At 44.3% G+C, this 42,384-nt stretch carries 23 protein-coding genes, 1 tRNA gene and 2 rRNA genes; 3 read left to right on the top strand and 23 right to left on the bottom strand.

All coding sequences use genetic code 11. The annotated features are described in order from the left end of the window. Window positions 1–310: 310 nt before the first annotated feature. Together H524_RS0106280 and dnaG are read right to left on the bottom strand one after the other, a co-directional pair. A tRNA-Ile gene (locus H524_RS0106280) sits at window positions 311–387 on the bottom strand. A 143-nt stretch (window positions 388–530) separates the two neighbouring features. Then, the gene (dnaG, locus tag H524_RS16480; RefSeq protein ID WP_052338950.1) at window positions 531–3,404 is read right to left on the bottom strand and encodes a DNA primase; all 2,874 of its coding nucleotides are present in this window, start codon (window positions 3,402–3,404) and stop codon (window positions 531–533) included. Window positions 3,405–4,091: 687 nt separating this feature from the next. Here dnaG and H524_RS0106270 point away from each other — a divergent pair. Beyond that, on the top strand, window positions 4,092–4,934 hold the full coding sequence (locus tag H524_RS0106270) for a symmetrical bis(5'-nucleosyl)-tetraphosphatase (RefSeq protein WP_027939606.1): 843 nt from the start codon (window positions 4,092–4,094) through the stop codon (window positions 4,932–4,934). Window positions 4,935–5,124: 190 nt separating this feature from the next. Here H524_RS0106270 and H524_RS16475 read toward each other — a convergent pair whose 3' ends face one another. From H524_RS16475 to rplU, 4 genes are all read right to left on the bottom strand, one after another. Next, window positions 5,125–5,898 carry a dihydrofolate reductase gene (locus tag H524_RS16475; RefSeq protein ID WP_052338949.1) on the bottom strand — a complete coding sequence of 258 codons (774 nt, stop codon included), beginning with the start codon at window positions 5,896–5,898 and terminating at the stop codon, window positions 5,125–5,127. 257 nt (window positions 5,899–6,155) lie between these two features. After that, window positions 6,156–7,355 (bottom strand): Obg family GTPase CgtA, encoded by a 1,200-nt coding sequence (cgtA, locus tag H524_RS0106260; RefSeq protein WP_027939605.1) that lies wholly within the window; start codon window positions 7,353–7,355, stop codon window positions 6,156–6,158. Window positions 7,356–8,081: 726 nt separating this feature from the next. After that, complete coding sequence (gene rpmA / locus H524_RS0106255; protein WP_027939604.1) at window positions 8,082–8,348, bottom strand: 50S ribosomal protein L27; 267 nt, start codon at window positions 8,346–8,348, stop codon at window positions 8,082–8,084. A gap of 12 nt (window positions 8,349–8,360) precedes the next feature. Further along, window positions 8,361–8,672: a 50S ribosomal protein L21 gene (gene rplU, locus H524_RS0106250; RefSeq protein WP_027939603.1), complete on the bottom strand. Its 312-nt coding sequence runs from the start codon at window positions 8,670–8,672 to the stop codon at window positions 8,361–8,363. Window positions 8,673–10,221: 1,549 nt separating this feature from the next. Between rplU and H524_RS0106245 the strand changes: the two genes are divergently transcribed. Further along, entirely contained in the window at window positions 10,222–11,208 is a 987-nt protein-coding gene (locus H524_RS0106245; protein ID WP_052338948.1) for a polyprenyl synthetase family protein, read from the top strand. A gap of 188 nt (window positions 11,209–11,396) precedes the next feature. Here H524_RS0106245 and H524_RS0106240 read toward each other — a convergent pair whose 3' ends face one another. The 9 genes from H524_RS0106240 to H524_RS14560 all read right to left on the bottom strand — a co-directional run bounded on the left by H524_RS0106240 (window position 11,397) and on the right by H524_RS14560 (window position 27,052). Next, window positions 11,397–12,695, bottom strand: a complete 1,299-nt coding sequence (locus H524_RS0106240) for an adenylosuccinate synthase (RefSeq protein WP_027939601.1) — start codon at window positions 12,693–12,695, stop codon at window positions 11,397–11,399. 507 nt (window positions 12,696–13,202) lie between these two features. Beyond that, window positions 13,203–14,300, bottom strand: a complete 1,098-nt coding sequence (hflC, locus tag H524_RS0106235) for a protease modulator HflC (protein ID WP_027939600.1) — start codon at window positions 14,298–14,300, stop codon at window positions 13,203–13,205. 2 nt (window positions 14,301–14,302) lie between these two features. Then, on the bottom strand, window positions 14,303–15,580 hold the full coding sequence (gene hflK / locus H524_RS14585; protein WP_044121625.1) for an FtsH protease activity modulator HflK: 1,278 nt from the start codon (window positions 15,578–15,580) through the stop codon (window positions 14,303–14,305). A gap of 655 nt (window positions 15,581–16,235) precedes the next feature. Next, entirely contained in the window at window positions 16,236–17,582 is a 1,347-nt protein-coding gene (gene hflX / locus H524_RS14580; protein WP_044121623.1) for a ribosome rescue GTPase HflX, read from the bottom strand. Window positions 17,583–17,677: 95 nt separating this feature from the next. Beyond that, window positions 17,678–18,655, bottom strand: coding sequence for a tRNA (adenosine(37)-N6)-dimethylallyltransferase MiaA (miaA, locus tag H524_RS14575; RefSeq protein ID WP_084281682.1), 978 nt, complete (start codon window positions 18,653–18,655; stop codon window positions 17,678–17,680). 229 nt (window positions 18,656–18,884) lie between these two features. Next, on the bottom strand, window positions 18,885–21,911 hold the full coding sequence (gene mutL / locus H524_RS16470; RefSeq protein ID WP_052338947.1) for a DNA mismatch repair endonuclease MutL: 3,027 nt from the start codon (window positions 21,909–21,911) through the stop codon (window positions 18,885–18,887). A gap of 249 nt (window positions 21,912–22,160) precedes the next feature. After that, on the bottom strand, window positions 22,161–23,843 hold the full coding sequence (locus tag H524_RS16465; protein ID WP_052338946.1) for an N-acetylmuramoyl-L-alanine amidase family protein: 1,683 nt from the start codon (window positions 23,841–23,843) through the stop codon (window positions 22,161–22,163). A gap of 677 nt (window positions 23,844–24,520) precedes the next feature. Further along, window positions 24,521–25,009, bottom strand: coding sequence for a tRNA (adenosine(37)-N6)-threonylcarbamoyltransferase complex ATPase subunit type 1 TsaE (gene tsaE / locus H524_RS0106200; RefSeq protein ID WP_027939599.1), 489 nt, complete (start codon window positions 25,007–25,009; stop codon window positions 24,521–24,523). Between the two features lie 423 nt (window positions 25,010–25,432). Beyond that, entirely contained in the window at window positions 25,433–27,052 is a 1,620-nt protein-coding gene (locus tag H524_RS14560; protein WP_052338945.1) for an NAD(P)H-hydrate dehydratase, read from the bottom strand. 733 nt (window positions 27,053–27,785) lie between these two features. Here H524_RS14560 and ppgK point away from each other — a divergent pair. After that, entirely contained in the window at window positions 27,786–28,544 is a 759-nt protein-coding gene (gene ppgK / locus H524_RS0106190) for a polyphosphate--glucose phosphotransferase (RefSeq protein ID WP_027939598.1), read from the top strand. A gap of 278 nt (window positions 28,545–28,822) precedes the next feature. On the opposite strand, the gene H524_RS16460 is transcribed toward ppgK, so the two are convergent. The 8 genes from H524_RS16460 to H524_RS0106150 all read right to left on the bottom strand — a co-directional run. Continuing rightward, window positions 28,823–31,018: a single-stranded-DNA-specific exonuclease RecJ gene (locus tag H524_RS16460; protein WP_027939597.1), complete on the bottom strand. Its 2,196-nt coding sequence runs from the start codon at window positions 31,016–31,018 to the stop codon at window positions 28,823–28,825. A gap of 287 nt (window positions 31,019–31,305) precedes the next feature. Further along, window positions 31,306–33,513: a DEAD/DEAH box helicase gene (locus H524_RS0106180; RefSeq protein WP_027939596.1), complete on the bottom strand. Its 2,208-nt coding sequence runs from the start codon at window positions 33,511–33,513 to the stop codon at window positions 31,306–31,308. A 525-nt stretch (window positions 33,514–34,038) separates the two neighbouring features. After that, the gene (locus tag H524_RS14550) at window positions 34,039–35,409 is read right to left on the bottom strand and encodes an ATP-binding protein (RefSeq protein WP_044121622.1); all 1,371 of its coding nucleotides are present in this window, start codon (window positions 35,407–35,409) and stop codon (window positions 34,039–34,041) included. 431 nt (window positions 35,410–35,840) lie between these two features. Next, window positions 35,841–38,852 (bottom strand): class I SAM-dependent methyltransferase, encoded by a 3,012-nt coding sequence (locus tag H524_RS0106170; RefSeq protein WP_027939595.1) that lies wholly within the window; start codon window positions 38,850–38,852, stop codon window positions 35,841–35,843. Between the two features lie 171 nt (window positions 38,853–39,023). After that, window positions 39,024–39,911: a 50S ribosomal protein L11 methyltransferase gene (gene prmA / locus H524_RS0106165; protein WP_027939594.1), complete on the bottom strand. Its 888-nt coding sequence runs from the start codon at window positions 39,909–39,911 to the stop codon at window positions 39,024–39,026. 96 nt (window positions 39,912–40,007) lie between these two features. Beyond that, window positions 40,008–41,444, bottom strand: coding sequence for a hypothetical protein (locus H524_RS17290; protein ID WP_156907558.1), 1,437 nt, complete (start codon window positions 41,442–41,444; stop codon window positions 40,008–40,010). A gap of 637 nt (window positions 41,445–42,081) precedes the next feature. Beyond that, a 5S ribosomal RNA gene (gene rrf / locus H524_RS0106155) occupies window positions 42,082–42,197 on the bottom strand. 105 nt (window positions 42,198–42,302) lie between these two features. After that, window positions 42,303–42,384: ribosomal RNA gene (locus H524_RS0106150) — 23S ribosomal RNA — on the bottom strand; the annotation flags it as partial.

Raw genomic sequence — 42,384 nt, 5'->3', positions numbered from 1 at the left:
GTAAAAAATTAAAAATGGCCCTCAGCCCTTACTGCATCTAGCTTTGCTTGAAATGCGAGTGCTAAATGATGCTAAAGAGCCCGATCACATATGTAAGGCATGACAAGTGTGTGGATTGGCTTTGCTATGTCTTCATTCAAGACTTTTATTTGCGTGTATTTGTACTCTAATAGCGTGTCACACGATGCTCACTATACATTAAAGGAGTATTGCTAAATGATAGAGACAATGATGGTGCTATAAGCTTTTTGAAGCTTTGCTATATGTTATTGAGGGATGATTGGAGATTTTGAGGAGGGAGATTAGATGGTGGTGGCCCATTCCCGGATCGAACGGGAGACCCAGCGATTATGAGTCGCTTGCTCTAACCAACTGAGCTAATGGGCCACGGCGTGCATTATACATGGAAAGAGCATGAACGTAAACTAATTAACCAAAAGTAACAACATGCTTGCAAAGGGCCTGTGTATACGCATTTGCAAGCATGTGGTAAAAACGAAAATGCACCGTGGCGCTAAAGCTTATTGTGATTAGCCTTGAGCTGAGTTGTATTGCGAGGTAAAGTCCATATCAGCAATCTGGCTTAAAGCATCCATCTCCACCATGTCATCGCGTTTGAAAGAGCGGCCTTGAATCATGGATACCTGCTCTTTACGCTCAACATAAGGCTCTCTTAAAGAGTTAAACAAGAAGCGAGCAAAGTACTCACTCTTATGTTCTGGACTCATCTCTACACCATCTGACTTATTCTTGAAAATCTCCATGTCAAACAGGTAGTTAAACAGTGACCAGAACTCAGTGTCTCTAAACTCTTCAATGAGTAAGGCACAGGTAATGGTGCGCTCATTCTTGATGAGCTCAAAGAGTCGCTCAATACAAGGATACTCTGGCAATCTTAATTGCTTGGCTAAATCAAGAAACTCATCTAGATTCAAAAAGTCATACAAGGTGGCCACAATAGTTGGCTGCTGCAGGGTAAATGCTAGCAGCTCGTAGATTGGCCCAGTTGCATCGCGAACAGTAAAGTCATGACGCACTAAGGTCCTATAGTTTGCAATCTCATAGGAGTACAGGCCCTTGTTCTTAGCAATAGGCTCCATAAAGTCAATTGGGACAATACCTGCTCTTTTAGCCTCATTAAGTGTGTCATGAGGAGCTGCGGTAGCCGCCATCGATTGTCCTAAATGTTCAGATGGCCCCCACTTATTGTTCCACGCTTCTTGACGCTGTTGGATATTACCTTGCGGCCCGCGCCCGCCCTCGTAATACTCACCAGCGTAATCATCATCTAAATGATCATCAGAAGGGGCTCCATTAGGACCAAGCTGCATAAACTCGCCTGCAGGAGACTGCATTACACGCTGAGCATTTTGCATGTAGAGCTGATCTTTAAATTGCTCTACAGAGAGGTTTTGTCCTCCTTGAGCATAAGGGTCTATCTGATAGTTACCTTGATTTGATGAACCTTCTGCTTGCTTGAAGTTACTGTAATCAAATTGATTTTGCGGCTTCTCAAAGCGAATCACCCTATCGTTACCGTGGGTGTTGTTGTGCCATGATCTGCTATCCACCATGCCATTATTATTCACCTGCACAGGAGCGCCATTGCCGTTGTATGCTCCATTGCCGTTGTGTCCAGCATGGCCGTTGTATGCCCCATTGCCATGGTGTCCAGCATGGCCATTGTATGCTCCATTGCCGTTGTAAGCACCATTAGCTACGCCATGATTATTCTGACCATGGAAGTTAGGCTGGCCGGGGGCAAAATTAGGATTGCCTGGCGCATAGTTTTGGCCTTGGTTTGCAAAGCTTTGATTGTTATTTACGTAGCTTTGGTTGTTGCCGTAGTTTTGGTTTTGGTTAGCGTAATGTGGATTTTGGGATCCAAAGTTAGGGCCATTACCTGCAAAACCTTGGTTTGGATTGCCATAGTTTTGTGCTTGTCCCTGGTTAGGACGGTTTGCCCCATAGTCTTGGCCTCTGTTAGAGGCTTGGTAAGGGCGATTTTGATTCCATTGCTTTGGAGCAGAGCCTTCATCGCGTCGAGATGAATAGGTTGGCTGAGGCAAGAACTCACGAGCAACCTCAATGCTTGGATCATCGACCATAGTGTTAACTTCACTAGCTTCCATATTGAGGATTTCGCAGAGGAGCTGCTTAGCCACAAACTGATAGTTTAAAGGCATGGCTTTAATGATGGAGGCTACATTGCGGATGAACTCAATACGGCCACCCACATGGGACAAATTGAACTCCTTAGTCTTGTATAAGAATAAGGTTTCAGTAAGTGATAAAGCCTTTTTGACCTCCTCACCAAAAGCAGCATTGCCATTTGCTCGCACAAAGGTATCAGGGTCATGACCAGCTGGCAGGAACAAGAAGCGCACGGTCTTGTCTGTTTCTTTGAGCAGCGGGGTAATAACCTGCATAGCATGCCAGCCTGCTTTCTTACCTGCCTCATCACTATCAAAACAGAACACTACCTCATTGGTGTAACGAAACAGCGCCTGCATGTGCTCAGAGGTCAAAGCGGTGCCTAAGGTAGCCACCACATTGTTATAGCCTGCCTGACGTAGCGAGATGGCATCCATATAGCCCTCTACCACTACTACAGCATCAGGTCGATTGCGATTAGCCTGTAAACACTCGTACAAACCAAAGATCTCACGTGATTTTTTGAAGATCGGGGTCTCAGGAGAGTTTAAGTACTTAGCAGTCTTCTCGTCACCTAATACTCGTCCACCAAAGGCAATAATGCGACCTTTAGTATCGAAGATTGGGAACATAACACGGTTGCGGAAGAAAGCATATTTACGATGTCTACCTTCATCGAAGGTGTCTTTTTGTAAGCCACACTCTACTGCTTTGGCATACTCATCAGCATTCTTCACGAGCTCCTTTTCTACATAATCATAAGAGTCAGGAGCAAAGCCTAAACGAGCCTTGACGATGATTTCATCTGACAAACCACGCTTTTCTTTGAAATAAGCAATGGCCTCAGGATTTTGCTGCAGACAACGAGTGAAGTAAAAGGCAGCATCATCCATGATCTTGTAATAGCCTTTCTTACGGTCTTCTTTTTGAGGATCGTACTCGGCGTTCTTATCGTATTCGATATCAAGGCCAGCAAATCTTGCTAGCTCTTCAACGGCTTCAACAAATGAAGTGTTGTTGTACTTCATCACGAAGTCGATGGCATTACCATGCTCACCACAGCCAAAACAACGATAGGTTTGACGAGCTGGACTTACCATGAATGATGGAGTCTTCTCGTTATGGAAAGGGCAGCAGCACTTATAGTTGCCACCTGAAAGCTTAAGGCTACGGTACTGTTGAATTACTTTGACAATATCTAAGCGCGGAATCAGCTTGTTTCTAATAAAGTCCTTTGAAATTAAAGGCATGCCATGCTCCTTACAGACCAAAAGCTCTAAAGCCCCTACCACAAGAGTATAAAGCTACGCTTTGTATCCTATCGTTAAGCTGTTTGCAACTAGTAAGTAATATCTTTGCGAGCGGTTTGCAACTAGTAAGCAATATCTTTGCAAGCGGTTTGCAACTAGTAAGCAATATCTTTGTTAGCGGTGTGCAACTAGTAAGTAATATCTTTGCAAGCGGTTTACAACTAGTAAGCAATAGCTTAGCGAGCCGTTAGCCACATACTATACAGTAGCAAAGCACTAACACTACAAAAAGTGGGATCAAAAAACTAAACGCTGATAAATAAGCGATTCTCCATGCAACTGCGCTTTCCTACACTATAAGAACTTGCAGAAAATAGCCGACTCAACACTCTATAACAGAGCTCTTGCGTTACTACAAGCACTCTTATTTGTGTGAAATATGGCGCTATAGATGAAAATCTCTTTGTCGCTAATTTGAGTTATGTTCTTAATTGCATCAGATATCCCGTATTCATAGCTAGATGACGTGATATGATTAGCTTTTTCTCTTTTTACCTACAATTTCAGTCTTACTGGCAATAAGCTCAGATATGATTGACATTGTAGATATCATTGGTTGGCACTTTCGATAGCCAAGGCGTGCTCTTGAGCATGCAAGCTTGCTTTATTACTTAACAGGGATCAGACATGGCCACTTACTGCATAGGCGACATCCATGGTTGTTGCGATGAGTTTTTAAAGATGCTCGATCTCATCAAGTTTGATGATAAGAGCGATGAATTGCTTTTAACCGGCGATCTCATTGGTCGTGGCCCTTATCCTGTTGAGACCATGAGAGAGATTATGTCTTTAGGCAAGTGCGTTAAAACCGTACTTGGCAATCATGACATAAACTTCCTCGCCCTGCACTACGGCATTGTTAAAGCTCGCCCAAAAGATAATCTTGAGGTGATGCTTAACTCCCCACTGCGCGAGACTATCGTTAACTACTTTTTAAAGACTCCGCTTTTGTACATACACAAGCAAAAGCCTTTAGTCATGGCTCATGCTGGCATTTACCCTCTGTGGTCAATTAAAACAGCCAAAAAAGAAGCTAAAGCCGTTGAGAAGGTATTTGCTAACCCACTGCAGCGCATTGTTCTCTTGCGCAATATGTACAATGAGGCTCCTTTAACCTACAGTGCAGCTAATGACGGCATCTTACGCTGGCGCTTTGCCATTAATACCTTTACTAGAATGCGTCTGTGCTATTTCGACGGCTCAATGGACTATAAAAATAATGCTGTAAGCCCTGAAGAAGTTGCTAAAGACGGTCTTGCCCCATGGTTCTCTTTAAGCGCTCCGCTGCTCTTTAAGAAAAAGCAGTACAAGCTTGTATTTGGACACTGGGCAGCGCTAAATGGCAACTGTCATGAGCCACACATTAGAGCATTAGACACTGGCTGTGTCTGGGGTGATCGTCTGTGCGCCTGGCGCTATGAAGATGACACCTTCTTCTACGTCAAATCCACTGGCTACGCTGACATCTAAAAGAGCAGTCTAATTCAAGCTTATTTGCTTGGGCAGCTGTGCGCTTATGGGCCACAGATAAGCTAATGAGCTCTGCAAGCCATAGCTAAATGGCTGTAAGCGTGGGCTTGGTATATGGTTTGGGCAAAAAATTAAGGCCGCAGATGCGGCCCTGATTTTTATGTGATGTAAGCTAATGCAAGAGGGACAATTAGCCCATACGATTGATGTTCTCGTAAGTTAAGAAGCGATAAGACAGACCTAAATGCTCTTCACCCTCTGGGATTAAAGCGCCATTCTCATCGACTACTACAGCATCAGAATCAAGCTCAGGAATCTCCTGAGCAAAGCCTGAAGGCTGTTCGGCCTTACACAAAAAGTAGGCGCGGCTGCCAGCAATCTTTGGCTCGGATGAGGCTAAACGGAAGATGCCTAGCATCTTAAAGTCTGGGAAGAATGTGTCAGCATGTGGGAAAGATGCACGAATCTCAGTGAGCACTAAAATATCGATTTGCTCTAAAGCCTCATCAAAGACTTCAGCTCCGCCAATAAACACGATCTTGTCGTAAACGATAACGTTAGCATCGCTCACCCCATCGCGCTTTAAGGCCTCTTTTGCGGCTGCCACATCTGATGCTAAAGCAATAGCTTCTTTGATGCTGCCTACAGTCTCAATATCCTTACGTTCAGCTAAAGCTTTTGATGAGGTAATCACGATATTGCGACGGTTTGGCAGTGGCTTACCAATGGATTCAAAGGTACGGCGGCCCATGATGACACAGCTATCATAGGTCTGTGCTTTAAAGTGCTTGAGGTCTGCAGGTAAGTACCATGGCATAGTACCTCTCTCACCAATAGCGCGATCAAGGCCAGTAGCAACCACCATTGATAGCACGCATTTTTCAGCCGGGATATAACGATTAGCAGGAACTGGAGTAGTAGCTACCTCAGGTGCAATCTCAGCATTACCGGTTGATTCGGACATAACAACTCCGTGTTTTAATATCTTTGCTCTATAAGGCCTACATAAGCTTTTCGCTTACGTGTCTACAGAGTCTTTAGCGCAGTACCACTACACTCCATAATTGGCATGAGTAAGCCCATAAGTTACAGGCTTTTTGTTGTGATTATTGCAAAGGGACTGCTTATAAAAAAATTAAGCCTTAGTGTAAAACTAAGGCTTTTGCAAAAGGGGCTATGAGGCTTAATTAATCAACAGTCTCATGCCCAACTTATAGTTAATTATTTTTGGTAGACAACCTCGACGCCATCATCGTCATCATCGAAGAAATCGTCAAAGTCATCATCATCGCCATCAAGGGATGCACCGTTAACTGGATCCTTAAGATGCTTAGCACCCTCAGTCCAAACGAAGTCATCAGCCTTGTTCTTGTCCTTGTTCTCTTCTGCTTCGATCTCAGCTCGCTTAACAGTGTCAACGAGCTCTTGAAGAGCATAAGTAAGATCGTTAGTGTGCTGCTTTTGCAGGGCAGAGATAACAAAAGTACGCTCTGGCTTAGTTTCTAAAGCATCAGAAATCTTCTTGAGCATTTCTTGGGCTTCTTCTTCGCCGCCCTCGAGCAGATCTACCTTATTAAGTACTAACCAGCGTGGCTTTTCGTATAAGTCGTGAGCGTATTCTTTTAGCTCTTTTTCAATTACGCAAGCGTTCTCAACTGGATCGGACTCATCAGCTGGCTTTGCATCAACTAAGTGTAACAGTACACGGCAACGCTCAAGGTGACGTAAGAAACGGTGACCTAAGCCTGCGCCTTGAGCAGCGCCTTCGATAAGACCAGGAACGTCAGCAATTACAAAGCTCTCGCCATCACCAGTCTTAACTACACCTAAGTTTGGTACTAAGGTAGTAAATGGATAGTCGGCTACCTTTGGACGTGCTGCAGATACAGAACGGATAAAGGTAGACTTACCTGCATTTGGTAAACCTAACAGACCTACGTCAGCAACTAAGAGCAATTCAAGCTCTAAAATACGTCTCTCACCAGGAGTACCATTAGTCTTCTGACGTGGGGCACGGTTAGTTGAGCTCTTAAAGTGAGTGTTACCAAAACCACGACGGCCACCCTTAGCCACACGCAGCATCTCACCTTCAGTACGTAAATCACCGATAACTTCACCAGTTTCCTTATCGGTAATACGAGTACCTACTGGCACCTTAAGCACGATATCAGCACCACGAGCACCAGTACAGTCAGAGGACATACCATTCTGACCACGCTCTGCCTTATAGAACTTGGTGAACTTGTAATCAACTAAAGTGTTCAGGTTAGTGTCGGCGAGCATGTAGACGTTGCCACCATCACCGCCATCACCACCATCAGGGCCACCTTTAGGAATATATTTTTCACGGCGGAAACTAACGACACCGTTACCGCCATCGCCTGCTTCAACGCGAATTGTAGCTTCATCAACGAACTTCATAAGTATTCCTCTGTGATTGCATTATGCAGATCGGCTAGCAAGGGATTAAGTGACAAACTTTTAGTTTAGCACTGTAAGTGATACTACAGACTGACTATAAAGTTCAGTAATAGAAATATAATCCGAAACTAGCTGAGAAACAGCGGCAACCTGACCTAAAACACTTTAACCCAAGCTTATCTATGTCCACTAAGAAAAATAACTGACGCTCAATGCGATAAAAAAGTTATCTTTTAACTAGCTATCGAGCACGTATCTTCGTCTCGATTGCATCCATTGCTATAAAACCAAGGAGGGATATTATTCACGCTATAGCGTGATAAGAACCATATGGACAGTAAGATGGGTAAACTAAACGATCCTATAAAATACGTACGTCATAGCATCTTCTAGACGTACTTGATGCTTGTTTAGCACGGGATCTAGACTAATCTATTGCTTATGCTGCGCTAGTTAATACTTGCACTAGCCATAACAGCATTCTCAAACAGGAGAGGTACATAAAACATCGCTTATGTACATACAGTGAGGTTGTGTGTTGAGGCTTTGACCTTAATGTCTTGTAGTTGCCTTTGACAGCCCTTGTAACTAAGGGCTTTGTAGAGGGTTTAAAAAACTTAACCCTATACGAAAAAGGCCTGCATCACCACGCTTAGGTGAGGCAGGCCTTTTTCAGTTTCACTCTAGCAAACTGCCATTGCACTTGCTAGCAGTCAAAGCTAAAAACTAAGCAGCGTCTTCAGCGATGATCTGAACGAACTTACGGCCCTTAGGACCACGAGTTACGAATGAAACCTTACCAGTCTTCTTAGCAAATAAGGTGTCGTCCTTGCCGATACCTACGTTTGCACCTGGGTGGAAGTGAGTGCCGCGCTGACGAACAATGATTGAACCTGCGCTTACTAACTCACCAGCATAACGCTTAACGCCTAAGCGTTGGGCCTGGGAATCGCGACCGTTGCGAACGGAACCGCCGGCTTTCTTGTGTGCCATTGATCCTATCTCCTAACCGGCAATACCGGTAATCTGAATTTCGGTGAACCACTGACGGTGGCCGGTGACCTTCTGGTGATGCTTACGACGACGGAACTTAACAATCTTAACCTTCTCGCCAGCAACCTCGCCTAATACAGTGGCGGTAACCTTAGCACCGTCAATGTAAGGAGTACCAACCTTTACGTTGGTGCCGTCAGAGATTAAAAGAACCTTGTCTAACTCTACAGTAGAGCCCTGCTCTTTATTGAGGAGCTCAACGCGGAGCTTTTCACCCTCAACAACTTTGTGCTGCTTGCCACCGCAAAAAATAACTGCGTACATGCTCAAACTCCGTTTGAACGCAGGAGTTTGTGCTCCCGCTCAAAACTATTCATCAATGTCCGTGCAAGATCATCCGTACGTAAAGCCAACGGATGGCAACCCAAGCGAAACACTCTCAGGATAAACCTGTAAAAGAGGCTTGACGCTGGCTTTCGATGAAACTTAGTGCAGATAAATCATGCTGTAACGTCATAAACAGTACGTTACTCTAAGCCATCTAGCCTTTCAGACCGAAAGCTTGACTCGCAGGGAGTTAACACTTGCCGGATCAATCGAACATACCAAAATTTTCATTGAGGTATTGCCACGTTTGCTGCAGCTTAAAACTGCTTCTTCGTGGACTAAGGTATACGTAAAACTTACGTTTACCTAGGGCTGTTCTAACCCTACATTGCACTTTAAGCGCTAAGAGTAAGCTTAGCATCAGTGTGCTCTGATATTTGTGAGCGCATATTTTACACACTCAAGGCTTTGAAAGTCAATCAAGTGAACTTTCAAAACCGCAAAATTATAGCATAGCTTTGCGCTTGTTGTACCAATGATCTTTCACAATCTATAAAATTTCTGCCAAGCTCAATGTCTTAAAACTCTCAGACCGTAAGCGCGATCTTACTTACACATTGCGCCTATGATCCTATGTCGCATAGGCTTACTAGGTGATCTCTACATAGGATAAGCACCTTATATTTGCCAGAGCTCATACTAAAAATCACATAATGCCCATCAGGACTTTGTCTCTAACAAAAAGATCATAGCTTTAAGCCATCTGATGTCTTTAAAACCAAATGATGTTACTTATGAATCACTTCTAAGCATGAGTATCGTCACAAACTTTGGCTAAAGAATGCTAAAAAGTTGCACCTAAAAGGCTCAAGAAATACCACTCTCTTAAACGATCTTAAGAGCGCTTACTTTCAACAAATCACGCCCTAGGCCATATCTGAGCGCCGATTGAGGAGTCTCCTTTTAAGAGTTAATGCACCTAGTATTAAAAAAATAGCATGACGAAGCCCTCGCATTAGAAATGTGAACATCTATTAGATCTATACTTTGATGCTAAAATATCGGAGCCTCAATAATTGTCAGGCTCATAAGTATCTACAATCTAATGTTTTGTCTTTTTTTTAAACTAGGCAAATCATGTGGTATGGTTGCACAGCTCAATTTTGATCTGAGGTTACTTACCTTACCTTGAGTAAGGTTAGGTATGGTGGCTATACATGGCCATGATCTCGCAGCTAATGACTGCGATTAAGTGTGCAAGCTTTCTCTTGACACTTATGAATACGCGCTTACATTTTCACACGAGCACATGCGCTCTTAAGCATGTACACATGAGCTAGCTTGATAAAAGCACTCAATAAACTCTTATGTACATAAGCTATTGCAGGTGTTCTATCGGATATGGCACAGAGCATTTTCAACTTATATTGAAGATGCCTAACGCAAGATCGCCACTAAGGCAGCAACTTTAAGATCTTATCTACTGTGTTTGAGTAGCTAAGATCTCATCTTGCATTAGATGCCATTGCTAAACCAAGGACTTTTTATGGTGGCGGATACTATTGCCAGCGAAACTTTGATCAACAAGAGTCTTGAAAGGGTTGAGGAGCTTTTGAGCGCAACTTACACCCAGCACCAGCTTGAAACAGCCGTGAATGCCATGTGTATGCACGTGATCAATGCTGGCGGCAAGCGCATACGTCCGCGCCTGGCTGTTATGAGTGCATTAGCTCTCCCTCATTACAATGAGGAGCTGCACTATGAGAAGATCTGCCACATCGCAGCTGCTTTTGAGATGCTGCATACAGCAACCTTAGTGCATGATGATGTTATTGATAAGGCATCCATGCGCCGTGGTCAGCCAACCTTAAATGACACCTCAGGTAACCATGCTGCAGTTTTAGCCGGTGACTACCTCTTTACTCGCTGCTTTGATCTGATTGCCTACCCTGAAGAGTTTGGTGTGATTAAAGCCTTAAACCGCACCTTAAGCGAGCTTGTAGTGGGTGAGCTCTATCAGCTTGAAAATGAGGGTAACTCAAACATCTCTTATGAGACCTACTATCGCACCATCTACGCTAAGACTGGTGTGCTCTTCGAGCTCTCTGCATCTGCCCCTGCCATCATCATTAAAGAAGATAGTGCACTTGAAGCTCCTTTACGTGAGTATGGTCGTCAGCTTGGCATCGCCTTCCAGATCAAGGACGACATGCTCGACTATAGCGCTGATGCTGAGGCCTTAGGTAAGGATCCAGGCACTGATTTAGCTGATGGTCGTATTACTCTGCCAGTACTGATTGCGCTCAACCGTAGCAATGAGCAAGAGCGTGAGCAGTTGCTTGAAGATATTAAAGAAGCTAACTTAGAAGCAGTTAAGGCTGCCATTGCACGTACTAATGCCATGCAAGAGTGTGAGCGTCAGTCTCAAGAGGCCTGTGATAAGGCTATCGCTTGCCTCGACGTGCTTGAAGATAGCCCATACAAGCAAGGTCTGATTGCTGTATGTAAGAAAGCTGTAGCCCGCAATAGCTAAAAGCTTGCAACTAATTCATACCCAAGGCATAGGCAAAGTACCTATGCCTTATAAAAAAACCAGCGTCATGCTGGTTTTTTTTTGCTTTTAACGCCTTGCTACTAGCTAAAGCTCAAAAAAAAGCGCTAGAAACTTAAGTCTCTAGCGCTTTTTTTATGACATAGGCATCTTAGCGTGCCTAATATCTTTTAGGCCATTGGGTCGATGAGCATAATGGTCTGCTCACGCTCTGGGCCAGTTGAAATGATGGCTACTGGAACACCAGCTAACTCCTCGAGACGACGAATGTACTTCTTAGCGTTCTCAGGGAGCTCTTCAAACTTGGTTACACCAACGGTAGACTCGCTCCAACCTGGCATAGTCTCGTAAACTGGAGTTACCTTAGCGTACTCATAAGCTGCTAATGGTGGCAGATCGCTTAAAGTGCCATCAGAGAGCTTGTACTTAGTGCAGATGCACAGCTCTTCCATACCGTCGAGAACGTCAATCTTCATTAAAGCAAGACCGCTTAATGAGTTGATGTCTACAGCACGACGCATTGCAACAGCATCATACCAACCTACACGACGTGGACGACCGGTAACAGCACCAAACTCAAAACCACGGGCACGGATATCCTCACCGATCTGATTATCAAGCTCAGTTGGGAATGGACCGCCACCTACACGAGTAGTGTAAGCCTTGCAGATACCTAAAACGTAATCGATGTGGCGAGGACCTGCACCTGAACCAGTGCAGCAACCGCCAGCAACAGTATTTGAAGAAGTTACGAATGGATAAGTACCGTAGTCGATATCCAGGAAAGTACCCTGAGCACCCTCAAAGAGTACCTTCTTGCCTGAAGCACGTGCATCAGCAAGGATTGCAGATACGTCAGCAACCATAGCAAGGATACGATCACGTACCTTCATGATGCCGTCCATAATGCTGTCAAAAGAAACTTCCTCAGCACCGAAGTAGTTCTTTAAAGCAAAGTTACGGTAGTCAAGCAGGTTTGCAAGCTTCTCTTTAAAAATCTCCATGTCATACAGATCGCCAATACGCAGACCACGACGAGCAATCTTATCCTCATAGCAAGGACCGATACCACGACCAGTAGTACCAATAGCGTTCTTACCACGCTTAAGCTCAGAGGCCTTGTCGATAGCAACGTGTACAGGGAGCAGTAAGGAAGAGGCAGCTGATAACTTAATACGCTGCTCAGCATCGGTAATACCAGATGCCTTTAACTCTTCGATCTCACCGAATAAAGCTTCAGGAGAAACAACCACGCCTGAACCAATTAAGCATAAGCTTGATGAGTGCAGAATGCCTGATGGAACAAGACGTACCACTACTTTCTTGTCACCTACTACTAAGGTATGGCCAGCGTTGTTACCGCCTTGGCTTCTAACCACGATATCAGCTGTAGTGGTTAACAGATCGGCGATCTTGCCCTTACCTTCGTCACCCCATTGGGTACCAAGCACTACTACATTGTTAGGCATGTTAATTCTCTCTTTGATTGCAGGGCAGTTAGCACCGACCCTCATCAGATGTTATAGCCCTTTTGAGGCTCAAAACACGTGCTAGATAAAGCCTTGCTGTAGTATCGTACAGTAATCTCAAGCACGCAAACGCTCTAATTTTAGCGTATTTTACGGACTTTGTCAGGATATTTCCCGATAAGATCCTAAAGTGACCTTATGCCCAAGGTGTGTGCAAACTCATACTAAGCGCATTCACATCTTAGTTCCACCCCACGTTAAGCCCCCCACAAAGCTAATCTATAGCTAGGCAATCGGCACTTTTACTGCTTATCTATAGCTAGGCTATGGGCACTGTTATATCTTAGCTACAGCCAAACTTTGGGCGAGCAAAAGCTAATTTTTGGGATGGACTGAGGACATCGAGTCTCGTTAGTGCCATAAAACAAAAACGGCATACTCGAGACTATCGGGTATGCCGTTTTTTAAAGCAAGGGTACTTGCCCTAGATGATGAATAATTTAGCGATTACTTGCCAAAGAATGGACTGTTCTTGCCCTTTGGATCCTGGAAGTAACGGAAGAACTCGCTATCAGGCTTGAGCACCATGACATCATTGCCTTGAGACATGGCTGCCTTATAGGCGTTCATACTACGCAGGAAGTCGAACAGCTCAGCATTCTGACTGTATGCATCAGCATAAATGCGAGTAGCCTCAGCATCGCCCGCACCCATGAGACGACGTGCCTCACGCTCTGCAGTTGCGATCTTCACAGTAACCTCACGATCAGCCTGAGCCTTAATTGCCTCAGCCTCACGACGGCCTTGTGAACGGTGGAGTTTGGCTACAGCATCACGCTCTGCACGCATACGCTGATAAATGGAGTTAGACACCTCAGGTGGCAGGTTAATCTGCTTGATACGTACGTCGACGATCTGAATACCTAACTCTACAGAGCTCTTGCCTAAGTCACGCAGAGCATTCTGCATAACTTGATCACGCTTAGAGCTAGAGATGAGGTTATCGATCTGAGCTTGTGCCTCTTCAACCTTATCAGAGCTTACCTTTAAGGTGTCATCACCGTCGGTCTGACCAACAGTAGTGCTTTGAGTGTTAGCCTGAACGTCTTTAGCATTGACGCTATCAAAAGAGTTCTCAAAATCACCGTATGAGCCAGCCTTTTCCTGACCTGACACGATCTCGTGAATGGTGAGACGACCAATCTGAGAACGCAGTGAGTTGTTAATACGGCGACGGAGCAGCTCTTCAGCTTGCATAATGTTACCGCCTGCAGTAGTCAGGTAGAAAGTTGAAGGATCAGAGATACGCCACTTTACGTATGAGTCAATAATAAGGTCCTTCTTCTCAGCAGTAACGAAACGATCTGCACGAGCTGATAAGGTTTGAATACGTGCATCAAGTACACGCACCTTATCAATGAAAGGAATCTTAAAGTGTAAGCCTGGCTGAGACACTGCAAGCTCAGCATCAGAGTTACGTAACACCTTACCAAATCGAGTAACGATACCTACATTACCCTCACTGATCACGAACACAGAGTTGAAAACAGTGAAGACTACGACCAGCAAGATTGCTAAAAGCAGATTTAATGATGAACTACGCATTATTATCTGCCTCCCTGAGAATAGCTGTAGCCAACTGGACGGTCACCGCTTCTACGAGTGGTAGTGCTGGTGCTCTTAGTGCTCGAGTTGTAGTAAGGAGTTGAGCTGGTGCTAGATGATAAAGGCAGAGCCTCTTGAACATTAGCAGGAGCAGGAGTAGAACCCTTCTTACCCTCAGGCATTGGCAGATAGAGAACTGGGCTTGAACCCTCAGGAGTATCTAAGATGATCTTGGATGACTTGCCTAAGACTTCTTGCATAGTCTCAAGGTAAATACGGGTACGAGTAATCTCTGGAGCAGCATTGTACTCAGGCAGCACAGCCTCGAAACGAGCAACCTCACCTTGTGCATCTAAAACAACACGTGAACGGTATGCTTCAGCCTGCTGACGAATACGTTGTACCTGACCTTCAGCACGTGGCAGAACTTCGTTAGCATAAGCCTCAGCTTCACGCTTGAAACGCTGTTCGTCTTCTTGTGCAGCAATAGCATCGTCAAAGGCTTCTTTAACCTCATCCGGAGCACGAGCTGGCAGGAAGTTTACGTCCACGATGGAAAGACCCATATTGTAAGGCTCAATTACTGAGATCAAAAGATCACGAGTATCCTGACGAACACGCTCACGACCAGAGGTAAGAATGTCATCCATCAGGGTGTGACCTACTACATAACGTAATGCTGAGTCAGTAGCTTCGGTAAGAGAATTATCTGGAGCTGTTACTGAGTATAAGTACTGGAATGGGTCAGAAATACGATACTGAACATCCATCTCTACAATAACAACGTTCTCATCCTCGGTAAGCATTGCACCTGAGGACTGAATGGAACGCACCTGTTCGATATCGACAGTAGTTACTTGGTCGATGCCAGGAATACGCCATTGCAGACCTGGTTCTACTACCTCGTAAAACTTACCAAAGCGCAGTACTACACCTCGCTCAGCTTCACGTACGGTGTAGAAGCCTGAGAAGATGAAGAAGCCTACCATGGCAATCAGCACGGCATAGATCATTGCTTTGGACGAACCTTTTGCATTAAAGCCACCGCCCTTTGAAGAGCCGCGCTTCTTTCCGCCAAACAATTTCTCAAATGACTTTAATGCGTCTGATAAGTTGTCAGAGCTTCCATTGTTACGACGACGATTCCAAGGATCGTCGTTGTTATTGTTAGACCCGTTATTAGGCTCACGATCACTGCTTTGAGGAGCGCGATCTTCTTTATTGCCCTCAGGACCTTGACCAGGAGGATTCCAACCCATGGTTGAATTGTTTTCTCTCATGCAACACCTATGGCTATATGCCTAAAAACCTTTGTACAAGATAAGGTTATCCCTTTAGAGCATGTAAAGGTTTTAGACAATAAGTCATTTCCTCTAATTGAAGACAAGGCACAGGCCTTATCAAACGATACACGACAGCTAAAGCTTTAAAAGCTTGTCTGCCTGTAACTAGGATTGAGACTTATTTAGCAACTAAATAAGCATTTACTCACTCAGATGCATAATAAGTCCATGTTCTACAGCCTCAACGTAAAGACACTTACACAATGTAGCTATCTTATAAGAGCAATAGAACCAAGAATTCTGTATACCCCTTGTACAAGGCGTACAAAGGAGCAATGGTAGATTGTAGCTTAAAATGCTTTGTAAAGACTTAGGTATTAAGCCTCAACAAAACTTAAACACCAATGCACTATGATAGATATAAAAGTCTAAAATAGCCATTTGTACGGTAAAAATCTATCATTTCTGTGAGATCGCTGCGCCTGTTATGTCAATTACAGGGCAAACCAACTTTTCTTATCCTCACGCTCAAGAGCGGCAAGCATATCAAGCACTAAGGACTTAAGACTTGTTATAGGACCATTAGGCAAGCATATCAAGCGCTAAGGACTTAAGCCTTGTTATAGGCCCTTTAGGCAATCTCACAACTAAGCTAATCAATATCGTCAAAATCAAAGACTTCTTCTTGCAGCCAAGGGATACCATCGCAGTTGAAAAGACACTCTTTAAGGCGACCTTTTGAGAGCTTATCGATACGCGAGGCATCAGATGGCTTTAAGGTGATCTTAACGTGCTCAGATCCTGTCTCATCGTAACCTAAGCTTTCAACAGCCTTAAGCTCACAAAGCATGGCCCTAAGCTTGCCATCTTGATAACCAAGCTTAAGCTCAAACTTGCATTGATCTAAGCTCAAGAGCTCCGATACTGCAGCAAGTAATTCATCTAAACCTGCACCAGTACGAGCTGATACGTTAACACGCACCGGCTTACCACTCTCATCGCGCACGATACCAGCGGCGACCTCTTCTTTAAGATCAGACTTATTGAAGACGAGCAGTGCAGGTACTTTATCTGCCTTAATCTGAGTGAGTACTGCATTCACCGCCTCGATATTATCTTCAATACGCTGATCGGCAATATCGATGATGTGCAGCAAAAGATCAGACTGAATGGTCTCTTCTAAAGTTGCTCGGAATGCTGCAACTAACTCGTGAGGCAAGTGACGGATAAAACCTACAGTATCTGCAAATACAACCTTACCTACAGTTGGCAAAACCATGTTTCTTAAGGTCGGATCCAAGGTAGCAAAGAGCTGATCTGCAGCGTAAACCTCTGATCTAGTCAAACGGTTGAATAAGGTAGACTTGCCGGCGTTGGTATAGCCCACAAATGAAACCACAGGAACTGCATTTTTCTTGCGCTCCTGACGGTTTTGCTCACGACGACGCGCTACTACCTCAAGATCTTCTTTAATGGCAGAAATTCGCTCACGCAAGGCACGACGGTCAAGCTCAATCTGAGTTTCACCAGGGCCACCACGTAAACCAAAACCACCTTTCTGTCTTTCAAGGTGGGTCCAGCCTCTAACTAAGCGGGCCTGCTCATAACGTAGCTGCGCTAACTCAACTTGCAGCTTACCTTCATAGGTACGTGCTCGCATAGCGAAAATCACTAAGATCAACGCAATACGATCCATCACACGTACACCAATCTCTTTTTCTAGATTACGCTCTTGTGCTGGAGTTAATGGACTATTAAAGACGACTACTTTGGCATCGTGAGCACGCACTGCATCGGCGATCTCTTCTACCTTACCTGATCCTACATAGGTTCTTGGATCAATAGCATTACGTCTACAGACAACGGCGTCTTTAATATCACCACCAGCGGACTCAGCGAGGCGATGTAATTCTTCTAAATCCTCTTGATTCTTTGCCTGTGGCAACTCCACATGCACTAAAACCGAGGCTCCTAACGGCTCAAACTCAACTTCTGCCATTCTCTAAGCATTTCCTTCTTGCACACTAGCAAGTTATGTAATTCTGTGTATGCACTATTAAAAGCGAGCTTGCTTTTACATAAGTCCTAATACGCCTACACCAAGCGGTAGCGTTCAAAGGATGGCTCGTTATCAATCAGACTTATAAAGTGCGCTGCCTTATTAGCATCTTCAATATCGATACGGAAACGGACAACCTTATCAGATGCGACGTTATCTTTGAGGCCACCACGTAACCAAGTCATTTGATGCTTAGCTAAACGAGCTGTAGCAATGACACTAAGCTCAATCATCTCATCTAAGCTCACCTCGCCACGTAAATACATCATGGCCTGGCGATAACCCACCGACCTCATAGATGGCATATCATCACTTAGATCAGTGCGCTCATAGAGCTTTTTAACCTCATCAATAAAGCCTTGCTCAATCATGATCTCAAAGCGCTTACGGATAAGAGCTCTAAGCTTGGTACGATCATCACCTTGTGGCAGCAAGACTGCTTCAAATCTAGTAAATGGACACTGATCTTTAGGCTCACTAAAAAATGAGCTCATCGCCTTACCAGTCATTAAGTAGACCTCTAAGGCACGGGCTACACGCTGCTTATCATTAGGAGCGAGCTTCTCATAAAGAGGAGGATCAACATCTTTTAACTGTTCGTGCACATATGGCCATCCATGTTCATCAGCCATGGCTTGTACTTTTACACGAATCTTTGGGTCGGTTTCTGGTAGTGGAGATAAGCCCTCAACTAGAGCTTTGTAGTACATCATAGTACCGCCGCAAATAACAGGCAGCCTATCGCGAGATCTAATCTCTTCAACCAGTCTGATGCAATCTTTTCTAAAATCGGCTGCACTATAGCTTTGTGCAGGATCGCAAATATCAATTAGATGATGAGGGCAAATGGACATCTCTTCTTTAGTAGGCTTAGCAGTACCAATATCCATTCCCTTGTAGATCAATGCCGAATCAAGTGAAATGATCTCAGTGCGGTACTTACGTGCTAGCTCTAAAGATAAAGCACTCTTTCCCGAAGCAGTTGGACCTAAAATCACTACCGCATCAAACATTGCTACACTCCCGCATCCTAAAAGTAACTGCCTCTATCTCCACCTTATCGGAGTCAAGATTAAAAGTTAACTTCACCTGCAAACACGTTTGAGCATTGCGCCCATTAGCTTCGTTGCTTTTCTCAAGCTAAAGCCATGGTCACTGCGCTCACGAAAACATGAATTATACAAGTATCTTGGCCCTATTCATACTAAAAGACACAGCCTATTCTTTTAGATAAAACATACGTTATGAGAGCATTTGACTAGCGATAGAGAAGAGATCCACCTCTTGAACCGATAAGTCCTTAGCACGCAAGATAAGTTGCTCGGCACTGCTAAGTTTTTCAGTTAGCTCTTTGGCGTCATATTCGGTATTGATGCTAATAGCTTTGCAACGCGACAGATTGTAGGCTAGCTGCTCTGGACATTGACCTTCTGACAAGATGGCATCAGTACCTGCGCTAATAAGCTGCAGCGCATTTAGTGCTACTAAAGCTAGATTAGAGCCAGAGATAAACTCAGGTATACCTAAGATATCGATGCAACCACGTGCCTGCGAGCTTTTAACTGAAAAACCACAGCGCAATGCTGCACAAAGTACATCCTGACGTTTAAAGGCCTTAACGATAATACTGTCGGTACGTATCGAAAACGGCATGGTTAACTCTTTGGTACGCACCTGATCTTTAGCAACATCTAATAAGTACTTATCCATGAGCAAATTAAAATAAAGCTCGGACAGTCTTACCATAAAGTAGCGCTGATCAGCCATAATCAAGGCAACGTCGGCAGCCACCAGATGCAAAAACTTAATATTAGACCTGCGATTTGCTAAGGATAGAGCACCTGAGTAATCAACATTGATCTTGTGAGTGTCTTCTGTTCCATCATTAAGCGCATCTAGCATGCTCGACACATTATCAATGGTCATACGCTCAAAGCGATTAGCCGCCTCAGCCTTTTCGTAAATGCTACGTCCTTTAAAGCCATTGCCAGACGCACCATACAAAGCACGTACCGCCGCAGACTGATCTGAATGGCCCTTAGCCTCACCACCACTTGGCAAATCTCTGTAAGACTCATCCGTGCTCTCAAGTTCATCTGCAGCAGAACTGTTTTGTGCACTATGCCCCTGCGCCTCAGCAGTACAAAGCTCCTGAGACTCACCTGACCCAAGAGCGCAGCTTTCATTGGCATCAGCATTATCTGCAGCTATATTAGCGGCTGTAACGTTAGCAACTGTGCCTATGTCCTCAGGCAACTTAGCGCTGATGGTCCCTTGAGAGCTCTGCTCTAATGAGTGAGCATCATGCTTTGATGCAAAAGAGCTTTGGCTTGTGGCGTGAAAGCTTGAGCTTGAGCTTGGGTTTGAGACGTGATCGCCTTGGTTTGATGCGCGAGAGCTTGGGTTTGAGACGTGATCGCCTTGGCTTGAAGCGCTTGCTCTGTGCTCTTGCTCGTTTATAAATTCTTCTTGTAGAGCAATAAGTGAGCTTATTGAGTCATCCTCTGCACCATCCTCAGTGATGAACATGCTCAGGTCATTATCAGACTTGCTCTTAGCCTCTTCATCTTGATAGCTGCGAGCCTTGCCAATGTTGGGCTCAACCTTAAGCATATTTGTTTTAAGTCCATAGCTTTTGGCTAAGGTATTTGAGGAAGCTGCCTCTTTAAATTCATCTTCACTCTCATCACTTGTCTGTGTATTTGGACTGAGGGTACCTTGCTGTTTCTTGAGCTTGGACTCTTTGAAAGCCTCAATAAAAGGAGCGGATACCTTTTGCGCCCCACGTATTGCCTCAAGCTCTCCAAGGCCAGTTCTAATGGCACCAAAATCAGCTAAACGACCGCACAAAGAGGCCTCTTCATCATAAGCATTACCCTGCGAATGCATAGGACGCTGCGTTCTTTCAAGATACGAGACAACCTCTTTAGCAAAGGCGCTGTTATCTTGAAGAGCAGTTGCTTGTTGTGCGCTTGATGAAAGATGAGTAAAGCCTTTAGTAGTAGTTTCGTCAGATGTTGCAGCTACTGATGCCTTAGTGTCGATGGAGGCATTGTGTACAGTAAGCTCTTCTTCATTGCCAAAATCATCCTCAAGCTCAAAAGAAGTCTGTGAGGCATTCTTGTCATTAAGACCTGAAGTTGCGAGCACTGCATAAATGTTATTGCGTATGCAGTCATGGATGAGATTGCTGTTATGAAAACGCACTTCATCCTTACGAGGATGCACGTTAACATCAACAATGTGAGGATCGCACTGCAAGAAGATCACACCACGCACACATGGCTTAACTTCTGAATTTCCCTGCAACACATTTAAGAAAGCCTCACGGATCGCGTGATTAACCGTACGATCAGCAATGCAACGTCCATTTAAGAACGTAAGGAGACGATCTGGCAAAGAGCGGTTGGCTGGTGGACGTAATAAAACACCGTGAATTTGTAACAGCTTACTATTGAGGCTGTCGCGCTCTAAGTCATCGCTGTTCTCATAATCGCTGCTATTGTGAAAAGGAACATAGCCGCCACTCTTTGAGGCCATGTAAGACTGATAATGGTTGTACTTACGGACAAAAGCCTCATCAGTATTATCAAAGCTCAACAAATTATGCTTAAACTCAGAGCCTAACAGTGCTGCAATGCGCTGCGCCATTTTAGCTCTACCATGGGCAGGAACACTAAAGACAGTTTTGCCATCGCTAATGAACTTAAACTCAGTATCGCAATTGACCAAAGCAATCTTGGTTATGAGCTCTTTGATGTGGTTAAACTCAGTCTTATCTGACTTTAAAAAACGACGGCGGGCAGGGGTGTTAAAGAAGAGCTCACGGACGATTACTGAGGTGCCTTGATTATGAATGGCAGGCTCAACCACCGGGTGTTGCTCAGCACCCTCAACATGAACTTGGAAGGCATGTTCTGCATCAGCAGTACGAGAGATTAAAGTAAGTCTTGAGACTGAGGCAATTGAGGCTAAAGCCTCACCTCTAAAGCCTAACGTTCTAATCGCACTGAGATCTTCTAAGGTTTCAATCTTAGAAGTAGCATGTGGTGCTAAGGCTAAAGGGAGTTCATCGGCAACAATACCCTTGCCATTATCAGTGACCTTGATGAGGGTTTTACCTGAAGAACGGATCTCTAGAGTGATCAAGCTAGCGCCAGCATCAACTGCATTTTCGAGCAGCTCTTTAACTACTGAGGCCGGACGCTCCACGACCTCGCCTGCTGCAATCTGATTGGCTAGCTGTACCGAAAGTCGCTTAATACCCATAGTTACCCCGCAAGAAAAGCCTTAAGTAAGTTCAAAATCGTACAGTTCTATGAGAGCTACGCTAACCTCATCTGTGCCACTTTCTAAGCTCGATGCTTGCCACTGCATGCCATCGATAAATACCTAGACTAATCCTAGCTAAAGAGCCATGCCTATGCCTATGTTAAGGCATCAAAGTAGGCTTTAGTTTACTGCAGCTTATGCATAGCACTTAGTAGCTTGCCACGCATATTAAAGGATTTAAGGTGACTATTTGTGAATGACGAGCTTCTGTCCGATACGAATGTTATTGTTGGTCAGGCGGTTGTGGGCCTTAAGGGCGGACATGGAGACATTGTACTTACGTGCAATCACTGATAAAGACTCGCCCTTTTGTACAGTATGTACCACTACCTTAGCTGAACCTGTACGAATAGCACTTTCGTAACGGCTCTTAATATTTTGAATCGTATACTTCTCATAGTAGGCAACAATACCTTGATAGATAGAGTATGCGATCTGCTTTTGGTAGTTAGGCTGATTGAGCTGAATTTCTTCATATGGATTAGATAAGAAGCCAGTTTCAATCAACAGTGATGGAATATCAGGAGACTTAAGCACAGCTAAAGAGGCGTGAATTGGAGTATTCTTATGCAGCTTAGTGAACTTACCGAGCTTATTTAAGATCTCTTGACCCATGTTATAACCCTCAGAACGGGTGTTGTCTGAGGACATGGATAAGATGGTGGCTGCAAGATAAGGGTTTTGCTTATCAGTAGAGGAAAGTACCTCACCTACACCGCTTAAGAGCTGACCCTTGTTGCCGCTTAAAACCTTGTTGTTTTCACGCTGAGCACGATTGTTAGAAAGCACCCAAACTGACGCACCACGAGCTGAGGAGCCAGAGGCTACAGAGTCGGCGTGAATGGAAATAAGAATATCGGCCTTATACGCACGAGCCACCTCAGAGCGCTTATCTAAGTCCACAAATACGTCTTTATTACGAATCAGACGACCTCTAAAACGTGGATTAGAGTTTACGTACTTCTCAAGCTGCATAGCGATAGCTAAGGTTACGTCTTTTTCACGTACACCACGCTTACCTAAAGCACCAGGGTCTTTACCACCATGGCCAGCATCAATTGCAATGATGTATGGATTGGCTGAAGGTAGAGCGATCTGAGTTGGAGGTGGTGGAGCTTGAGTATCAAGCACCACTTCTTCCACCTTGCTAGGCTTCTTTTGGGCTGTTTGATTGTGCTTGTTCTTCTCAGCTGCTGCCTGTTGCGCGGCTTGTTGGGCATTAATCTGCTCCACACGGTCATGGTATTCCTTGACCTGAGCTGGAGTCATAGTTCTAATGCCGTCAGATCCAACCGAAGATAAAGAGTTTAATAAAGCGTTTTCTGCCTCATCTGCCTCTTTAACGGTAATAACCTTTACAGGAGGAGTACCTGCACCTTGGCCAGTACCAGCAAGCTTCTCTGCTGCTGTTTGGCTTAAAACCTTAACATCTTCTTTTGAAGATGGTTGACGCTCATTTGCAGTATGAGGGAAATCGATTACTAAACGATAGTTGCGACCATCCATAGGATCAAGCACAAAGATATTGGGAGTGCCTGCACCCTTGAGGCTGAAGATATAGCGAACATCATCGCCACTTAAGTTCTTTTGAAAGCCTTTGATAACTGAGCGATTATCTACTGCAAGCTTGTCAGTTGCAGTTTTGTAGTTTGAAACATCATTAAGACGAATGATGAATTGATTGCCATTTTCTGCAATGGCAGTGGAATAAACAGGCTTGTAATCAAGGTCGAGCACTACACGTGTTTTGTCAGAGTTTGAAAATGCTCTGACGCGCATAATGTTGTCGGCCTGTGCTATAGAAATACTTCCTACAGACAGCCACATCAATGCAAACAATAACAAAGCACGCTTGAATGCCGAAACCATGAGCAAAACCCTTAGTTAGGAGTGCAATGCTGCCTGAGCAGCATAACTATTTGTACATTCAATACTGAACTAAAAGGCTAGTCTTGAGCTTTAAGTGCAAAACTACTCAAATAACCTAGCATCCATGCACAGCTTATAACAGAGCTTGAAGATACATCTTATCAGCGTGTCTTATATCAAGCTTTTGACATGCATAAGCGCCCGCTCATAAACAGTTACAAGACACGAGTGGGCCTAAAACATTGAATGTAAAGATAGCTCGAACGCGCCTTAAACTGACACTACTTGAGCGCCTGGGCGTTCGCATCACAAGAAAACAAGATTAGAGTGTCTAATTTTAAGAGATTTGGTGGCGATTTGGGGGAACTTTTGCTCATTATTATGTAAAAATTTCCATATAAAGACGCTGATTAGCCCTTTTTTGGCCTAGATGCCACCCTAATTGCTCTTAATCAATGCACTGCTTGGCGCTCTTAGCGGCCACACATGCTACTTAACCATATGGCAGACAAGTACCATTAAGGTCCAGACATGGTGCTTAACCATGTAGCCGCAAAGTACCATTAAGGTCCACACATGGTGCTTAAGCATGTAGCCTAGAAGTACTATAGCTGGCCCATCAATAGAGCCTATCGCCACTGTAAAAATTAGCGACCTAATACGCTAATTAGACAATGCTAGATGAGGGTCTTAAGCTCATCTTCAGTAAAGAACTCAGAGGTAATCTTTAAGGTACGACCGTCTTCTTGATGGGTAAGAGATACGATTAAATCAGGCTTTGGCAAAATACCCTCGCCTCGATCTGGCCACTCAATCAAAATCACGGCATGTTTGGCAAAGTAGTCACGAATACCCATGAGCTCAAGCTCCTCTGGGTCAGCTAAACGATAGAGGTCAAAATGGAAGACCTCAGCGTCTACTCCATCCACCTTGTAGCTTTCAACGATGGTGTAGGTTGGTGACTTGACTGTACCCTCATAGCCCCAAGCGCGTAAAAAACCACGAGTTAAAGTAGTCTTACCTGCGCCCAAATCCCCCTCTAGATTGATACATAAAGCCCTGTTTTCAACCCTACCTAAAGTTTGGCTAAGCAAGGTAGCTAACTTGCTACCAAAGGCTACAGTTTCATCTTCGTTGGCTAATTGAGAGGTAACTTGATTGAGCATGTTGTCCTTGAGACCCTTTTGTAAACAAGATATAAACAGCCTTAGCTGTGCTCTTATCTTATCATTGCCACGACTTAGTGCGCATCTACACTGTAAATATGCTCATCTTTAGCAGTAAAACTTGCAACTTTTACATCTAAAGCACAGAAGATATGAGCGGATGGGAGGACTTATATTGCCTATCAAGGAGGTGATGCTGACGGCACGAATGCGCGTCAGCACATGGCCATGAAAGCCATCAATGGTCTAAAAGGACTGCAAGCTGCAGCTAATGAAAGGTGCAGCATGCGGTGTAACTTGCTCGTAGCTCTTAAATAGCAAGCGAGATTGTTGGCTAGGCGTTCGCTAGCTTTGTAACTTGCTTGCTGGCTAGGCGTGCACTAGCTTTGTAAATCGTTTGCTAGCTAGTCGGTAAATGCGAGGCTACTGCAGAAGGCGGTTGGCCAAGAGTAAAGAGGCGGTACGCTCGGCAATGTCAGTCATGCAATCGCCACCCTTTTGATTGGCAAGGCCTGGGCGCTTGTTAACTAAATAGCGAATGTATGGAAGCAAGTCGCTAGCTAGAGTACCGATGATGCCACTGTTTTCGCCTGATACAGTTCCAGCACGGCCGTGCACACATGCACCTGCTACAGTTGACTGCATTAAAGTTAAGCCTTGAGCACGTAAGGAGGCAATGATACCAGTAAGTAAATCACCCATGCCGCCAGAAGCCATTGCAGGTGAGCCCTCATGAACCACGATGATACTCTTGCCATCGCAAATTAAGGTGCCAGCGCCCTTGAGCAGAACTACACCACCACAGCGCTGCTGCAAAATATATACAGCATGGTAGCGGTCTTCATTAATCTTATCGTTGGTAGTAGCCAGTAAACGAGCTGCCTCACCTGGATGAGGAGTGAGCACCATGCGCTTAGAATAAGTCATGCCCTGTCTTGCCATAATAGTCAGAGCATCAGCATCAGCAATACATGGCTTGTTGGAGGCTGTTACTAAATCTAAGAGCTTTTCTGCGTTACTACCAGTACCTAAGCCTGGTCCAATAGCAATGGCGTCTGCCCAATCAATGGCCTCTTTAACTGCAGCATAATCTCTAAAGTTAACTGTCATTAACTCAGGGCGAGTTGCATGCAGCGAAATGATATTTTCCTCATCAGTTGCCACCTTGATAAGGCCAGCTCCGGTACGAGCTGCAGCTAAGCCACAGATATGGATAGCACCACCATAACCTTTATCGCCACCAATGATGAGTAAGCGTCCAGAATCACCCTTGTGTGAGGAGAGAGAACGCATTGGCAGATCGGCAATGATATCTTCATAAGTGGTTACGAATATTGGCAGATATGAGGCACCATCAGTATCGATAGCTGAATACTTACCATGGAAAGAATTAACATCGATACCTAAGTTAAACACCAAGATCTCGCCAACGTAATCAACGGCATCTCCAGTTACTAAACCTGGCTTGAGACCAAGCATACAAATGGTCTTATTGGCGTTGACACACTCGGTATAAACCTGGCCAGTATCAGCATTGATACCTGATGGGATATCTACAGAAATGATGTAAGCACGAGTGTTATTAATAAAGTCGATCCACTTGCCCATTTGGTCACGTGGAGGGCTTTCAAGACCAGTACCTAAAAGCGCATCAATTACGATATCTGGGCTGTAACCGCGCTCTGCCTCTTCATCAGGATCAGGCAGCTCAAACTCGGCCTTACCGCCAATCTTGCAGAAATAAGAATAAGCAATATAGGCCTCAGCATCTTGCTTAGGTACGCCTATAGCAAAGAGACGATATGGGATACGGCTTTTGTGTAGATATGCTGCCACAATGTATCCGTCACCGCCGTTGTTACCCTTACCAACTAAGACGTAGACCATCTTTGGATGCGTATTGACCGACAGCATCTGCTCAAAGACAGTTCTACCTGCTTTTTCCATAAGGTCATAGCAGTGTCCGTTGTTGTTTTGAGCATGGTCCTGCTCAATTAAACGGATCTCTTGTGTTGTAAACACTTGATGTGGTAAAGATGGCATGTAAGTAGTGCTCCTGACGATCTGCACAAGTTATTTTAACTTGGCAGCGAGTCAAACGGCATAAGCTCTAGCGGGGCTGATTTGAGTGTCTAATTACCCCATCCGTTTGGTTATTCTGCATACACAGTATGTCACAGATCTTGCCACAAATTACTAAGACGCACTTACAAAAATATAATCGCGGCATGACTTCCATGGCATGACCAATGAAATTTTAGCTTAAGTATCATCAGGCCATCATGACAACAAGTCATACGCTGTATGATTCTGTGATAGATCCATCAATAAATTTGATAATACGATCAGAAAGAGTGCTGTTATATCTAGGGATTTTAAGGCTTTCTTTAACAACATTGCACCAAATGTATGTGCACTTTCTTGCATCATGAACACAATTGCATTTGTGACTTTGTGCACGATTGATCTTAAGATGTAATGTATTTGGTCAGCCTAATACTATAATGACAATGCTCTAGCGAGAAGTGCAGTGTCCATCATATGACTAGCGACTAAGCACGCGCTTAAAGGCCGCGTTTTAAGCCAAAGCTATATGATCCTAACTGTTAACACTTTCCTCGCTCATAGCTCAGGCACTGTCTTGTTTAGAGTAGTTTGCAGGCAGTAATAGATTAACTGGTTGCTCATCGTAACTGTTCTTGCACCTTACTATGAGAATACCGCACTAAGGAGAAGGCTTATTCATGCTTATAGCATGCTTAAGCTTGCCAAACATATGGAAATATTAGGCATTGATATCGGCGGCAGCGGCATCAAGGGTGCTGTTGTAGAAACCACAACAGGTGAACTTGTTACCGAGCGCGTTCGCATTAAGACACCGCAACCATCAACTCCTGAGGCAGTGGCCGACACTATCAAAGAGCTTGTGGAAACTATCGGTTACCAAGGCCCAATGGCCTGCGGCTTCCCTGCACGTGTTATCAACGGAACTGTACTTACTGCAGCTAACATCGATAAGAGCTGGGTAAACGTGCATGTAGAGTCTTTGCTCAAAGAAAAACTCGGCAATGAAATCTTTGTAGCTAACGATGCTGACGTAGCAGGTATTGCTGAGATGACTTTCGGCGCTGGTTGTGGCGAAAAGGGTAAGGTGCTCATCGTTACCATCGGTACTGGTATCGGTACTGCCATGTTCTTCAATGGCGAACTGCTGCCTAACTTTGAAATGGGCCACATCATCCTCAATGGCGATGATGCTGAGCGTTACTGCTCAGATGCAGCTCGTGAAAAATTAGACCTCAAATGGAAAGAATGGGGTAAGCGCTTTAACGAGTACTTAAACCGTATCGACTTCTTAGTACAGCCTGACCTCTTTATCTTAGGCGGTGGCGCATCCAAGAAATTTGAGAAGTTTAAAGAACAACTTCACCTTGATAATGCTCGCGTTATCCCTGCAAAGACTCTCAACCTTGCTGGCATCATCGGTGCTGCAGTTTACTGTGAGCGTCGCTTAAACAACGAGGCTACTCACTAAGTTTAGTTTTTACCATTCCTATCAGCACAAAGCCCCAAGATCTTTTAGAGATCTTGGGGCTTGTTTTTTAGGTCAAGACATCACCTCAGCCTTAGGAGCAGCGCTGCGCCCGCAACCTTAGCCCTTGCCTTAGGCCTTAGCCTAATTCTGATCTCTTGCTTCGATCTTAGCCCATGCTTCAGTCTGAGCTCTTGCTTTCGATCTTAGCTCTTGCTTCGGTCTTGGCCCTAGTCCGTGCTCTGAGCTATTGGCGTGATGAGCTGGGGTGGCTTGCGCTATTAGACAGGTTCGATGGCCTCAATATTCATCTGCAAACGCTCATTGGCATAATAGCGATCTACGCCTAAGGTATAGATGACGCGCACCTTCATGTTGGCAGTTAAAGACTTCTCCTTGATATTGGCTCTGAACTTGATGCCATCAACAAAGCGATTAGATAAGGAGCGCAGTCGTAACTTTAAGTGACGGTTTGCCAAGATATTACTGTTCTCAATTAAGAAGATGCCATCAAAACGCGGCTCTTCAAAACTCTTACCCCAAGGACCAAAGAGTTCTAAGTCACGAGCAAACTCAACACACAAGTATGAGTCAGGTAAATCGCAGTCTGTAAACTCGCACACCTCAGAGTCAGCCTCTTCACGCACAGCAGCACAGGCTTCATCAAAGAGATATCTAAAGCGCTCAGCATCGCACTCACGAATAGTGGCACCGGCTGCTACAGCATGGCCGCCACAGGCAATGAAAATGTTTGGCTCACGCTCTTTGATGTAGGCAAAGACCTTCATCATATCGATACCAGGCACGGATCTAGCCGAGCCGACGATCTTACGCTGACCTACGGCTTCTTTTTGCTTAGACGCAGCCTCTACATTCTCAGCCTTATCGATGCTTGAGAGAATACCTGATGCGGCCGAACGAATGCGTGCTACCTCGGCAATACGCATACCATCGGCAAGTGCATTTGGATCTTTGTTTTCACTAAGTGTGCTGTCAGCATTATTAAAGCTTAGTGGCGCAGGAGTGATATTCAGCTCTCCAGATGGGACAGTCTGTGAACTTGCATTGAGCTCATCATTGTAATTGTCCACCGCACTCATCAGATTGATACCATCATCAACCTTAGCGCCCTCATCACAACCAAAGACCATGCTTGGCTTCTTGTAACGCTCTTTAATGCGATTGGCCACTAGACCTAAAATGCCAGTTAAGAAGGTTGGATCGTACAGCACGATACCGGCATTGTAGTCTTGCTTTTGCGCCGCCTCATCAAATGAGTCGTAAGCATCTTCAATATCCATGAGATCAGCAGAGTTTAACGCAGGATCTTCTGTTGCTTTTGCAGCCTGCTCTGAGGCTAAAGCATATTGCGCAAGGAGTGCATCACTAGAGGCATCTTTACCTTGTCCACTCTTAGAAGCTGCTATCTCTGCCTGATTACGTTGTTCTTTATACAGCTCCATAGCACGGCTAAGCATGACCTTCTCATGATCCATACGACGCTTATTGCACATATCGAGCTGTTTAGCGTAGATAAGTGCTGAATTATAGTCATCACTAAGCAAGGTCATGATGGCAGGATTTTGCGCAATCCTGATACGAGTTGCGGCATTAAAACGCGGGCACAGATCAAAAGAGATGGTCTTGATCTTTACTTTGGAGCAATCAATCTTCAAGTAATCAAGTAAGGCTAATAAACCTGGGCTACATTGACCCTTGTGAATACGCTTTAAACCAGCCTTAATCAAGCGACGATTGTTAGCATCAAAGGACATCACATCGCCAATCGTGCCTAAGGTAACTAAGTCCAAAAACTGGCTCATATTTGGCGCGGCTTTGGTGTCTTGATAGTAGCCCTCTTCAATTAACTTAGCACGAGTACCGATCATGACGTAGAAGAGCACGCCTACGCCGCACAAGTGCTTAGAGGCAAAAGTATCGCCCTTACGCTTATGATCTACTACCGCATCGGCCACTGGAATGTTTTCTTGTACCTCGTGGTGATCGGTTACTACTACCTTAATGCCTTGTTCTTTTGCATGAGCGACTGCATCAAATGCAGCAATACCGTTATCCACGGTAATAATGAGCTGTACCCCTGCTTTATGGGCGCGATCTACAACCGTCTTGTTAAGACCATAACCATCGTCATAGCGAGATGGCACATAGTAAGAAATCAATTGCTCTGGCAGACCAAAAGCCTTTAAGCAGCGTACGCCTAAAGCAGTACCAGTCATGCCATCAATATCATAGTCACCAGCAATCATGATGTGCTCACGATTGATGATGGACTGAGCGATGATATTGGCAGCCTTGTCTAAATCTAGCATGCTGTAAGGAGAAAGCATCTGCTTGAGGCTGTTATCAAGATCAGACGGCTCTTTAATACCTCGAGCGGCTAAGAGCTGACGCAAAATAGGATCTGCAATGAAGCTTAAGTGTGAATCATCAACTAATTTTCGTCTTACGATTTTCAATTAAGCCTCCTTAGCAAAGCTAAATGATTTAGAACACAAAACAGTGGCTCAAAGTACTTTGCCACCATCCTTAAATACCGCCACTAGGCTTATAAGCCAACTTAACGGATAACTAAGTCTCAACAAGACTTAGCCTATGAGCGTATCCACGCTCTAAAAAGCTACCGCTGCCTGAGGCTTTGCAAGCCTAAGGCTCAATGTAAGCAAGCGCCTTACGTTTGCTTAGCGCTTTCAAACTCTATGCGCTGCCCATGAATTGCTTTAGCCCGATGGCTTTAGCTTGATGGCTAAAGCTCCTTAGCTAGCTTTTTGAAGAAATCTAAAGCGCCCTTGATATCAAGGTGGGTATGCGCGTAGGTAATATATTTAAGATCGATTGGCAGATAGCAATTGTACTTTTCCCAATCGAGGTTCTTAACTTTCTTAAGCAGTTCCTTTGGGTCGATCTCGCCATTAAACAAGATGGACATAACTGCAGTTTTAAGATTATCGAGGCTAGCATAATCAAGCTCGATATGAGAGCCCACGCGGCTTGCGCCAATGGATGCCTTGTTGAGCATCAGCACGATGGTGTCTAACACGCGATCGCCCTTCCAAGGGAACAGCATGAGACCAGTTGGGCCAGTCACCATCACCTTTTTATCAAGACCGTAGTTAAAGAAATACTGCCTACCGCGCTCAAAGTTTTCTTTAGCTACTCTATCTAAGCAAGGTGGAGCCTCACCTGTAAGGTAAATACGATGCATCTCTTCGCGAATGGCATCATGTACCTGACCGCCGGCACCTTGAATAGGCAATCCAGAGGTCTTTTTCTTACTTGGCTTGACGCCAATAACGCGCTTTTGCTCATTAAAGTAAGTAACGCGCCATGCTTTTCCTGCAAACAAGAAGGTATCGTCCTCTTGTAGTGAGGTTAGCAGCGGAATACGACCAATGGTCTTACCATCGTGATCTACGCGGTATTCACGATTGTTATTAAACGATGCAAAGAACTCGTAATTAGAAACTAACGACTCACCCTCTAGTCCTAAGGTCAAAGTTCCATCTTGCATCTGCACAATCAGATCGTTTTCGCCTAAAGCGCGTAAGAGCTGAGCATACATTGCAGGAGTGGTCAGTGAGAATGGACCAGTCTTGCACAAGAGCTCATAAAGATTCTTTGCCGATACCGAGCCGTTAGAAGCGATCACTGACAGGGTCTGCTGAATCAGCGTTGAAAAAGCATATTCCTTTTGCAGTGGCGGCTCATACCAACGGCGCAGCAGTAAGTTTACGCTAGCGGCTGAAAGCACAGTATCTTCGCACAAAAGTGAGCTCATACGATTGATGATTGGTTCATTCTCTGGAATAAACAATCTTAAAACCGCACGGCCATCACGACGACCCGATCTACCTAAACGCTGACGCAATGACGCTACAGACGTTGGCGGTGCAAACTGAGCGATAGATTGTACATCGTTAATATCGATACCGAGCTCTAAAGTTGAGGTGCAAATTGCAGTTGTAGGCAAACGACCATCAATCAAACGATGCTCAAGGGTTTCACGTAACTCTTTAGATAGCGAGCCATGGTGTGGGAAAAACTCCTCAGGCACTCTATCGGCATGGCACAGCTCGCGTAAGTTATTTGCAAGTTGTTCTGTATCTGAACGTGAGTTGGTAAAGACTAAATTGTTTTTACCACGCAGCAATCTGTAGATGTCTTTAGCCACGCGATTGATGGCATCATCATGCATCAGCTGCGGTATTAACCTAGGCTCCTCTCCAGCAATATGCGGGATGTTATATCCCATGATCTTCACAGCTAAAGCTGAGGTCGTATGCTGATCAGAGGTAATGATCTGACAGTTTTTGTGAACGCTACCAGAACGCAGATACGAGGCAACTGAACCAATGTCATTTGAGAAGGTGGCTGAAATTGCGATACGTACAGGCACCTTACATATCAAGTTCTCAATACGATGTAACTGCGACTGCAGCTGATAGCCACGCTCTTTACCCATCAGGGCATGGAACTCATCGATAACGATGTAGCTTAGATCTTTAAATGCCTCTTTAAATACCGAGGTCTGATTGATGAGCAGCGACTCTAAAGACTCTGGAGTAATCAGCACGATGCCTGAAGGATTCTTTAACAGATTGCTCTTTTTATTAACGGCTACATCACCGTGCCATGGGGTGATCTTAATACCCAATGGCTCAGCCATATCAGTAAGACGTCGTACCTGATCGTTAATCAATGCCTTTAACGGGCTGATATACAGTACTGAGACGCCTTTGATCTTATTTTCATTTTGCTTAATGAAAGTAAGAACAGGCAAGAATGCAGCTTCAGTTTTACCTGCAGCTGTAGATGCTGAAATGATGACATCATCCTTATGCTCAAGCACAGGAATAATAGCTTGCTTCTGAATCGGGTGTAAGTCGCGCCATCTTTGCGCACCGATCCAGCGGCATACCAATGGATGCAGCAGCTGTAAATAATTGTCTGTCATCAATGACCTCCACCTTACAAGCTGTCAGATACTCGCACATGAGTGCAAGAGCTATATGACTACTCAAGACAAGCTTAATGCCTAAAGGTATTTGTAAGCGCCCGTACACACACTCAATGGTATGTGTCCCTTAAGTTATCGCTTGTCAGACTAACTTGAGGTTTAAACTTTTAGGCAGCTTTTAGATACGATCTGGCGCTGATATTATGAACCACAATCACTAATATGCAGCGCAATTGCTTATTTTTCCCAATCAGAGCCTCTAATGCTAGCTATATTTGCATGCCATAAGCTTGCAGAAGGGCAAGCTTGAGTGTCCTAAAATACAGGACAAAGGCCATGTACATTGCTTATACGCAACACTTTAGGCATCAATTATCTAAAGGCTAATACACAAAAAAAATACAGCGCTCTTTCTTTACAGCCAATGCTCAAAAGCAATCATTTGATGGGGCTGTATAAACGCAACAAACCCGCTCTGCACCGTGTACAGGCGGGTTCTATAGCTTGTGTAGATGATGATTGTTAGAGCTGGAATGTAGTTAGCTCGTCATCATCGTCATCTTGATCTTTGTTAGAGCTAAATGATGAGTATGAACCTAAGCTCTTATCACCGTCCTCATCATCAGAGTTATTGATGGTAACTAAGGATGGATCAGTCTCGCTATCAACACGGACATTCTCAATTAAAGACTGCCATTTGATCTCTGGATTCTGCTCAATAACAGACATCAGATCAACAAAAGCCTTAATGGTGTTACGTGGCGTTCTAAAGTAAGCCTCACCAATGTTATGAGAACAGTGCTTTAAGAATGCAGTTAACGCCTCATCTGGCAGGAGATACTTACTCTCATCGCCATTGGCAAAGACATTACGGATGTTGCTAAGCAGCACGAACAACTCTTCAGGTGAGAGGTTCTCAAGTCGCAGTACTGGACCATGATAATCCACTACATTGGCGATCTGAGCAAAAGTATTCTCCGCTAAACGAGAACGTAATGCCTCGTATGAGTATAAACCCTTTCTGGTATCGCAAAGAAAATCAGTGGTACCGCCAAGCATGAAACCAATGTTCTCAGTATTGCCCTGCAGACAGTCATTTAAGATACGCAGAATCTGCTCATAGTTAGCAGAACGAGCACGTGGTGATGGGAGCTTATAGAGGTTTACTAACTCATCTAGGTTAACCAATAAGCCCTTGTAACCAGCCTGACAGACAAAGCGTGCTAAAAGCTTGAGATGATCGTAAATTGAGCTATCAGTTACGATGGAACGGACGCCCAGCTCATTACGAGCCTCAGTCTTAGTGGCAAACTCGCCACGTAAGTAGCGAATTACAGCCTGCTTAAGATCATCATTGCCAGACTCAAAAGCCTTGTAATACTGTGCAATTACCTCAGCAAAGTCAAAGCCGCCAACTAACTCAGATAAAGATCTCAGCTTGTGCTTAATAACGGTTTCTACAGCCACACCCTGCTCTTCAGCAGCAGCGATCTGAGTAGTAATAAACTTCTCCACAACTGGAATCATGGCATTGCCATCAGGATGGGCACGGGTAGCCATATTACGCATCAGCTCTTGATATAAAGAGCGAGCCTGACCTGCAGCAGCATGGAGACGACGATCAGGTGATAAGTCTGCATTGACGACAACCATGCCTTTTTCTAAAGCCAGGTAACGTACTAATTGCAAGAAGAAGCTCTTACCAGCACCGAAATCACCGACTACGACCTTAAAACAGCTTCCACCAGAGCAGACTCTATCGAGCTCTTCGATCATCGCCTTTACTTCGTTTACTCGGCCTACCTGAATATGTTCAAGGCCAATACGAGGGGTAACACCGGCACGTAAAGACTGAATAATTGCGGAACGTTCACGAGGTCTAATTTTAGCCATTAGCTTAATCCTCAAGACTTATCGGGTCAGATGACAGCATGTAATCAATGATATGTTCAGATGCACACTGGACTTAAGAAAAGCCACCCAAAATTTGCGTGGATTAAACATTATAGCCCATTATTTCCATCTCAAATGCTTTATCTAACACTAGTGCACTAGAGTATCTTGCCTCATCTACAGCACTACACTGCATAAATATCAGATTTATTAGCGTGTTTTAGTCTAGTTTGGGATACATACTTATTGCATTTATTAGAGCACAAAGTCCTCAAGATGCGACTTTGCTCACGCAGCGCCCGCCCCTCTTCAGAGCTTTTTTTAAAATATGGGCCTGCAACTCATATCTTCTAGCAACACATCGTGGTGAGGCAGCATCTCCTCTTGCTAGAGGCAGCATCTACTCTTGCTAGAGTCAGCATCTAAAGATGCTAATCGCACACCTTCATAAAAATTGTGCTGCACATACGCATTGGCTTGCGCATACATTCAGCATCAAAGAGAGTGACATAGCCATACTTATCCATTGGAGATGACATCTGATACTGCTCTTTTAGTGCTAAAGGCAGATGCACAACATGATCTTCGCTAAGCGACAGTTCTTGATGATGAAGTTTGATCATGTACTTGATGACCTCCTCAACCATAGCCATATCCACATCATCATACGAGCCATCTTGAGAATTGCGCTTAGTAGACATCACGGTGAACAGCAGATCGTCAAATGGGAACAAAGGAATGTAACGCTCTGCAATGGCAGTATCTTGAAGATCATAGTTACCGTTAAACAGGCATAACAAACCGCCCACCTTAACCAAACTGTCTATGAGCATAAGAGAAGACTCAAACTCCTCAAAACTATAGATGGCCTTGCTGTGAAGCACATTCACGGTAGCAGGATGACGGCATAGAACTGTCATCACTGTCACTACATCAAACTTCCTTGTAGAGTCATTTTGATCTATGGCATGGAAGAACTCATCAGTAGTCTTAAAGTCCATATAGGCCTGCTTGCCATAGACTTCAACCTTATGCATACCACTAGCGTCATTGCTGCCAACACAGAGGTTGTCTCTCATTTGCAGCGCTCTGCAAATAGCATCAGGATTGATATCTACTCCCAGAATCTTAGAGCCGGGGAAATAAGTCACTAAATCGCAAGCCTCACGGCCACGAGAACAGCCAAAGCTTAAAACATTGGCATTGCTAAAATCGCTTTTTCCATACTGCTTGAATTGCTTAAAGCGTGCAAAGTAGCTTAAGAACATCCACTGTAATTGATAGCGGTTTGCCTCGGTAAAGTTAGACAGTTGCGCAGTATGCAGCTTATCTACTAAAGATACATTGGCACTATCTGCATCATGCTCATGATCTCCCTTAGTAAGGCTATGGTCTGTTAGGCCCTGATCGCCTTTATCAAAGGCTGCTTTTAAGGTCGTGATAAACTCGATCTTGCAATGGTAGTAAGCATCTAAACGCTGTTGCAGCTTAGTAACATCCCACTTACTCTTGAACCCATGTAGCGACTCACTCAAGCCGTTATCAATCAGTGTTTTAAGCGAGAGCTGACAGACAAAATCATCAATACCAAATGATCCTGAGGTTGCTTTCTTATAGCCGCCAACCGACAAGACAAGACGCATTAAACCCGCTCTCTTCAAGTGAGCATACTCATTTAAGAGCATCTCCCTTTCATCATCAGATGCAGGTACGTGATCCTTGCTTAATGCAAAATAGTTTAAGTCCGCCTCTAAAGCAGGATCAAAATCATTGCTAAGACCAAACACGGCCTTGCCAGCACTTAAAGCTAGCATTTGCTCATAGAAGCGATCAGAGATCAGAACATCAAAGTCCTCATGGATAAACTCATCGTAATCGCGTATCAACAGACACTGCTCGATAGGATCGCAATAGAGTTTAAACTCGCTTGATACGTCCTCACGTTGTGCATAAAAAGCGCTGATCTCATCTACAAAAGGATCGCCACCGTGCTTTAAAAAGAGATCGCGTTTAATGTTCTTATCGAGGCTAGCATTGATTCGATCGCACCACAGGCTACTTAACTGGGCATCTGAATAACGGTGCTGATTTACTGACTGTATTTCTTTAAACGCCTCGGCAAACACAAGATCTTTGCGGTCTTTTTCCATAGCAAAGAGATTACTTGCAAAGGCAGTAGCTGCAGCTCTATCGTCGCTTGCATTAAAGAAAGTATAGGCTGAGTCATTGAGCAAGAGCTTGATAGTACTATTTGGAAATACATCCATAACTTTGCAGATCAAGCGCGATGCTAGTGGAGATAGTTCAAATAGTGGGTGCTTAGTAAAGAGCTCTGATGAGATCACTACTATCGGAGCTCGGTTTAAAAAACTCGCCCTCTTAGAAAGATCATTATCCTTAGACACCATACGCGTGGTGTGAGCTTGCATATTGGAAAGATCATTATCCTTAGACACCATACGCATGGTGTTAGCTTGCATAGCGCCCGCACTAAAAGTTATTTGTGCACTTGCACTATCATCAGTCTGTGCATTTCCATGTGCAGAGTGATTGCTTGAGGCAGGAGCTACTGACTCATAAGACAAGATATGCTCGATTAAAGCACTAGTGCCTACCATGGCTCGTGCCGCTTCATAACTTCTAAAGTTCAAATAGCCATTATGCGCACTTAGGATGTGAGGCTCACAGTTCACTACACTGAGCTCTTTGAGCTTTGCAAAGAAAGCTTGAAGATCGTTTGCGCTTGCATAGACGCTCTCTTTATCATGATCTTCATTGAGCATGCAGATAGCTTGAGCTTGTGATAATACCTTGCACAAAGTGAAAGCTGCTGCCCTTAGCGAAAAGCTCTTAGCACCTGCAAAGTCAGCAGACATATGCTCATTATTTGAAGCTCTGCTCTTATCTAAGCTTTGGAGCAAGAACTCATCATTTAAAATGTCGTTAAGGAGCTCTTTTTTAACCTTAAAGTTGAAGATGAAGCTAGTTAACTTAGAGTTTGCCAATAGTAGTGAACAGAGCTCCTCATTGAATGCACTTTTGTAAGTGAACTCTCCGTGCATAAAATAGAAAATGGCATCAAAGTTCTGCTTTACAAAGTCTGCATTAAAAGCACCAAATTCAGGTAATGAGTAGAACTTAAAACTACTAAGGAAGCTGATATCATCGTCACTTATGCGCTGTGCAGATGGTTCTGAAAGTTCTGCTGCACTGTCACCTGTTAGACCAAAACGTATATCCAATGTATCTGCGGCATTAAAGAGCACATGCTCTGAGAGCATGGCAGGAAGACTCATAAAACGGTTATACCGTGGGCCATCACGATAATCCCTGAACAGCATCGGCTCATCATTAACCTTAAAGCCTGCTCTTGCGCATGAGTCTTCTTCAGTCACTGCAGCAAAGCTATCGCAGTTAAGTACTAGCACTCGACGCTTATCCATGATGGATCCTACCTTAAAAATTCAGCCGTACAAATAACAAAGCCCTGACAGATCTTAATCTATCAGGGCTCAATAAACATCAGTACTGTTGTAAATATGTCGAGAAGGACAACATGTACATACGTGTAGCGTTCGACAGCAGTGCTTGATTATTATGTAAGTGCTATGTGCTTACTTGCGGGTACCCACGATTAATACCCAGCCTTCTTTGACCTTGGTGTAATCGATAGTAAAGTCACGAGAGTAAGCCTCAATCACTTCATCTGCCTGGCTCTCAAGAATACCGGATAACGCAAGCTTACCTTGGCTTTGACATAAAGCAGCAATAGAAGGCTCAAGCTCAGCTAATGGGCCTGCAAGGATGTTAGCAACGACCACTGGGCACTGAGGAATATCCTTGTTGTTGCCATCAAATACTTTAAGGCGATCGGCAACATCATTACGCTGAGCATTATCCTTAGAAGCAATTAAAGCTTGTGGATCGATATCTACACCGTAGGCTTGAGAGGCACCAAGTTTTAAAGCAGCAATAGCTAAAATGCCAGAGCCACAGCCATAATCAAGAATGGTCTGATTGCTCATATCCTGCAGCGAATCTAAAAAGCCTAAGCATAAGAATGTGGTTGGGTGTGTACCAGTACCGAAAGCAAGACCAGGGTCTAACATTACAGTCACAGCATCTTTTTCTGGAACCTCACACCATGATGGGCAGATCCACAGCTTTTCACCGCACTTGATTGGCTTAAAGTTATCCATCCATGCTCTAACCCAATCTTTATCTTCAAGATCATGAGCTGCAATTGGATAGTTATCGCCGTAAGTGTGCTGCAAATAAGAAACTACAGGGTCAGTATCAGTGCCCTTTTCAAACAGACCAACTACCTGAGTATTTGGCCATACACGCTGCTCACCTGGCAGTGGTTCTAAGATAGGATCGTCTTTAGCGTCCTGGAAGGTTACGGATACAGCACCAAGGAAAAAGAGGATATCAGAGATCTCTTCAGCCTTATCGCCATTTGTGATTAAGGAAACCTCTTTCCAAGCCTGATTGTCGCTCATGCAATACCTCTTAATTATTCTAAAAACCGTTTATAAAGTTACGGCTATTCGTTAACTATAATCTACAGTCCCGTAAGAGCTGTAGACTTAAATTCATTAGGCTGATGGATTTTCCACTGCTCTAACCACTGTACCTTTGGCACGATTCATCTCTTCGGCACGTAATCCATATACAGGCGCACCACGAGAAGCAGAAGTCATGGCAGCACCTTCCATCCTAGCTTGTGCATTTTCAGAGATGCGATAAGCCTCATTATCTGACAATGAGCTAATTGGGAATGGAGTGCTCAGCGGAACTTCAATTTCTGACTGGCCATAAGGGTTTTCAATCAAACGACTAATGCGCTTGTAGATAGCACCACATTGATCGCCAATCTCGCACAGATACAGTTTATTGATGCGATCAACTAAGACCTTATCATTAACCAAGACCTTTAGCTCATGAATCGATACTGCCTCAGGGTTAACCACCTGCACGTACAACCATGAGCCGTCCTCTTCCACGTCAGCTACATTGCTAATACCACCAAGTACACGAATGTAACCTAATACTAAGAGCTCTGGTGAGTCATTAGCATTAATACTAAAGCCTGTACGTGAAGAGCGCATCTTGCGACGCAGCGAAAGCTTCTTTTCCCTGTTGATGAACATAGACAGAATTACTGTGAACATCGGGACAAAGACAGCAAAAGCCTCTAATACCACACCAGAACCTGACTCCTGATTTAAGAACATACGGGAACGAGATAGAGTGATATTAGGTAAATAGAGATTGTCTACAGTAGTGATGGCTGGTACCTGCAAGAAATAAGAGAGCGTAAAGCACAGCATTGCAGAGCCAAGCAAAATGCAAAATGATCCTGGGAAGAAGATGAGTAACATGAGCAAACTCAATGATACGCATGCGCCTATTGATCCAGTCATAATGCAAATTACCACCATCAAGGTTAAGAATAATCTGACATGACGTTTCGTGAAGAAGGAACGAATAAAGATTGTGGCTGGTAGCGAGAACAGATTGGTCAGAATTATCGTATTAACAAACGCGGTGACCATGCTATTGTGATATTGGCTAGTGATCAGCTCACCGACTAAATCATGGAAGCCGACTGACTGTAGCAACAGATAAATAGGCACATAAATAATCGATAAAAAGCTTTGGCCAAAGGTTTCATCTAGCGTATAGAGGATGAAGATATCGAGCTGTCTAATAACTACGTAGATAAAGATGAAAGTCGCGACAGGCAACATCACTACAAAGATAAAGCTGATGAAGATACGTCCTGTCTGATTAAGGAAGGGCTCATCTTTAGAGCTGCTAGAGTACGGTAACATTGCAAGCAGCGATGACACCGCAGTACAGACACAGATAATGGGATTTAATACGGCTGTAGAGTGGTTATCTGGAATAAAGATAACCGACGCTACATAGACTGCAGCTACCGAGCAAATCTGAAAGACACGATCGAAGGTAGGAACTAAAAACGCTACCGCTACGGCAAATAGTCCTGGGAAAAAGATCCGTACACTCAAAAGCAATACTTGCCTTAAGTCATCAGGCAAATTAGGAGTGTTTTGCGCGTTCAAAGACCAAGTACTTATCGCCATTAACATAAGCGGCAATAAGATTAAAAAGCTGCGCTGTTTATAAGAATATGATTGTAAGTGAGTCACTAGCTATCTTCCTACTCAAGCTCACTAAAACTAAGCCATAGTAGCTCAATGACTTGCTATAGCCACAGCGCACTGTTGCATTTAGCTGCACACTACGATGAACGAACACATCAGCACGGTTGATCTGTATGCAGATAATGACTTAATCATAGCCATTTGTGCAATCAGATAATCTCATCATTATAGCAAAAGCTGAAAATAGGCGGTGTTAACAAAAGAAAGGAGATAATGGCAGATACTGCATAAGCTTGAGCATACCTAAACAGCTGCCAAGGCAAGATAAGCACGAGCGTATTCAGCCTAGCTTACGTACGCTGCTGCAGCAAAGGAAAGATAAACGCTAGAGTAACTAAATAAGCCTAGCTTATTTACCCTGCAGCAAAGGCAAGATCAGAAAAGCCACAACTGCATAAGCTATAAGATTGTTTTTACAGTAGCCTAAAAGCGCAAAAGCCCCTGAGCTTTTGGCTCAGGGGCTTTTGCATTAGAAAATTAAGCCTGGCGATGACCTACTCTCGCACAATCGTACGTTGCACTACCATCGGCGTCACTGCATTTCACTTCTGTGTTCGGAATGGGGACAGGTGGGTCTGCAGCACTATGGTCGCCAAGCAAATCTGTATTTAAAAATCTATCAGCAAGCTGCAAGCGACATGTTGTCGCTTTGTTTAACTCTCTATTTAATGGAAACCTTGCCTTAAAACCTTTCGGGGTTGTATGGTCAAGCTTTCGGGTCATTAGTATTGGCTAGCTTCACACATCACTGCGCTTCCACATCCAACCTATCAACGTCGTAGTC

This window comes from Anaerobiospirillum succiniciproducens DSM 6400 (genome assembly GCF_000482845.1).
Lineage (GTDB): Bacteria > Pseudomonadota > Gammaproteobacteria > Enterobacterales > Succinivibrionaceae > Anaerobiospirillum > Anaerobiospirillum succiniciproducens.
Note: the sequence above shows the minus strand (reverse complement) of the source record. Positions and strands in the feature narration are given on the sequence as shown.

Coding starts and splice junctions, on each gene's coding strand:
- hflK (WP_044121625.1), bottom strand. CDS start 15,580: ATGAGAGAAAACAATTCAACCATGGGTTGGAATCCTCCTGGTCAAGGT.
- tsaE (WP_027939599.1), bottom strand. CDS start 25,009: ATGCTCAATCAAGTTACCTCTCAATTAGCCAACGAAGATGAAACTGTA.
- miaA (WP_084281682.1), bottom strand. CDS start 18,655: ATGTTTGATGCGGTAGTGATTTTAGGTCCAACTGCTTCGGGAAAGAGT.
- H524_RS0106240 (WP_027939601.1), bottom strand. CDS start 12,695: ATGCCTAACAATGTAGTAGTGCTTGGTACCCAATGGGGTGACGAAGGT.
- H524_RS16465 (WP_052338946.1), bottom strand. CDS start 23,843: ATGGTTTCGGCATTCAAGCGTGCTTTGTTATTGTTTGCATTGATGTGG.
- H524_RS14550 (WP_044121622.1), bottom strand. CDS start 35,409: ATGGCTAAAATTAGACCTCGTGAACGTTCCGCAATTATTCAGTCTTTA.
- H524_RS0106180 (WP_027939596.1), bottom strand. CDS start 33,513: ATGACAGACAATTATTTACAGCTGCTGCATCCATTGGTATGCCGCTGG.
- ppgK (WP_027939598.1), top strand. CDS start 27,786: ATGGAAATATTAGGCATTGATATCGGCGGCAGCGGCATCAAGGGTGCT.
- hflX (WP_044121623.1), bottom strand. CDS start 17,582: ATGGCAGAAGTTGAGTTTGAGCCGTTAGGAGCCTCGGTTTTAGTGCAT.
- H524_RS16475 (WP_052338949.1), bottom strand. CDS start 5,898: ATGTCCGAATCAACCGGTAATGCTGAGATTGCACCTGAGGTAGCTACT.
- H524_RS0106170 (WP_027939595.1), bottom strand. CDS start 38,852: ATGGATAAGCGTCGAGTGCTAGTACTTAACTGCGATAGCTTTGCTGCA.
- rpmA (WP_027939604.1), bottom strand. CDS start 8,348: ATGGCACACAAGAAAGCCGGCGGTTCCGTTCGCAACGGTCGCGATTCC.
- hflC (WP_027939600.1), bottom strand. CDS start 14,300: ATGCGTAGTTCATCATTAAATCTGCTTTTAGCAATCTTGCTGGTCGTA.
- H524_RS0106245 (WP_052338948.1), top strand. CDS start 10,222: ATGGTGGCGGATACTATTGCCAGCGAAACTTTGATCAACAAGAGTCTT.
- dnaG (WP_052338950.1), bottom strand. CDS start 3,404: ATGCCTTTAATTTCAAAGGACTTTATTAGAAACAAGCTGATTCCGCGC.
- H524_RS0106270 (WP_027939606.1), top strand. CDS start 4,092: ATGGCCACTTACTGCATAGGCGACATCCATGGTTGTTGCGATGAGTTT.
- mutL (WP_052338947.1), bottom strand. CDS start 21,911: ATGGGTATTAAGCGACTTTCGGTACAGCTAGCCAATCAGATTGCAGCA.
- cgtA (WP_027939605.1), bottom strand. CDS start 7,355: ATGAAGTTCGTTGATGAAGCTACAATTCGCGTTGAAGCAGGCGATGGC.
- prmA (WP_027939594.1), bottom strand. CDS start 39,911: ATGAGCGACAATCAGGCTTGGAAAGAGGTTTCCTTAATCACAAATGGC.
- rplU (WP_027939603.1), bottom strand. CDS start 8,672: ATGTACGCAGTTATTTTTTGCGGTGGCAAGCAGCACAAAGTTGTTGAG.
- H524_RS14560 (WP_052338945.1), bottom strand. CDS start 27,052: ATGCCATCTTTACCACATCAAGTGTTTACAACACAAGAGATCCGTTTA.